This window comes from Nonomuraea composti (assembly GCF_012034275.1).
In the GTDB taxonomy this organism is placed as follows: Bacteria; Actinomycetota; Actinomycetes; order Streptosporangiales; family Streptosporangiaceae; genus Nonomuraea; species Nonomuraea composti.
The window spans coordinates 56,543-113,692 of the sequence record NZ_JAATEP010000023.1; the positions used below are offsets into that span (position 1 = coordinate 56,543).

Consider the following 57,150-nt stretch of genomic DNA (forward strand, 5'->3'; position numbering starts at 1 on the left):
GACGACGCGCGGGGGCATCAAAGCGGCCATGAGCAAGATTTCTCAGCGCAGGGCACTCCTGCTGGCCGCGATCGTGCCCGCCCTCCTGGTCGCGGGCTGCTCCGCGGGGAACAACACCCAGGCGATGAAGGGCGCGGCGAGCCCCGGCACGCCCACCGACATGGACTCCATGTCCCCCGAGGAGAGCGACACCTCCTCCCCCGACGCCACCGACACGGGCGCCTCCCCGACGGACACGGCGGGCGGCGGGCAGGCCCAGACGGCCGTCCAGGGCTTCTTCAGCGCGGTGAAGTCCGGCAACGTCGACCAGGTCGTCAACTCCTTCTCCGACGACGCCGTCGCCGCCGTCAACGGCCAGGCCACGGCGGAGGGCAGCCAGGCGATCCGCACCCTGTTCCAGAAGCAGCTCCAGGGCAACGGCATGAAGCAGGCCACCCACACCATCGACGAGTCCCGCATGGCGGGGGACACCGACGCGATCGTCCGGTCCACCAGCAAGCAGGGCAGCGACGAGATGCGCGAGCTGTTCGTGCTCACCAAGGACGGCGAGGAGTGGAAGATCTCGCAGTTCATGAACAACAAGGCTTCCTGAGCTTGGGGCGGACCTGAGCGGCCCGTTCGAGGGGGTGGCGGCCGGCGGCCGGTCGCATGACGCGATCATCCGCCGGCCACCTGCCCTGGCCTGGCCTCGGCCCTCCGACGAGCACGATCCTCCTACCCGCCACCCCACCTGCCGCCCCCTGCCCACTGTGACCCTGCCCGGCGCCGGTTTGTGGTCGGCCCCGCCACGCGACCCGGCCCAGCCCGCCTCACCGCAGCCCCGCTCGCTGCCGACCCTTGTGGTCGCCCCCCCACGCCACCCCGCCTTCGCCCCGGTAAGGGGCTCCAGTGGGTTGCGCGGCTGGGAGCCTTGGGTGAAACGCTGGCGGAAACCTTGACCGTAACTAGCCGTATATTGCGTGGTTATTGTGTGACATATCCAGGAATGCGCATGAGTACGTGTGATATGGGCTAATTCTGGGTGGTGTCGCCGGGAATGCGGGGCTGGATGCGGCGCTGATCCACCAGAGCGAGGTAGACCGCGAAGGCGCCGCGTGCCCACATCTCCGCCTGTTGCGCGGTCAGCCTGATCTCCTCGCCCTCGTGCGAGACGATCATGTACCCGCCCGGCGGCACCCTCCGCCACGCGACCAGGACGCTCTCGTAGACGAGCACGTCGAGCATCGCGGTCAGATATTCACGCTCGGCGGCGGACACGGCGTAAGCCTCCTCGCTCCTCGCCGATTTATCGCCCTTGCCCACCATTGTGCGCGCCCTTTCGGGAAATGTCGCAGACCCATGTCGAAAAGCCGCCCCAACCCCGGAGAACCTCCACCCGCCCACCGGTGTATCCACACCGGAGGTGGTCACATGAAGAGACTCCTGACCCTGTTGATCGCGACCCCGGTGCTGCTCCTCGCCCTCGGGGGCGCGCCGGCCGGGGCGTCCGGCGCGTGGGCGGTGACGTACCTGGATCCGGTGCCGCCCCGGTTCGAGAGCGGGACGTCGTACACGCTCGGCTTCTGGGTCCTGCAACACGGCACCCACCCGTTCGAGGGCTCGATGAACCCCGTCGGGCTGCGGCTCACACGCGCCGACGGCAAGACCTTGGAGTTCAAGGGCATAGGGCTGGCCGAGGCGGCGCACTACTCGGCGTCCGTGGTGGTGCCGAAGGGCGTGTGGAGGGTGGAGGGCATCCAGGGGCCGTTCCAGCCGTACGCGGTGGGGACCCTGACCGTGCCCGGCGCCCTGCGGATCAACCCCCTGCCACCCGGCCAGGCGGACATGATCGCGCAGACCGAGCAACGCTACTGGGGTGACGTACGGCCACCCGGCTTCGAGCCCGGCACCACGACCCCTGCCGCCCCGATACCCGCCGCGTCCTCCGCCCCCGTAGTCACGGTCACATCCTCCCCGCCTCCTCCGGCGCCCGCCTCGGACGGCGGCGTCCCCGCGTACACCCTGCTCCTGGCCGCGGCCGGCGGCGCGGTGGCGACATGGGCGGTACTGGGACTCCCGACAGCGCGACGGCGGCGGCCCGCGGAGGACGAACCGGATCGCACCCAGGAGGACACCATCGTGATTTCTGGGTAGTAGCGGGGGCAGACCGCCGGGGTGTGCTCCGACGCCCTCCTTCCCGAGCGGCCCGCGTCGGCGCCCACCCCGGCTCTCCCCTTTTCTCTTGAATCCCAGACAAATCCTTACGTGTGCGGCAGGGTCGGAGGTGTTGCCGATCTTCGTGAGGATCACGCATGGACTGGCCGAACTGCCCCTCCTGCGGCGTCGCCCTGACCGGAACGGTGGATGCCTGTCCCGAGTGCCGGCTGCTTCTTCATGGGCCCGCCGCCAGTGACTACCTGAATGTGGTGGCGGCGCTCGCCGAGCTCGACGGGCGGCGGGCGGAGTTGGTGCGGAGGCGGGAGGAGGCGCTGGCGGGGATGCGGGCGGCCACCGACGCCGCCCGTACCGCGGCGGATGCGGCGGACACGGCGGACGCGGCGGATGCGGCGTCGGTGGTCGCCGGCGTGCCGGTGGCGGGTGAAGGTGTGCCGGTCGCGGTGGTGGGCGGGGAGGGGGAGCGGGGGCCTCGGCGGGATCTGTCGCATCGGGCGGTGCAGAACGTGCTGCTGCTGCTCGGCGGGACGCTGCTGTCCATCGCGGCGGTGGTGTTCACGCTGGTGAGCTGGCAGGTGCCGGCTCTGCGGGCGCTCATCCTGACCGTGTTCACGGTGGCGGTGCTGGCCGCGCCTTGGCTGCTCGTGCGGCGGCGGCTGGTGGCGACGGCCGAGACGGTGGCGCTGCTGGGGCTCGTGCTGATCCCCTTGGACGGGGTTGCCGTCATGCAGGTGTTCGGTGACGGTGGCGGTGGTGCTGCGGGGCCCGAAGTGGATTCGCTGTGGGGGTGGGCGGTTGCGGCTGCGGCGTTGAGCCTGGTCTGGGCCGTGTACGCGTGGTGGGCGCCGCTGCGGTTGCCGACGCCGGTCGCGATCGTTCTGGCTCAGGTTCCGTTGCCGCTGGCGGCGCTGGCCGAGGTGGGGTCCGGGCCGCTCGATGATGTGCCGGGTCTGGCGGGGGCGCTGGTGGTCGATGCCGCGGTCGACCTGGTGTTGTGGGGGGTGGCGGGGGGGGCTGGGGTCGCGGGTGAGTACGTGACGACCGCCGTGGCCGGGGCGGTGGCGTGGGTCGGTGGGGTGGGGGTCGCGGCGTTCGCGACGGTGGTGGTGATGGCCGGTGACGGGTTCGTTCCCCTCACCGATCCTCGGCCCGTTCTGGTGACCGGGCTGTCACCCGGGGTGGGACTCGTGCTGGGTGGGGCGGCGGTGGTGGCCGTTCTGTGGGCGGGCGCTACTCGGGGCAGGGGTGCCCGGTTGGTGATCGGGGCGGGTGGGGCGCTCGCCGGCGTGGGGGCCGGGTGTGCTCTGACCGCCTCCGTCGTGCCTGGCGTGGACGGGGCCGCGGTGGCCGCCTGTGCGGCGGTGGTGGTCCTGGTCGCGGCGCTGTGGCTGCCTGTTCGGCTGCGGGACGGCGTTCGTACGGGTGGCGCGCTCGTGCTCGGCGTGGCCGCGTGCTCGCAGGCGCAGGCCGTGATCGCGGTGGCGCTCGGCCCCCTTGGGTGGCTCACCTCCGCCTGGGGGGAGCGGGCCGGGCGGGCGTCCGAGCTGCTCGGGCCCGATCTTCGCTGGGACGATGCCGGGGCCGCGCCCGTGGTGATGGCGGCCGTGGCGGTGGGGTCGGCGCTCGTGCCGGCCGGGGGTGAGGTGTGGACGCCTGACTTACGCCGGATGTTCTGCCTGGTCAGTGGGTGTCTGGCGGTGGTCATGGCGCCGGTGTCGGTGGGGCTGGGGTACGAGGTGGGGCTCGGGGTGGTCGTGGTGCTCGCCTCTCTGCTGATGTGGCGGGCGGCTGCTCGCAGGCCCGCGTCGGGCGGTGGCGGGGCCGGGTCGAGCGGGCGCGGTGGTGTGGGGGTGTTGTGGGTCGGCGGGTGTCTGGGTGGACTGGCCATGTGCTGGGGGCTGGCCGATCGGACGGCCAGTGTGACGGTGGCCGGCGTGCTGGCGGGGGTGTGGGCCGGGTGTGCCGTGGCCGGCCGGACGAAGGGCGTGCAGGCCGTGGGCGGGGCCGGGGCGACGGTGGCGGCGGGGGTGATGGTCTGGGGGATGTTCGGGAGCGGGATGGCGGCGGCCGTGGCGATGCTGGGCGTGCGGGCCGGCACGCTGGTCGTCACCAGGCCGTCCCGGAAGCTGGCCGCCGCCGTCGTACGGGCCGGGCGGACCGGCACCACCCTCGCGCTCGGCTCCCTCGACCGGCTGACCAGGCTCGTACGGCCGGGCGGCAGGACGGCGGCCGAGGCGGCGGCCATGGTGGTGGCGTTGCTGGCGCTGGCCCAGTACGGGTTCGGGCCGGAGCACGTAACCGCTGGTGAGGGGCTGCCGCTCCTGCCGGGGCGGCTGGGTGATGAGGTGCCGGCGCTGCTGCTGGCGGTCGGCGCGGTGCTGGCGGCGGCCTCCGCGTGGCGCAGGCCCCGGGGATCCTGGCGGACGGTGGCGGCGGTCGAGGCGTGCCTGCTGGCCGTGCTGGCGCCGCTGCCGCTCAGCGGGGCCGTCGTGCCCGCGCTCGTCGGCCCGTACGGCTGGCTGACCCACGCCTGGGCCGGTGCGGCGGAAGGGGCGCGTGCGGCGCTCAGCCCGGCGGGGCCGTGGCAGGCGCAGCCGCTGCTGATGCCCGTGCTGGTGCTGGCCGGGGCGGCCGGCGCGCTGGCCGTGTGGGCGCGCTGGGGCAGGCCGGCCGCCATGGGGGTGGCGGGGATCGCGTTCCCGGTGGCGGCGACGGCGTTGCCGGTGGTGGCCGACCTGCCGTACTGGGCGGCGCTGGCGTTCCTCGTCGCGCTGACGGCCGGGCTGGCGCTCTGGTCGGCGGCGAGCCGGTCGGCGGCCGGCGGGGCGAGCCTGTGGACGGCGACGCTGGCCGTGTCCTGGTCGCTGGCCGACCGGACGGCGACGCTCGCGGTGCTGGCGGCGATCGCGGTGACCGCGCTGCTGTGCGCGGTCCGGGGCAAGGGGTCGCCGGTGACGAGCGTGGCCGCGACGGTCACCGGGCTGGCCGTCGGGGCGGAGAGCGTGGCCGCGGCGCTGGGCGGCGGGCTCGGCCGGTCGGACGCGGCGCTGGTCCTGCTCCTGGTGATCGTGCTGCTGTCGCGGGCCGCCGCGCTGCCCGTCCTGCCCGCGGCCGTGGCGGGGCCGCTCGGCGCGGCGGCGCTGGCCTTGTGGCCGGTGGCGATGCTGCTGGCACGGGACGTGGCCCGGCTGTCCCTGGTGCTGGCCGCCGGCGGGCTGGCGCTGGCCGCGTCGGCGTGGCGGCTGAAAGGCACGGTCAGGCCCGGGGCGTACGCGCTGGCGGGCGCGGCGTCCGCGGTGGCGGTCCTGCCGCACGTGCCGGTGTGGGCGGAGGTGCTGGGGTTCCCGTACCAGGTGGCCGGGCGGCCGTGGCGGGAGCTGCTCGGCGGGTGGGTGCCGCGACCGGAGGTGTGGGACTCGGGGCTGCCGATGGTCGCGGGCTTCGGTTTCGTCCGGGCGGAGGTCGGGACGGCGCTCGGCGCCGGGGTGTTCGCGGTGGCCACAGCCGTGATCGTCGCGCGGCGGCTGCGCGGGGACGCGGCGGCGCGGTCCGTGGCGACCGTGGCCGTGCCGGTGTGCCTGGTGCTGGTGCCGCCCGTGGCGGAGCTGGCGTACCCGTGGGTGTTGATCTTCCATGGGGTGGTGCTGGTGGCGCTGGCCGTGCAGGCGTCCGCCGGAGCGGGGGCGGCCGGGGTGATGGCGTTGCTCGCGGGCGGGCACGTGGTGGCGTGGTCGCTGGACGTGGAGGCGTACACGGTGGTGGTCCTCGCCGGGATCACCCTGCTCGGCGTGGCGGCCTCGGCGGTGGCGCGCGGGGCGGCGGCCCGGACAGGTGCGGCGGCGTCCGCGACCGTCGCGGCGGGCGGGCTGGCGGCGGCCTCGGCGCTGTCGGCGGGGCTGCGGGTGGAGGAGGCGGCGTTCGCGGTGCTGGGCGTCGCGGCGGTGGCCGTCCTCGCGGCGGCCCGGCTCGCGACCCTTCGGAGGGCGGTTCCCGGTGCGGCTCGGACCGGGGCACTCGGGCAGGCCTGCGGGGTTGCGGAAGGGGCCGAGGTGGCGGGGTGGGGGGTGGCCGTTGCCGGGGTGGTGATGACAGGGGGCGATCGCGGGCTGCTCAGCCTGGCGCTCGCCTGTGCCGGTGTGCTCGCGCTCGTCGTCGCCCTGCGTCCCGACCGGCGGGCCGCCGTCTGGGCCGGGCTGGGGCTGCTGCAGGTGGCGCTCTGGCTGCGGCTCGCGCTGTCCGGTGTCGTCGCGCCCGAGGCGTACACCGTGCCCCTGTCGGTGGCCGGGCTGGTCGGGGCGTGGCTGGCCAGGCGGCGCGATCCCGGGATCTCCTCCTGGAGCGGGTACGGCCTGGCGCTGGCGCTGACGTTCCTGCCCAGCGCGTACGCCGCCTGGCACGACCCCGGCCTGGCCCGGCCGTTGCTGCTGGGCGTGGCCGCGTTCGCCGCGACGCTGGCCGGGGCGCGGGCGCGGTTGCAGGCGCCGCTCATCCTCGGCGGGGCGGTGCTGGTGGTGACGGCGGCGCACGAGTTCGCGCCCGCGCTGGCCGAGCTGGTGGGTCAGGGGCCGCGCTGGGTGCCGATCGCGGTGGCGGGGGCGTTCCTGCTGTTCACCGGCGCCACGTACGAGCACAGGCTGCGCGACCTGCGCAAGATCCGCCGGCTGATCGTCAGGATGCGCTGAACCACGGCGGGGCGCAGGCCACGCCACCGCCGGCCGCGGTGGTCAGGGTTCTGCGGGCGCGGAGGGGCGCCGCGGTGGGTCAGAGGTGGCGTTCCTGCTGGTCGAGGATGGCGACCGAGACGGCGACCGCCTTGGCCGCGTCCCGCTCCTCGATCGCGCGCAGCAGCTCCTCGTGCGAGCTGTCCGGGACCAGCGCCGCCTCCTCCTGGTCCCTGACGCTGTCGCGCAGCGCGTCGCTCATGCTGCGGTAGAGGTCGCCCAGCAGGGCGTTGTGGGCGGCGTCCGCGACCAGGAGGTGGAAGTCGACGTCGGCGTCGGCGAAGCCGTCGAGGTCGCCGGCCCGGCCGGCCGCGTTCCTGCGGGCCAGGGTGTCGCGCAGGGCGGTCAGGTCGTCGTCGGTGCGGCGGCCGGCGGCGAGCCGGGCGGCGACGAGGTCGAGGCCGCGGCGGACGTCGATGATGTCCATGGCGGCGGCCGTGTCGAGCCGGCGCCGCAGCGCGACCTGGGACTCGTCGGTCGCGGTCACGTAGGTGCCGTCGCCCTGCCGCGTGTGCAGCAGCCCCGCGTGCGCCAGCACCCGCACCGCCTCACGTACCGACAGCCGGCTCATGCCGAGGCTCTCCGCCAGCCGGCTCTCGGACGGGATCTTGGTGCCGACCGGCCACACCCCCGCGGCGATCTCCCGGCGGAGCTCGGCGATGGCGGCGTCGACGAGCGAGGTCCTGGCGACGTTACGCATGCACCTACTCCTGTTCGGCTGAAGAACCTCCACCCTAGATATTGCCGTACGGACGTGGCGGGTCAGACGAGCGCGGCGGCGAGGCGTTCGATCGTGGGCCGGCCCTCCAGCGGGGACAGCCAGGCGGCGGGCAGCGGCGCGGTGCCGTGCAGGGCGCCCAGCAGGTTCCCGCACACGGAGCCGGTCGAGTCGCTGTCGCCCGAGTGGTTGACCGACAGCAGCAGTGCCCGGTCGACGGCGGGCTCGGCCAGGGCGCAGTAGACGCCGATGGCCAGCGCCTCCTCCGCCACCCACGCGCCGCCCAGCGACTCGACGGCCTCCGGCGAGTGCCCGCCGGCGCCCGCCAGGTGCACGGCGGCGCGCAGGGCGGCGGTGGTCTCCTCGTGGCCGGGATACCGGGCCAGCAGCTCCATCGTCTCGTGGACGGCGGGCTCCAGCGCCCGGCCGGCCATGAGGTGCGTGATGATCGCCGCGAACGCGCCCGCCGCGAGGTATCCGGTCGGGTGGCCGTGGGTGATCTGCGCGCAGGCCGCCGCCAGCTCGAACGCCTCCTGCGGCAGGCGGTTGACCAGCCCGAACGGGGCGGAGCGCATCACCGTTCCGCAGCCTTTGGAGTCGGGGTTCACCGGGCCCGGCACGCCCCACGCGGACGGGCCGGGGAACGGGCGGTGCAGGCCCGACAGGCAGGCGTTGCCCGGGGCGCGCCGCGAGTACAGCCAGCCCTCCTCGCGCAGGGTGCCGGTGTGGTGGGGGAGGGTCGCGGGCGGGGGAGCGGGGTGCTGCTGGGTGTCGAGCCAGCGCAGGTACGCCCGCCGCACCGCCTCGACGGCCGCCTCCCGCGTGCCGCCTTCGGCCGGTGATGGCGTACCGCCCTCGGCCGCCTCCCGCGCGTCGCCCCCGTCTTCGCCCTGGGCTTCGGTAGCGTGAGCTGCGGTGGCACGGGCGTCCAGCAGGCCCTCGACCGTGAAGAGGGTCATCTGGGTGTCGTCCGTGATCAGGCCGGTCCTGCCGCGCCAGGTCGCGACATATCCCGTGATGCCATCCGTCCCGTGATGCTTGCGGATGTCCCGCAACGACTGGAACTCGATCGGCGCGCCGAGCGCGTCACCGACCGCGCCGCCCAGAAGGCAGCCCCGTACCCGATCCAACACTTCCATGCCCTGGATATTGCCACCTTCCTGGCTCTTTGAGAGATTGCGCTTGTTTCGGCCAACCGTGTCCCGGAGGTCACGCGTGTCACAATTACGCCCCGCCCTCTTCGCCGTCGCCCTCACCCTCGCGATCGCGACTCCCGCCCAGGCCGCCGCAGCCGCTCCCACGATCACCGTCCGCGACGGCCGCACGCAGCCGGTCTTCTCGTACGCGGACGCGGTTCGCGAGCACGTGTACGTCGAATCGCCCGTGGACAGCGACGCCGACGGCGCGCTCGACCGGGTCAGGGTGGACATCATCCGGCCCAAGGAGTCCGGCCCCGGGCTCAGGGTGCCGGTGATCATCGACGAGAGCCCGTACTACGACAACTCGGGACGCGGCAACGAGTCGGAACGCAAGGTCTACGACGCTGCCGGAAATGTCACGAAATTTCCGCTCTTCTACGACAACTACTTCGTCCCGCGCGGCTACGCCGTCCTGAACGTCGACATGCTCGGCACCACCCGCTCCGACGGCTGCCCCGACGTCGGCGGCAAGGCCGACGTGCTGGGCGGCAAGGCCGTCATCGACTGGCTGAACGGCCGCGCCAAGGCGTTCAGGGCCGACGGCACCCCGGCCGTCGCCGACTGGACGACCGGCAGGTCCGCGATGATCGGCAAGTCGTACGACGGCACGCTCGCCAACGCCGTCGCCGCCACCGGCGTCGAAGGGCTCAAGACCATCGTGCCCATCTCGGCGATCAGCTCCTGGTACAAGTACCAGCGCTCGAACGGCGTCATCTACAACCTCGACTACGCCTCCTTCCTCGCCAACTACGTCGACACCGACCCCGACGCCAAGTGCCAGGCCGTCCGCGACAGGATGGACGCCGAGGACGGCGACGACACCGGGAACTACAACCGGTTCTGGGCCGAGCGCGACTACATCAGCGGCCTGCTCGCCGACGTCTCCAAGGTCAGGGCCAGCGTCTTCGTCGTGCACACCGTCAACGACCTCAACGTCAAACCCGACAACTTCTCCGCCTGGTGGAAGGCCCTGGCCGACCGGAACGTGCCCCGCAAGATCTGGGTCGGACAGACCCAGCACGTGGACCCGTTCGACTTCCAAGGACGCAGGGACCTGTGGGTGGACACCCTGCACCGCTGGTTCGACCACTGGCTGCACGGCGTCCGCAACGGGATCATGAACGAGCCGCGCGCCGACGTCGAGATCGGCCCCGTCCAGTGGATCACCCAGCGCGACTGGCCCGCCCCGTACGCGATCGACGCGTCATTGCGGCCCGCGCCCGACGGCACGCTCGGCCTGCGCCCCGCCGCCAGGAACAGCACCGCGACCTTCACCGACGTCGCCATGAGCGAGAACGACATGGTGGCCGGCATCGGCACCCCGAACCCCGGCCGCGTCGCGTTCACCACCGGCGCGCTCCCGCTCGACCTGCGCCTGTCCGGCACACCCACCGCCGACCTGCGGGTCAAGCTCGACCGGCCCACCGCCAACCTGACCGCCCTCCTCGTCGACCTCGGCGAGGACACCCGCGTGGACTGGCGGCGCGGCCAGGGCATCACCACCCTCACCGAGGAGGACTGCCACGGCGAGAGCACCGCGGCCGACGACGCCTGCTACCGCAAGGTCGTCACCAACTTCGCCACCCGGCCCCTGGAGATCGTCGCGCGGGGCTGGATCGACGTACAGAACCGGCAGTCACTCAGCCGGCCCACGCCCCTGCCGGCCGGCTCCTACGGGACGGTGCGGTGGCTGACGCTGCCGCAGGACTACACGTTCAAGAAGGGCCACCGGATCGCGCTCGTGGTCGCCGGCACCGACACCACGTACACCGACGAGGCCGGCACCGGGGCCGCCGTGACCCTCGACCTCGCCCGCAGCCGCGTGAACGTCCCGCTCGTGCTGGGGACTCCGCTGGCGGACGTGCCTCAGGACACCGCCAGGTTCCGCGGGCCCGCGGAGGTGGAACTGCCCGAGCCTGAGACCGGGTTCCACTTCTTCTGAACCCTCGGCCCCCGCCGCACTCCGGCGGGGGTCGCTTGGTGTTACCGGCGCGAGAGACGGGCGAGCCCAGCGCCCGTCGGGACGGTGGCCAGGGGCGGCGACCCGAGACGGCGGGGCGGTGGGGGCGGCGCCTTCGGCACGGTGGCATGCGCCGGCATGCACGTAGCAGGGGCCGGGCGGCCCATGATGAGTGTCGCGACGTGCGCGATGAGTCCCGCTTGCGGTGCGGCGCGCACGACGGCGCCGCCCGCGCCGCGCAGGGCGCGACGGCTCCGCCTGCCGGAGGGGTCAGTCGCACGGACGGTGGGGGCCGCCGTCGCGGACGCTGAGGGTGGTGCCCGAGTCCGCGGAGCGTGGGGACGTCCAGGAGACGCGTAGCGTCAGGGAGCCGCCGGCCCGGGTGATGCCGCCGGTGGTGCGGCCGTCGCCGGTCGTGTGGCCGGTCCAGCGGACGGTGATCCGCCCGTGCCGTTCCACCGCTCCCAGCTCGCACGCGTCCCGAGGGGCCTGGACGCGGAAGCGGTGGCCGGAGACGGTGATGCCGGCGGTGGCGGAGGTCGAGGTGATGGCGCAGCGGCCGGTGCACGACAGGGAGAACGTCCCGCTGCGTCCTGAGCCTAGTGACAGTGACGGGGGTGACAGGCGGGCCACGGGAGGGGCGGGGCGGGGGAGAGCGGTCTTCTTGGGGACGGAGCGGAGGCCCGAGCCGGCCAGGGTCTGGGTGGTGACGGAGACGGTGGGTTCGGCGGGGGTGTTCAGGAGCAGGGTGGTCTGGGCGGCGGCCTTGGTGAGCGTGGCCGGCTGGGACTGGGCGTTCAGCACGGCCCAGATGAGGCCGGCCGCGAGCAGGCCGACGCCGAGGATGAGCGCGAGCCGGGCCACGGCCCTGATCGGGGTGCCGGGCTCGGGGTCGTCGTCCTCGTCGGCGGGCAGCCGCCAGTACTCCTGCCACTGCGCCGCGTCCCCGTTCGCCGGTTGTTCGAGGGCGGACAGGGTGAGGCCGCCGTAGCGGACGATGGCGCCGCTCTGGTGGGTGCCGTTGCTCTCGCCCTTGATGGCGGTGGTGTAGACGAGCTTGTCGCCGTACGCGCCGCCGCGGAAGGGCCGGGTGCGGCTGGGCGGGGTGAACGGGTGCCGGCCCCGTACGGCGGGCGCGCCGGGAGGCCCCAGGCCCGCGCCCGCCTGCTCAGGATCAGGATCAGGGTCAGGGTCAGGATCGGGGACGGGGGCGGAGAGGGGAACGGGACGCCCGGGGGGCTCCTGGTCGGCGGCGGCCGCGCCCGCCGCCGACCAGGGCTTTCCCGAGGTCGCCGTCGTGGGGCCGGCGACCTGGGCGGGCGGCGTGGTGTCGGCGACCGGAGGAGCCGGCGACGAGGGGCCGGTCTCCACCAGTGTGCGGGCCTGCACTGGAAAGCCGTCGGCCCGCCAGAGTGGCCCCTCGCCGGGCAACGGCTGCGCCGACGCCAGCCGGTTGGGAAGCGTGCCGGGCAGAGTCGCGATCGGCAGGCGGCGCAGCAGCGCCCCGGCCGTCATGGTCCTGGGCGCGGCCCGGCAGGTCGCGCAGGACTGGATGTGCCGGCCGATCCTGGCCCTGGCCCGCCGTCCCGGCGCGGCGACCCATTCGGCCATGCGCGAGGTCAGGACGGGGCAGCCGGTGCGGGAGCGGGCGGCGATGATCGCGGCGAACCATTCCTCCAGCCCGGCCGCGGCCCGCGCGACGATGGCGTGGACCTCGGGCTCGGGCAGCTCGAAGATGGCGGCGAGCTCGGCGTCGGCCAGGCCGTGCCGTACGGACAGGTCGAGGAGCTCGCGCTGGGGGCGTTCGAGGGAGAGCAGCGCTTCGGGCAGCAGCTCGGACATGCGGCCGGGCCGCGACCAGGAGCCGATGCTCGCTGGCTTGGCGACGACCGCCCGGTGGGCTCGGGCGACGGCGTACAGCCAGGGCCGTCTCAGGGCCGGATCGACCACGCGATCCGCGTACAGGTGCACGGTCATCGCGGCGCCGGCGACGGCCTGCTCGGCGTCGCCCGCGGCGAGCTCGGTGCGGCAGTAGTCGTAGAGGCGGGCTCCGTGCTTGTCGCACAGGTCACGAATGGCCTGGCGCGCGTCGTCCGACAGGGTTCGCCACATCCGGTGTCACCTCCTCCGTTCGGTACGCGGACGCTGGTTCGTGGTTCAGGTCCCCCCGGGGGTGTCGAGCAGCGACGCCTGCGCCAGGTAGGCGCGGGTGGCGTCGGGGTCGCCGGCGATGGCCCGCAGCCCGGCCATGGCGGCGGCGAGCCGGGCGCTGTCGCGTTCGCGCACTCCCGCCGGGCGGGTCTCGCTCCGGGGGATCACGCGGTGCAGCAGCACGGAGCGGCGCCGCCAGGCCCACGCCTCCAGCGCGGCGGGCCGGGCGGAGCCGTGGAGCACGGCCGCGAGGACCTGGCCGGCCTCGGCGGCGTCGTGGATGCCGGCGTTCATGTTGAGCCCGCCGACGGTGGAGGTCAGGTGCGCGGCGTCGCCGACGAACAGCACCCGCCCGCACCGGTACGACGTCAGCACGCCCCTGGACAGCCCGAACCGGTCGGCTCCGGTGATCCGGATCGGCTCGCCCGCGCCCGGCAGCGCCCTGCGGACCAGCAGCGACAGGTTGGGCGCGGACAGCGGCTCGTGCGTGTCGCAGGGGATCTTGAAGATGATCCGCCAGTGGTCGGGCAGGCCGAGCAGGGTGCACGACTGCTGCACGTCCCGCACGTACGTCAGCGGCGCCAGGCTGGGCAGCAGCCGGTCGAGCGGCGCGTCGGTGAAGACCCGCAGCGCCTGCGCCGGGCAGGCGGAGCGGGGGAAGGGCAGGCCGAGCGAGCCGCGCACGGTGCTGTGCGCGCCGTCGGCGGCGATGAGGTACCGGGCCCGCGTCCAGGTGTGGCCGACGCGGACCCGGATGCCGGTGCCGCCCTCCGCCACGCCGTCCACGTGGGTGCCGAACCGCACGTCCACGTCCGGGTAGACGCTCAGGGCGGACAGCAGCAGCGGGGTCAGGCGGGCCTGGTCGGCGTGGATCCTGAACGGGTGCTTGGTCAGGCCGTCGAGCCGGTTCATGCCCATCTCGGCCAGCACGATCCCCGACCGGTCGCGCCACTGCACCCGCTCCACGACCCGGCCCGCGGCGACCAGCCTGGAGGCCACGCCGAGGTCGTCGAGCAGGTCGAGGGTGGCGGGGTGGAAGGTGCAGGCGCGCGCCTGCCGGGGCAGCTCGCTCTCGCGCTCCAGGACGGTGACCGGGATCCCGGCCCTGGCCAGGCAGAGCGCGGCGGTCAGCCCGGCGGGGCCGGCTCCTGCGACGATGACGCCGTTCATGGCCGGCCTCCGACGCGGGCCGCGGCGGCCATGTGGCGGCGGTACGGCACGCGGCTGAGCGTCACGTGCCGGCCGACGGCCTTGGACAGGGCCCACCAGGCCACGCAGAGGTTCGAGGTGAGCAGGGTGCGGTCGTTGCCGCTGGTCAGCGGCCTGAGCACGGGCAGCGTGGGCAGCCCGGTGCCGGTGAACAGCAGCACGGCGTCGCCCGGCACCTCGGCCAGCTCGACCTGGCTGACCAGGGAGGCGGGCGTGTGCCCGTAGGGGGAGTAGCCGTCGGGGGCGCGTACCTGGACGACCTGGGTGACGTTCAGCCCGGCCGTCTTCCAGAAGCGCTCGGCCAGGTCGGTCACCCACGGCTGGTACGGCGAGACCAGCACGATGTCGGTCACCATCACGTGCTCCAGCGCCTCGCGCGTGGCCTGCGTGGCGGAGGCGAACGGCACCCCGGTCGCGGCGGTCAGCTCGGCGCACTGCTCGCGGTCCTCGTCGGGGCCGAGCAGGTAGCGGGGCTCGCTGCAGGCCATGACCAGCGCGTCGAGCCGCAGCCCGTCGAACGCGCCGAGCATGGCGGGCACGGCGGTGTTGTAGCTCTCCAGCCGGTCGATCAGGGACCGCCCCGGCCGGGCGGGGAGGCGGGCGACGTGCATGTCGGCCCGCGAGCCGAGCAGCCGGGTCAGCTCGGGCTCGGCCGACGGGTTCGCGGGCGCCACGAGCACGCCGATCCTGCGGCGGCTCATGGTGTGCCCCGGACGGTGCGCATGGTCTTCTCCTCCTGTGCGGGAAGGTCTTCCGGTGCCGGAAGGCGAAGAGGGTTCAGGGGGTGCGGTGGGGGGTCAGGGCGTGGTCGATCTCGGTGATCGCCGCGACGGACACCTGCCGGATGCGGCGCAGCCGGTGCACGGTGCGCGCCGCTCCCTGGTCCTCTTCACGGGGTTTCCCGCCGGACGGTGGTGGGGGCGCGCCGGGTCGTACGCCCCGGGGGTGCACTTCGTGCGGTTGTGACCTGCGCAGCTCCTCGGTGAGCATGATCACTCCTATGTGGAGGCGGGTGGTGAGGGGTGCGGCGCGGAGAGGAGCCGGCGCGGTGTCGCCACCGGCTCCTCTCCGGCCGCGCGTCGGGGTGGAGGTCCGGTCTCACGTTCCGACGCCACGGCGACCCGCACCAGCGCCGTGGCGGCGAGCAGAACGGTGGCCGGCGGAACGGCCATGAGCACGCGGGCGTGCCCGGGCGACGGCCCCCTTGGGGGCGGCCGGTCGATCGGCATCGTGGCGCCCGTCACGGCGATCGTCCCGCCCGGCATCGCTGCCGTGCCGATGGTGCCGTCCAGGCCGGGAACACCGCCGTAGACGACCCTGCCGAGCCCGACGCGGCGGACGACCGGCATGGCCGGAGGCGCCGCCGCCATCGTGGCGGCCCTTGTGGAGCCGCCGTCCCGCCGCGGGTCGCGGGCACGCCGCCGCCGCGAGTTCAGCGGCAGGGCGGCGGGCGTGCGCGGGCGACCTCGCGGGCGGGAAGAAAGCCAGCCCCAGGCGCCACCCCTCGAGACGGCCAGCACGCCAGCCGCTACCGCGCTGGCCGTCAGCACCGCGCCGACTAGGTCGGGCACGTGCCGCACGGTGCCGGGGGGGTGGGGAAGCGCCGGGGCCAGCGCTTTGTGCGCCGCCACACGGGGTGGCAGCGGTTGCCGGGACGCGGGCGGGATGGCCGCCGTCGCGCCCGGGCGGTGGGGGTCCGGAGGCGACGCCGGCGGGATGGCCGCCGTCGCGCCCGGGCAGTGGGGGGCCGGGGGTCTCATCGAGCCGTCACCGCGCTCTCGGCCACGTTCGGCACGCTGACGCAGACCATGCGCTCCGTCAGCCCGGCCCTGGGTCCGGCCGCGCGGGCGCGGGCCGGTGGTCCGGCTTCGCCGGCCGCGTGCGTACGGGCCGGCCCCGCACCGCCGGCCACCATGCGCGCGACCTTGGAGGCGAGCGCGAGATGCTCGGCGCAGCGCCGGCCCACCTTGGCCTCCAGGCCGGCCACCTGGGCCAGCCGCAGCCGCATGGGCTCCAGCGACGAGCGCCGTTCGAGGCCGTCGAGGTCGGCCAGCCGGGCGGGCCAGCGCAGGTCCTCGGCGCAGTGGGCCTCGACCTCGCCGGGCAGGTCCGCGGCGGGGAACCCCTCGTGACGCAGCCGGGTGGCGACCATGACGGACGTGAACGCCGTCCGGTCGAAGTCGGCCAGCCGTCCGGTGAGGGCCGCGCCGAGCATCCTGACGCGGTGGCTCAGGCAGACCGCACTCCACCCGAGCAACAGCAGCCGGTCGGGGCCCGTCTCGGTGTGCCAGCCCGCCAGCCGCAGCTCGCGGGCCATCCGGTGGTAGTGGCGCCAGCGGTGGCCGGGGTCGTCGAGCCAGACCTGGACCCCGCCGAGCGGCAGGCTCGCGACGTGGACGCCGGGCCCGGCGACGCGGGCGCAGATGCGCTGGACCGCCGGCTCCTGGCCTGGGACGGCCGGGCCGTCCAGGAAGGTCGAATCCATGGTCACGTCCGGCCACCTCCTCGCAGGGGGATCTCTCCAGAACCGCTGAGGCTGTTAAGCCCCAGTTACCACGTGCTCCGATAGTCCGCTTATGCAGGGGGCTATGTCAACTGACAGTTTGCGCATAAGTTGATACCTGCCTGCGTGGCAGAGCTTGCCCGCATGGCAGGGGACAGTGGGGCGAGCGTCCCTTACGCTGGACCATGTTCACGGGCGGCTAGGAGGTGTGCCGTGGCGAACTTCGCCGAGCGGCTCGATCTCGCGCTGACCAAGCGCGGCTTCACCGGCGCGCAGGTCGCCTCCGCCCTGACGGAGGCCGGCATCCCCATCACCCGCGCCTACGTGAGCCAGCTGCGCACCGGCAAGCAGACCAACCCGACGCTGCAGGTGCTCAGGGCGCTGGCGTCCTGCCTCCAGGTGAGCGTGGGCTGGCTGGTCGGCGACGACTTCCTCGAATCGGGCTCCGTGGAGGACCTCCAACTGCGCGCGGCCACCATCGGCCTGTCCGCCTCCGGCCTGTCCGAGAGCTCCCTGGCCGTGCTGCGCGGCGTGGTCGAGCTGGCCCGCAAGGCCGAGGGCCTGCCCGAGGAGCCCGAGCCGACCTCCGACATCCCCGAGGCGGTCGCGCCGCTGAGCGGCCCGCAGCGCCGGGCGCTCGGCAAGCGGTTGCACGGCCTGCGCCTGTCGGCCCAGCTCTCGGTCGAGCAGGTCGAGACCGCGATCGGCAGGGGCGCGGCGGCGATCCCCGCCATCGAGGAGGGGCGCATCGCCCCGCCGCCCATCACCGTCGAGCGCCTGCTCACCGTCTACGGCGTCTCCGTGCCCCCCATCCGCGAGTACGTCCTCTCGCTGGCCAGGGGCGAGCGAGAGGCCGCCTGGTACGACGCGCAGTCCGTGCCCGTCTGGCTGGCCACCGGCTACGCGCTGGAGGGCCGGGCCACGGTGATCCGCACGTACCACAACCAGTTCGTCCCGCCGCTGCTGCAGACCGAGGAGTACGCCAGGGCCGCCATCACCGTGGCCGGGCCCGCGACGCTCGGGCAGCAGACGGTCGAGGAGGCGCTGGCGCTGGTGCTGGCCCGCCAGGAGGCGGTGCCGCGCGACAACGGCGTGGTGCTGTGGGCGGTGATCGACGAGAGCGTGCTGATCCGCTCGATCGTCGGGCAGCACGTCCAGCTCCGGCAGCTCGAGGTGCTGATCGAGCACGCCAAGCGGCCCAACGTCTCGCTGCACGTGGTGCCGATGGAGGATCCCGCGTACGTGCCGCGCACGGGCCCGTTCACGATCTGGCGCTTCGCGGAGGCGTTCGAGCCCGACATCGCCTGCGCCCACGGCATCGACTCCGACGCGCTGATCACCGGCGCGGCCGAGGTGGAGGCGTTCCACCAGGCGTTCACGAAGCTGTCGGTGACGACGACCACGCGCGACGAGACCTTCGAGATGCTGAATTTCCATCGCGAAAGACTTTCGCGTTCGTTGGGGATCTGATCGTTCCGCTTTCGCCTTCCCCGGGGATCTGATCGTTTCGTGGTTTGTACCAACGAATGGTTACGTAGGTATATCCACAATCAATGGCTTTTGCGGTTGTCTTTCCCCCCGGGGCGAGGATCATATGGTCTGGGTCATCGAGTGGGGTCCGAAAGGATCAGCTTTTCCCGCGATAGTGGGCGAGGGGAAAGGGGCAACACTCAAATGCGTCAGCGTGCCATCCGAAACCTGGCGAAGCTGGAGATGACCCAAGCGCGCGTCACGCGGATTCTCGACGCCGCCGCGGGTGGGAAGAACAACTTCGTGGCGGACCGGGATGTCATCAGCCGCTATGACCAGGCCGCCCCGATCACGACGACGGCCGCCAGAGCGGTGCTCCAATATTTACGCCGGGTGGTCCGCCATCTGGCGAGCGAAGGTGTGGACCAGTTCGTGATCGTCGGGAGTGGCGTCCCGAGCGGTCTGCCACCGGGCAGGCAGTTGCACGACGTGGCCAGGAACGCGCTGAACGGCTCCGTGCCACGCGTGGTCTACGTGGAGAACGACCCTATGGTGCTGGCCGGAGCGCGGGCGACCATCGAGCCGATCACCGATCTCGTCCGCGTCGTAGAGGGCGACGTGCGCGAGATCGACGAGATCCTCGACGACCGGGTGCTGCAGACGTTCCTCGACTGGGACCGGCCCATGGCCGTGCTGCTGCTGTCCACCCACAGCCTGAACGACGACGAGTACTTCCATTACGTGATCAAACGCATTCGCCAGGTGGTTCCCGAACGGAGTTACCTGTCGATGATGCAGACCACGTTCGACGCCATTCCGGCGGAGTTGTTGCCGGCCATTCACGACCTGCTGGCGATGACGCTGCCGGGCCACGCGATTCGCACCCGGGAGGAGGTCGAGGCGTTGCTCGACGGCCTGGTGCTGGTCGATCCGGGGCTGGTGTGGGTTCCGGAATGGCGGCCCGACGGCCACGACGACGCTTGTGCCGAACAGCCCAGCGCGTCCGGCAACTACGGTGCCGTGGCCCGCGTTCCCTGACGCGCCCTACACCTTCGCGGGTTCGGCCGGCGCTCCAGCCGGGCCCTTGACGGGCTCGACGCCGAAGACGAGCACCGCCACCACGGCCAGCAGCAGGGGCACCGCCCCCAGCAGCGCCGTCATCCCGATGGACGGGGCCGCCGCGCCCGCGACGAGCACGCCGGTCACGGCCACGCCGCCGAACTTGCCGACGCCCGCCGACAGCCCGGAGCCGCGCGAGCGCACCCGGGTCGGGTAGATCTCGGAGCTGTACGCGGCCAGCACCGCGGCGATCGCCGCCGTCCCCACGATCGGCCCGGCCAGCAGCACGTACAGCCAGGTGCGGTCGTGAGCCAGCGTCTCGCCGGAGAACGACAGCACCACCAGCGCCGCCCCGACCAGCGCCGAGAGCACCACGATCGTCTTCTTGGCGCTCCACAGGCCGTACATCGCGGCCGAGATGAAGATCAGCGGCAGCCCCAGCAGCGTGGAGTCCGCGAGGGCCCGGTCAGCGGCCGACTGGTCGAGGCCGAGACTGCGCAGGTTGGACGGGATCCACAGCTGGAAGCCGTAGGTGACCAGGCCGATGCTCAGCCCCAGGACCACCACGGCCGCCGTCAGCCCCGTGAACGGGGCGCGGAACAGCCGGGAGTAGCCGCCCTCGTGCTCGTCCTGGACCCGCTCCACGTCGGACTCCGAGGTGAGCGCCGCGCCGTAGCGGGCCATGATCGCGTGCGCCTCGTCGTCGCGGCCGTGCGCGAGCAGGAACCGCGGCGACTCGGGGATGAACCGGTTGAGCAGGATCAGGAAGACCCCCGTCGGCAGGCCGACCAGCCACAGCACCCGCCAGGAGTACTCCGGCGCCAGCGTCGCCGACAGGAAGCTCGCCAGCAGGTAGGCCACGGCCAGGTTGCCGCCGATGAGCACCATCACCCAGCCCTTGTGCCGCGGCGGGATCGTCTCAGCGAGCAGCGAGAACGCGATCGGCAGCATGCCGCCCGCGCCCAGGCCCATCGCCAGGCACATCGCCAGGTTGCCCTCGAAGCTCGGCATCACGCCGCAGATGGCCGTGCCGATGAACAGCACGCCCGCGTACAGGATGGAGGGCTTGCGGCCGATCTTGTCGCCCAGCCAGCCCCACAGCAGCGAGCCCAGCACCGTGCCGGTCAGGCCGGACAGCGGCAGCAGCGCCACCGGCAGGTCGCCGCCCGGGTTGAGCGGGGACCTCAGGCCGTACTCCTCGACCATGCCGGGGGAGACGAACCCGAGCGTGATCGGCTTCATCGCGTCGATCACCACCGCGACCGACATGACCACGATCAGCCCGATGTGCGCCGGGCGCATCCGCTGGTCGTCCAGCGCCCGCACCCGCACCTCGGCCGCCGGCCTCGCCGCGAACGCGCCCGGCGGCACCAGCCCCCACGCCGTCACCACCAGCCCCGCGACGATCAGCACCATGCCGATCGTCATCGGCAGGTCCATCGGCATCCCGGCCAGCCGGTAGTGCATGTCCGCGCCGTGCAGGTACATCGGCAGATGCAGCAGCACCCCCGCCACCGTGGCCAGCGTGCCCAGCCAGAAGTACAGCGGACGAGCCAGCTCGACCCCGCCCATGAGCTTCCCCCTCACAACAGGCGGCCACCCCGCAGCCGCCATTGGACGAACAGCACCCGCATGGGCCCGTTCACGAACAGCCACTGGCCGACCCACACGACGCCGAACATCACGGCGAACGCCCAGAACGGCACCGGCCCCCCGACCCCCGGCACCAGACCGGCATCGAGCAGCACCCACATGAGCAGCCCCTCGGGCACGGCCGTGACCAGCCCGAACAGCGTCGGCCAGTCCTTGTCCCAGCGGAACTGCATCAGCAGGTGGTACAGCAGCTCCCAGCCGACGCCGACCACGGCGACCGCCAGCAGCATCACGAACGCGTCGCGCAGCGACATGGGCAGCACGAGCGCGAGCAGCGCCGTCAGCACCGCCCCCACCGTGGCCAGCACGAACAGCCGGGTCTGCACCCGCCCGGCGAGCGTCGGGATCAAGCCGGTCTCCTGTTCGCCGCCCACTTCAGCCACTGCGACACCGACCTGACCGGCCCCAGCCCCTTGCAGAAGCCGCGCCTGGCCAGGTCGTCGGCGATGTCGAGGGCCGCCGTCTGCATGCCGAGGAAGCTGTCGACGGCCAGGAAGTGGTTGCCCGCCGTGGCCGCGCCCGAGGCGTACAGCCGGCCGTCGCCGCTCTCCGTGCCCAGCACCTCGAAGCTCCGGCCCACCTGCAGCCGGCCCGCCTTGTTGGGGCGGGCGCCGCCGTGCTGCAGCAGGTCGGCCAGCACCCGGTGCTCCGGCATGTCGGCCTCCAGCCCGGTGCAGTCGATGATGAAGTCGGAGACGTACTGCATGGGCGCCGAGCTCGCGCTGCGCGTGTGGGTGACCAGCCGGCCGTCGGGCGTCTGGTCGATGCGCTCCACCTCGGCCTGCACCGCGTGGTACCAGCTGCCCTGCCTGGCCCGGCGCAGCTGCTCCTGCCAGCGGGCCAGCTTCGGCGTGGTGGTGCCCGCCACCAGCGCGGCCAGCCGCGCCCGCCGCTCCGGCGTCGCCTTGCGGAACTGCGCCTTGAGCTGCCCGCCGAACGCCGACTTCGGCATCGTGAACGCCTGGTAGGCCCACCCGTCGCCGCCCTTGCGCCGCATGAACGGGTGCGGCCCGTGCGAGCCCGTCACGTACGTGCGGAACAGGTGCACGATCGTCGTCTGCAGGCCGTAGCGCTCCCTGTCGTCCATGAGGCGCTGCAGCACGCGCGAGGCCACGATGCCCGCGCCGCGCACCACCACCACGCCGGGCCGCTTGCTGAGCTGGTCGTAGACGTGCTCGTGCGGCTCGTACGCGTTCACCACCCGATACCGCTCGCCCCGCCGCTGGCGGAACTCCTGGAGGTCGTCGAGGAACTTCAGCCCCGGATACCCCACGGCCAGGTGCACGTAGCGGGAGCGCAGCGCCACCCGCTTGGTCGGCCCGCTGCCCGCCGGCGGCGTCAGCACCGTGAAGTAGCCGCCGCCCAGCCGCTTCCTGACCATGCGGACCTGCCCCTTGGCCAGCATCTCCCAGTAGCCGATGCGGTCGGCCTCGCGCTGCACGCTCCGCATGACCAGCGCCGCCCGGGGGCTGTAGAAGTCGGTGCCGATCGGCTCGGTCAGCACCTGGAGCAGCGGCTTGACGGAGCGTTCCTGCCAGGCCTCCTGCACCGCGTACGAGGGGAAGCCCCAGATGTTGTCGGGCCGCGCGCCCGAGTCGGAGCGGATGCGCTCGTGAGCGGGCAGCTGCGAGACCCGCGTCAGGTACTCCCACGTCTGCCAGGGGGAGTCGCTGGTCGAGAGCACCCGCACGGCGGAGGTGGGCACGCCGCGGATGCGCAGCACGTCGAGCAGCGTGAACGAGCCGATGCCGCCGCCCACCGACACCAGCGGCATGTCATAGACGGGGATGCCCGCCGACTCCACCAGCCCGTCGGCCCAGACGGAGGAGTGGAGCAGCTCCGGCGTCAGATCTCCCCATGGCACGGAAGTTAAAGGTAGCGTAAAAGCGGGCTTTCAATCCCACCAGAATGACCAGGCGTGCCGGCCCATGATCTGGGCGGCGTATCCCTGGAGATCGCCGGGCCCCTGCACCACGTTGTCCGGGCAGAACGTCCAGTGCTCGGCCGCCACGTGCAGCGCGTGCTCGTGATCCACCGGCGGCGCCGCCACGCTCAGCTCCAGCGTGTTGAAGCCGACGCCCACCACCCGCGCCCCGAACCGGTCCTCCCAGCTGCGCACCACCGCCGCCATCGGCACCATCCATTCGTTGTGGTGCAGCGCCCCCTGCCAGCCCATCACGGCCAGCGCGTCGGCGCCCCGGCCCGCGGCGACCAGGCCCACCGGCATGCCCCTGGCGGCCAGCTCGCCCGCCAGCCAGTCGGCGACCGCCTCAGGCTCGGCCTTCAGCACGCCGGGCGCCGCCGGGCCCGGGCAGATCGCGCCGTACGGATCGAGCTCCTCCAGCGCGTCCGGCGGCATCTGCGCCACCCACTCCTGCCACACCTCCGCCATGAACCCCTCGGCGGTGAAATGGTCGATCTGACGGGGATCGTCCGGCACGACCTGCCCCACGCTCCACGGCTGCGCCGACTCGTCCAGCAGCAGCGGCCACAGGCCGCTGTGCGGATGCCACTCCCGCAGCAGCGCCCAGTCGGCGCCCGTGACCGGCTCGTCGCTCATCCAGAACGCCGGCCGCGCCGGCACCCCCTGCCCCGTGTAGCCGGGATCCGGCCAGACCACGTCACCGGGAGGCAGCGCCACGCCCAGCCTGCGCCCCCTGCCGCCGTCGGCGAACAGGGGGCCCAGCTCGCGTGGCAGCCGATGATCGCTCATGCCCTACCGTTCCGATACCGAATCCTGTCTCGGAGATGGTAGTGCCGCGCGTGGTCCTGGGCCCTGTGGCGGGCACCCCTGAGATGCCGGTGTGCGGCAGAATGCTGTTCCGTGTTCCCCTTCGACGCGGTTCTCACCGACTTCGACGGCGTGCTGCGCCACTTCGACCACGCCGCCCAGGCCGACATCGAGGCCCGTTACGGCCTGCCGCTGCGCAAGACCGCCTTCGACCCCGAGATGATCCTGCCCCCGACGCTCGGCCACGTCACCGAGGCGCAGTGGGTGGAGGCCACCGTGGCCGCGCTCGGCGGCGGCGAGCGGGCGCGGCAGGCCATGGCCGAGTTCGTCGAGATCGCCTTCTGGGTGGACGAGGAGGTCAGGGCGCTGCTGGCCAGGGCGCAGGAGCACGTGCCAGTGATCATCGTGACCAACGCCATGGACACGCTGGAGGAGCACATCGACCGGCTGGGACTGACGTACTTCGCCGACGACGTGGTGAGCAGCGCCCGGGTCGGGGTGGCCAAGCCCGACCCGCGCATCTACGAGATCGCGGCCGAACGGGCCGGCGCCGCGCCCGCCCGCTGCCTGTTCGTGGACGACCGGCTGCCGAACGTGGAGGCCGCCAGGGCCCTGGGCATGACCGGCATCCACTACCGGTCCCTCCAGGACCTCGCCGAAATCCTGGGCTGACCGGCGGCCCTGCCTCCCGAAGCTCAGCCGGCGGCCATGTCGAAGAAGGCCCGTTCCAGCTCCACCGCCCGGCGGAACACCCCCAGCACCTCCCGGCGCCGCTCCGCGCCCAGACCGGCGCCCAGCCGGTCCAGCTCGCCCCGCAGGAACGCCACCCAGGCGCGGAACTCCGCGCCCTCGTGCAGCTCGATCCACTCCCGGTGCACGAAACTCTCCGGCAGCGGCTCGGCGGCCCGCGAGGCCCAGCCGAGGTAACACCACTCGGCCACGCACAGCACGGCCGCGATCAGCAGGTAGTCCTGCGAGCGCCGCACCTCGTCCATGAGCTCCCTGAACGCCGCCGTCACCGGCTCCAGCGGCACCTCGGTCCGCCCGCCCAGCTCGGCCAGCGCCCGATGGAAGTACGTCTTCTCCTCGGTGGTCGCCACCTGACCGAGGAACGTGCCGTACGGCACCCGGGCCTCGAACGTGTCGGCGGCGGCCACCGCCGCGCCGAGCAGTGCCGTGAAGGAGTCCACGAACTGGAAGTCCTGCTCCAGGTAGCGCCGCATCGCATCGCCGGCCGCCGTTCCCTCGATGATCGCCGTCGCGAACGGGTGGGTCACCACCGCCGTCCACTCCGGCTCGCACTGCTGCCTCAGCCACTCGCTGAACGTCTGCTCACTCATGACCCGGACTGTAGACGCCGCCGCGAGGGACGAACCGCCGCCCCCTCGCCGTACCGGGCGAGCTGCGCTTCTCGCCAGGCCAGGGGGCGGCGGCGACCGAACGCCTGCCGTCAGTACCCGCCGTAGGGATTCTGGGAGGGCGACTGGTTCTGCGGGGCGCTCGACTTGTGGCCCGCCGGGTGCGTCGGGCTGCTCGACGGGCCGCTCGACGGCGCGGCCGCCGCCCCGTTGGAGCTCACCTTCGTGCCCTGCGGGGCGATGACCCCGATCAGGCCGTGCTTGGTGGCGTCGATGCCGGCCGAGAACCACAGCGAGCTCTCGCCGCCCGTGGCGGCCGTGCCCGGCTCCAGGTCCCACAGGCCCGGCAGCACGATCGGCTTGCCGTCGGACGTCCGCAGCGCGCCCAGGTGCCTGCCGCTGCGGTACGCCTGCACGGTGCCGTCACCGAAGTTGCCGACCAGCAGCGCGTTGCGGTACTGGCTCCAGCCCTTGGGCGCGGCCGTGATGCCCCACGGGGCGTTCAGCCCGACGCGGGAGATGCGCCCCGTCAGGCGCCCACTGGCGTTGAAGCGGCTGACGAAGCCCTTGCCGTTGCCGAAGACCGGCTTGCCGGTGCTCGGGTCGCGCAGGGCGTAGGCGACCCAGATGCTGCCGTTGGCGACCGCCACGTTGTAGGCGTTGTAACCCCTCGGCAGCGCCCGGTCCCTGAACTGCCACTTCGCCAGGTGGATGCGCTGGAAGTCCTCGTCGAAGGCGTGGATGCGCCCGCTCGCGAAGTCCGCGGCGAGCAGGAAGGCCTCGTCCTCGGTCTGGACGAGCTCCAGCCCCTTGTAGTCGGCGCCGCGGGTGAACGCCGCGATGATCGCGTTGGCGGGGTCCACCTCCGCGTTCCATCCGCTGATGGCGCCGCTCGGGCTGGAGAAGATGAACGAGGCGGGCTTGCCCTTGACCGTGAACCCGTCACCGGGGTTGAACACCTGGCCCGTCGGGGCTCCGCCCGGGATGGCCACCTCCGTCTTCTCCTTCTTGCCCGTGCCGGAGTAGACGGTGGCGCTACCGGTGCCGGTGTTCGAGACCCACAGAGTCTTGCCCATGGCCAGGCCCCACGGGTTGACGACCTTGGGGTCGGTGACCGGGGCTTTGCCCTGAACGTCCGACACAAGGTTGATGACGTCGAATCGCGTCCTGGTGGTGGCGTGTGCGGGAGAGGTGAGAGTCGCTCCCAGAACGACCGCAACAGCGCAGAGTGTGATGATGCGTGGCCGCATCCGTTGCCTCCTAGTTAGCGCTTGTGACGCGAGATACGCGGACGGGGGAGGCGGGGTTCAGCCGGGCCAGAAATAGAGTTATTCGCGTCTGTGGGGAAGATAGACAGTCATGAACGTGCTGGGCATCGACATCGGCGGCTCCGGGATCAAGGGCGCGCCCGTCGACACAGAGGCCGGTGAGCTGCTGGAAGAGCGGCTCCGCATCCCCACTCCCGAGCCGTCGTCCCCCGAGAAGGTGGCCGCGGTGATCGACACGATCTCCCGCCATTTCGGATGGACCGGCCCGGTCGGGGTGACCTTCCCCGGGGTCGTGGTGAACGGGGTGATCAAGACGGCCGCCAACGTGGACCGCTCCTGGATCGGGGTCGACGCGGCGCAGCTGTTCGGCGGGGCCACCGTGCTCAACGACGCCGACGCGGCCGGGCTGGCCGAGGTCCGCTTCGGCGAGGGACGGGACCGGCCGGGCACGATCCTGGTGCTGACGTTCGGGACGGGCATCGGCAGCGCCCTGTTCGTGGACGGGGAGCTGGTCCCCAACACCGAGCTGGGGCACCTGGAGCTCAACGGCAAGGAGGCCGAGCACCACGCCTCCGACCGGGCCCGCGAGAAGCACGACCTGAGCTGGGAGAAGTGGGCGGAGCGGGTGGAGGAGTACCTGCGTCACGTCGAGATGTTGTTCTCCCCGTCGCTGATCGTGATCGGCGGGGGTGTCAGCAAGAAGGCGCAGAAGTTCCTGCCGTACGTCCGGCTGGAGACGCCCGTGGTGCCGGCCGCGCTGCAGAACCAGGCGGGCATCATCGGCGCCGCCCACGCGGCCGCGAGCCGCATGCAGCGCGTCCACTGACGCCTGCCGCTGGATCGCCCGGGGCGCGTGTCGTGCGCCCGGGCGGTCAGCCGTCCGAGCCGGCCAGGGCCTCGGCCATGGCGTCGAGCTGCCGCAGCAGCACCTCCGCCTGCGCCCGGTCCAGGCCGGCCGTCATCCGCCGCTCGACGGCCAGCACGTCGGCCCTGGCCGCCTCCAGCACCCTTTCCCCGGCCTCCGTGAGCCGCGTCGGCAGCGCGCGCCCCGACGGAGCGGTCGCGGGGCGCGACACCAGGCCCGCCTCCTCCAGGTTGCGCAGCACCACGTTCATCGACTGCCGCGTCACGAACGCGCCGCGCGCCAGCTCCGCGTTCGACAGCTCGGGCCGGTGCCCGAGCATCTCCAGGCACGCGTACTGCGGCGTGGTGAGCCCGTGGGCGCGCAGCGCGGCGTCCATGGCGGCCCTGAGGGCGGCCTGCACCCGCTTGAGCTGGTAGCCGACGGTCCGGTACACATCGTCTTGCGTCATGTCAGAATTCTGACATATGCTCTCCTATGTCAAAACCCTGACATTGAAACGAGGGCACCATGACCGTCACCGGAATCGACTTCGTCGCGCTGCAGGTCCGCGACGTCGAGCAGGCCGCCGCGTTCTACGAGACGCGCTTGGGCCTCAAGCGCGCCCCGGCCAGCCCGCCGGGCGCGGTCGTGTTCGCCACCGAGCCCATCCCCTTCGCCGTCCGCGAGCCGCTGCCGGGCGTGGACCTGCCCGAGCGGCCCGGCACCGGCGTGGCGCTCTGGCTCAAGGCCGGCGACGCCCAGCAGCTGCACGACGAGCTCCAGGCGGCGGGCGTGCCGATCGTCGGCCCGCCGGTGGACGGCCCCTTCGGCCGCACGTTCAGCTTCGCCGGCCCCGAGGGCTACGTGATCACGATTCACGATCGCTGAGACACGACCGATATTGGGATGCGCGCGGCGGGCGCGTCAGGCACCATGGGCGGTTGGCTCCGGCGATGCGGGGCTCAAATATCCTGAAAGCAGTATGGGAACGCCTTCGTTGTCCTCTCCACTCGCCGACCTCCAGTCTCGCCTGCCCGAGCTCATGCCTCGCGACCAGCGGCGGCTGCGGCGCCGGCTCGACGGCATGCGCCGCGTGCGCTCCCGTGACGCCCGCGACAAGATCGTCGCGGAGATCCTGGCCGACGTGGAGCGGGCCGAGCAACGACTGGTACGGCGCCGCGAGGCCGTACCAGTAGTGAGATATCCAGAAAACCTGCCGGTCTCGCAGCGTAAAGACGACATCCTGGAGGCCATCCGCGACCACCAGGTCGTGATCATCGCCGGCGAGACGGGCTCCGGCAAGACCACGCAGATCCCCAAGATCTGCCTGGAGCTGGGCCGGGGCGTGCGCGGCCTGATCGGCCACACCCAGCCCCGCCGCATCGCCGCCCGCACCGTCGCCGAGCGCATCGCCGAGGAGCTCGGCACCGGCCTCGGCGAGGTGGTCGGCTACAAGGTCCGCTTCACCGACCAGGCCAGCGACCGCACCCTGGTCAAGCTCATGACCGACGGCATCCTGCTGGCCGAGCTGCAGAACGACCGCATGCTCGACCAGTACGACACGCTGATCATCGACGAGGCCCACGAGCGCAGCCTCAACATCGACTTCATCCTCGGCTACCTCAAGCAGCTCCTCCCCAAGCGCCCCGACCTCAAGGTCGTCATCACCAGCGCCACCATCGACCCCGAGCGGTTCTCCCGCCACTTCGACGACGCGCCGATCATCGAGGTCTCCGGCCGCACCTACCCGGTGGAGGTGCGCTACCGCCCGCTGGAGGAGGACGACGACCAGACGCAGGGCATCGTCGACGCCTGCCGCGAGCTGATCGGCGAGGGGCCCGGCGACATCCTGGTGTTCCTGTCGGGCGAGCGGGAGATCCGCGACGCCGCCGACGCGCTGGCCAAGGCCGAGTTCCGCAACACCGAGGTGCTGCCGCTCTACGCCCGCCTCAGCGCCGCCGAGCAGCACCGCGTCTTCCAGCGCCACACCGGCCGCCGCATCGTGCTGGCCACCAACGTCGCCGAGACCTCGCTCACCGTCCCCGGCATCAAATACGTCGTCGACCCCGGCTACGCCCGCATCTCCCGCTACAGCCACCGCACCAAGGTGCAGCGCCTGCCGATCGAGCCCATCTCGCAGGCCAGCGCCAACCAGCGCAAGGGCCGCTCCGGGCGCACGTCCGACGGCATCTGCATCCGCCTGTACGAGGAGGAGGACTTCCTCGGCCGGCCGGAGTTCACCGACCCCGAGATCCTGCGCACCAACCTGGCCTCCGTCATCCTCCAGATGACCTCGATCGGGCTCGGCGACATCGAGGCGTTCCCGTTCGTCGAGCCGCCCGACCGCCGCCAGGTCAAGGACGGCGTCAACCTGCTGCACGAGCTCGGCGCGTTCGACGCCCAGAACAAGCTCACCCCCATCGGGCGCAAGCTCGCCCAGCTCCCCGTCGACCCGCGCCTGGGCCGCATGGTGCTGGAGGCCGAGAAGAACGGCTGCCTGCGCGAGGTCATGGTGATCGCCGCCGCGCTGTCCATCCAGGACCCGCGCGAGCGCCCCGCCGACAAGCAGCAGCAGGCCGACGAGAAGCACCGGCGCTTCGCCGACCCCGAGTCCGACTTCATGGCCTACGTCAACCTGTGGAACTACCTGCGCGACAAGCAGAAGGAGCTGTCGTCCAGCGCGTTCCGCCGATTGTGCAAGGCGGAGTTCCTCAACTACCTGCGCGTGCGCGAGTGGCAGGACATCTACAGCCAGCTGCGCCAGTCGCTCGGCGTCCAGCCCGGCAGCGGCCCGGCCGACCCCTACCACGTGCACGTGTCGCTGCTCGTCGGGCTGCTGTCGCACGTCGGTGTCAAGGACGTCATGGAGAAGCGCGGCGCCGACGGCCGCCGCCCCATCCAGGAGTATCTCGGCGCGCGCAACGCCCGCTTCGCCATCTTCCCCGGCTCCGCGCTGGCCAAGAAGCAGCCGCAGTGGATCATGTCGGCCGAGCTCGTCGAGACCTCCCGCCTCTGGGCCAGGGTCAACGCCAAGATCGAGCCCGACTGGGTCGAGCCGCTCGCCCAGCACCTCGTCAAACGCACCTACTCCGAGCCGCACTGGGAGAAGAACCAGGGCGCCGTGATCGCCCTGGAGAAGGTCACCCTCTACGGCGTGCCGATCGTGACCGGCCGCAAGGTCAACTACGGCCGCATCGACCCCGACCTGTCGCGCGAGCTGTTCATCCGGCACGCGCTGGTCGAGGGCGACTGGGACACCCACCACAAGTTCCTCAAGGACAACCGCCGCCTGCTCGGCGAGGTCGAGGAGCTGGAGAACCGCGCCCGCCGCCGCGACATCCTGGTCGACGACGAAGCCCTGTTCGACTTCTACGACCAGCGCGTGCCGGCCGACGTCGTCTCCGCCCGCCACTTCGACTCCTGGTGGAAGAAGACCCGGCAGGAGCAGCCCGACCTGCTCACGTTCTCCCCGGAGATGCTGGTCAACGAGGGCGCCGACGTCAGCACCCGCGACTACCCCGACACCTGGAAACAGCTCGGCCAGCGGATGAAGCTGACCTACCAGTTCGAGCCGGGCGCCGACGCCGACGGCGTCACCGTGCACGTGCCCCTCCAGGTGCTCAACCAGGTCACCTCCGACGGCTTCGACTGGCAGATCCCCGGCCTGCGCGAAGAGCTGATCACCGCCCTGATCCGCTCCCTCCCCAAGCACCTGCGCCGCAACTTCGTGCCCGCCCCCAACTACGCCAAGCAGGTGCTCGCCGGCGTCAAGCAGGGAGCCGAGCCGCTGCTGGAAGCCGTCGAACGCGAGCTGCTGCGCCTGACCGGCGTCCGCGTGCCCCGCGACGCCTGGCAGCTCGACCAGGTGCCCGACCACCTGCGCATCACCTACCGGGTGATCGACGAGCGCAAGCGCACCGTCGCCGAGGACAAAGACCTCGACGCGCTCAAACGCCGCCTCGCGCCCCGCCTGCGCCAGACGCTCTCCCAGGCGGGCGACGACCTGGAGCAGACCGGCCTGCACACCTGGAGCTTCGGCACCCTGCCCAAGGTCTTCGAGCAGGGCCGCATGAAGGGCTACCCGGCCCTCGTCGACGCGGGCGACTCGGTCTCCATCAAGATCTTCGAAACGCAGGCCGAGCAGCGCCGCTCCCACTGGCCCGGCGTGCGCCGCCTGCTCCTGCTCAACGTCACCAACCCCGCCAAGTCACTGCTCGGCGGCCTGTCCAACCAGGCCAAGCTGGCCCTGTCACGCAGCCCCCACGGCGGGGCGGTGGCCTTGTTCGACGACGTGGTCAACGCCGCCGTCGACAAGCTCATGCGCGACGCCGGTGGCCCCGCCTGGGACCCGGTCGGCTTCGACCGCCTCTACCAGCACGTGCGCGCCCACCTGTACGAAACGGCGGCCGACGTGCTGGCCAAGGTGGAGCAGATCCTCAGCGTCTGGCACGAGTCGAACGTCCGCCTCGACGCCCTGCGGCCGAGCGCGGCGACGGACGACGTCCGCGACCAGCTCGGCAAGCTCGTCTACGCCGGCTTCGTCACGGCCACCGGCTACCAGCGCCTCTCCGACATCCTCCGCTACCTCCGCGCCATCGACCGCCGCCTCACCAAGCTCCCCGAGGAGCCGTGGCGCGACCAGGAGTGGATGGACCGGGTGCACAAGGTCGAGGACGACTATCAGGACGTGCTGGAGCGGCTGCATCCGGCCCGGCGCGGGGACCCGGACGTGGTGGAGATCCGGTGGATGATCGAGGAGCTGCGGGTGAGCTTCTTCGCCCAGACGCTCGGCACTCCCACCCCTGTGTCGGAGAAGCGCATCGCGAAGACGCTGGAGAAGCTCACACCATGAAGATCGAGGTGTCGAGCTCGAAATCGATGGGAGTGGGCAGGTGGAGCGGCTTGCCCAGGGACGTCGTGCTGATCGAGGTGTACCGGCCGCCTTCCAGATCGCTGTGAACAGTGACGCTCGGGGATTGGGTGATCGGGTCGACCAGCAGGTAGACCGCGACCCTGCCCAGGGCGTAGAGGCGCAGTTTGTCCACGCGGTCGATGTGCAGGCTGTTGGGTGAGATCACCTCGACGGCCATGAGCACTCCAGGCGACAGCAGCTCGTCGCCCCAGCGTTTGCAGCCGGCCTCCCACACCACGTAGTCGGGCTGAACGGCGTCGCGTGGGCCGTCGATGCAGACGTGCGGGCCGTAGGCGCCGCGCCAGCCGCGCTCCTTGCACAGCGGATTCAGGGTGATGTGCAGCTCGCCGCCCATCAGGAAATGCTCTGGACTGCCGGAGGGGCTCACGATCAGGGTCCCTTCGATGACTTCCGTACGGAAGCCGGGTAGGGGGGATAGGGCTTCGAACAGGTCTCTTGCGGTTCGAGGCGTGGGCTTGTAGGTCGGCTCCGGCTGGGTCGCCGGAGGTTCGATCGCCATGGCTACCATCGAATCTGTCCCTTCGTGTTCGAACGGGTACGCTAAGTATGTCACCGGATCATCACCCATAGCGACCGAAGCGGCCGCCTCCGCTCACAGCGGAAGCGGCCGGCGAAGGGCTCAGGCGGGCACGCCGGAAACGTCCCGGTCGTAGAAGCGGTGCCCGGCCACGGCCTCGGCGAAGGCGGCGGCGATGTCGTCCCCGACGATCACCCCCACGTCGTTGGGCAGCCGTGCCGCCTCCACGAGCTGCCGGCCCGACCCCACGGCCCCCACCGCCTTGCCGTGGCGGAAGGCCTCCAGGACGAAGAACACGGCCCGGGCCGAGGCGGACAGGAGGGCGCCGTCGGCGGCCACCACCGCGTCGTAGAGCACGGAGCTGGCGGCGCTGAGCTGCCGGTCCACCGGGAGGCCGCCGAGCGTGCCCTCGCGGGGTGCGACGATCTCGCAGATGGCCCCCTGGCCTTCCAGGGCCTGGCGCAGGGTGGTGACGGCGGCGGCGTCCGTGCCGTCGGCCATCAGGATGGCGATCTTGCGGGTGGCGACGCTTCGGGGCTGGCCGGTCATGCTCAGGGCGGGGGAGGTGCGGGAGTGCACCTGGCCGCCGCCGGGCGCGGGCAGGCCGAGACCCTGCGCGACGGCCGCCCCGAGGTCGGGGTGGATCCTGCCGAGGTGGGCGACCATGGCCTGCTTGATGGGGGGCCGCTCGACGTGCCCCAGCTCGAACAGGAACGCGGCCACGATGTGCCGCTTCTCCCAGTCGGCCATGCTGTTCCAGAACAGGGTGGCCTGGCTGTAGTGGTTCTCGAAGCTGGGGCTGCGCCGGCGGATCTTGGTGCCTTCCACCTTCTCCTGGTAGTGCCGGTAGCCGTCCCGGGCGGCGGGGCAGCCGCCGCTGATGGAGTTGGGGGCGTAGCTGGTGCGCGACTCGTGGATCAGGTGCTGGTGGAAGCCGTCGCGCTGGTCGTTGCGGACGGGGGCGATCGGCCGGTTGATGGGGATCTGCGTGAAGTTGGGCCCGCCGAGGCGCAGGAGCTGGGTGTCGAGGTAGGAGAAGTTCCTGGCCTGGAGCAGCGGGTCGTTGGTGAAGTCGATGCCGGGCACGACGTTGGCCGTGTGGAAGGCGACCTGCTCGGTCTCGGCGTGGAAGTTCTGCGGGTTGCGGGTGAGCGTCATCTTGCCGATGGGCCGCAGCGGGACCTGCTCCTCGGGGATGATCTTCGTGGGGTCGAGCAGGTCGAAGTCGAAGTCGTGCTCGCGCGACTCGGGCACGAGCTGCACGCACAGCTCGTACTCGGGGTAGGCGCCCCGCTCGATCGCCTCCCAGAGGTCGCGGCGGTTGAAGTCGGGGTCGTTGCCCTGGATGCGCAGCACCTCGTCCCACACCAGCGAGTACGTCCCGAGCTTGGGCCGCCAGTGCCACTTGACGAACGTCCCCTGCCCCTGGGCGTTGACCAGCCGGAACGTGTGCACCCCGAACCCCTGCATCATCCGGTAGCTGCGCGGGATCGCCCGATCGGACATCACCCACATGACCATGTGCAGCGACTCGGGCTGGAGCTGGATGAAGTCCCAGAACGTGTCGTGCGCCGACTGCGCCTGCGGGATCTCCCAGTGCGGCTCGGGTTTGACGGCGTGCACGAAGTCGGGGAACTTGATGCCGTCCTGGATGAAGAAGACCGGGATGTTGTTGCCGACGATGTCGAAGTTGCCCTGGCTGGTGTAGAACTTCGTGGCGAAGCCGCGCACGTCGCGTACGGTGTCGGCGGAGCCGCGGAAGCCGGCGACGGTGGAGAAGCGCACGAAGGTGGGCGTCCGCGCGGAGGTGTCGTTCAGGAACTCGGCGCAGGTGTACTCGCCGAGCGGCTCGTACAGCTCGAAGATCCCGTACGCGCCGGATCCGCGGGCGTGCACCACCCGCTCGGGGATGCGCTCGTGGTCGAAGCGGGTGATCTTCTCGCGGAAGTGGAAGTCCTCCATGAGGGTCGGCCCGCGGGTGCCGGCCTTGAGCGAGTTGTCCGTGTCGTCGACCGGGATGCCCTGGTCGGTGGTCATGGTGTGGTCGTCGAGAGGCACGCGGTGCTCGTCGAGCTGGCGGTCCTTGGCGTCACGCTCAGATTGCATGAAAAGATCCCCCTTGCAGGTGTTTCGTCCGGTGTCGCCTAGTGCCCGGACAGATGAGGTGAAACGTGCGAGCAGGGGGATCGATGATCAAGGCAGTGGTGTTCGACGTCGGCGAGACGCTGATCAGCGAGCAGCGGATCTGGTCGCGCTGGGCCGAGCGCCTGGGCGTCGATCACTTCACGCTGATGGGGGTGCTCGGCGGGATGGCCGCGCTCGACCGCCACCACCGCGAGGCCTTCCGGATCCTGCGGCCGGGCACCGACCTCGACGCCGAGGAGGCGGCCTGGGAGCGGGACGACCCGGGCGGCCTGCGCAACCACTTCGACGCCGACGACCTCTACCCCGACGTGCGCGCGGCCCTGTCGGCCATCAGGGCGGCCGGATACCAGGTGATCATCGCCGGCAACCAGCCGCGCCGCGCGTACGACGCCCTGGTGGCGATGGACCTGCCGGCCGACTCCGTGCACACCTCCGACGGATGGGGCGTCTCCAAGCCGGAGGCGGGCTTCTTCGCCAAGGTGGCGGCGGTCGCCGGCCGCGAGCCGGGCGAGGTCCTCTACGTGGGGGACCGGCTCGACAACGACGTGCTCCCGGCGGCCGCGGCGGGCATGCGCACGGCGCTGCTGCGCCGCGGCCCCTGGGGCTACCTGCACGCCGACCGGCCGGAAGCGCAGGCCGCCGACGTGATCGCCGACGACCTGCATGCGCTTCTGCCCGCTCTGGCGCGGCTCACCTGAGATTCTCGTCGGGGTCGATGCGGACGGCCCGCTCCTCCGCCGACATGTCGTCGTTGTCGTCCAGGTAGTCCGCGCCGATCTCCTCGTCGTCACGGTCGGGCTCCAGCCCCTCGTCCGGCTGCGTCAGCCGGTGTTTGGGACGGGGCTCGTGCAGGCGCTCGGGCGCCTCGCGCCGCAAGCGCTCGTCGAGTGTGTCCCTGCGCTGCGGGTCGTCGTCGACGACCTCATGGTGAAGGCCGAGATCGTCGGTCCACTCGGTGACTTCGATCTCTTGCTCGTCCGCCATGCCGTGCCGGTTCGGAGGTGTTTCGGTCATATGCGCCCCCTACCCATGGAGCGGCCCGGAATCCTAGGACTTGGCCTCCCGTAGGGCCTGGGCCAGCTCTTCTTTGCCCATCTGGGAGCGGCCGGGGATGTCCGCCTGCTGCGCCTGCTCGTACAGCTCGGCCTTTGTGGGCTCGCCCGACCCGCCGGACGGCCCGCCGGACGACGCGCCGAGCGCCTGCAGCTCCTCGGCCCTGCGCTGCTGGAACGCCTTGCCGAGCCGCTCCAGCTCCTTCGCGTCCGAGGCCTTCTTCAGCTCGGGCAGGAGCTTGGTCTCCTCCTCCTCGACGTGGTGGTTGATCGACTCGATGAGGTCGTCGAGCGCCTTGGCGAACTCCGCCGTGCCGGGCTGCGCCCGCACGAGCGAGTCGAGCAGCACCTCCGCCTCCTTGTGCTCCTCGACGCTGTGGTGGGCGTCGATGCCGGGGTAGACGCGGTCCTCCTCGGCGCGCGCGTGCGCGATCAGGAGGGCGTGCAGCTCGGAGACGAGCGCCTTCTGGTCGCCCTGCCCCTTCTTGAGCTTGTCGAAGATGCCTTCCACGACCCTGTGATCCTGCGTGATGAGAGTGATGACGTCCGTAGCCATGGTGTGGCTCGCTACCCGGACGATCAGCGTCCAATCGCGGAGCCGACCAGGGAACGCGGGTCGGCGGCGCCGGCCAGCATGCCGTCGGCGCGCGCCTCGATGAGGTGGGCGTGGCCGAACGAGCTCCCGTACGGCAGCGCCGCGACCCGGTGCCCGGCGGCGGCCAGGCCGTCGGCCCAGGTCGCGCCCTCCTCCAGGTCGAGGACGGCGTCGTCGGGCGCGTCCCAGGTGTCGAATCCGGTGCCGCCGGTGCCCAGCCGCCAGCGCGGCGCGGAGACGGCCTGCCCGGGCTCCTCGCCGTGCAGCAGCAGCCGGGTGATGACCTGCAGCAGGATCTGGGGCTGTGCGTCGCCGCCCATGGTGCCGGTCACCGCTCTGAGCGTGCCGTCGCGGCGGGTGATGAGCGCGGGGGCGAGCGTGTGGGGCGGGCGCCTGCCGGGGCCGTACTCGGCGGGGTGGCCGGGCTCGAGGGAGAAGCCGATGCCGCGGTTGTGCAGGTTGATGCCGGTACGGGGCTCGAACAGCATGCTGCCGAACCCGGCCGCGTTCGACTGGATGAGCGACACGCCCATGCCGTCGGCGTCGACCGCGCACAGGTACGTCGTGTCGCCCGGCTCGGACGGCACCCGCAGCCGCAGCCGCGAGCCGGGGTCGACGAGCGCCCGCCGCCTGGCCGTCTCGGCCGGGTCGAGCAGGTCCTTGGCGGCCTCGTGCAGCACGTCGAGCCGGTCGTGCCCGGCGACCCTGGCGGTCTCGGCCAGCAGGTGGGCCCAGGCGGGATCGCGCGGCGAGGCGGGCAGGTCGAGGCCCTCGGCGATGGCCAGGGAGCGCAGCAGCAGGTAGCCCTGCGAGTTGGGCGGCATGGACCAGACGTCGTGGCCGAACGCGCGCACCTTCAGCGGCTCGACCCAGTCGGCGCCCGGCGCGGCCAGGTCGCCCTCGGTGAACTCGCCGGCGCCCAGCTCGACCAGGCCCTGCCCGAACTCGCCCAGGTAGAAGCCGTCTCTGCCGCGCTCGGCCACCGCCCGCAGCGCGCGGGCCACACCGGGCCTGGTCACGCGGTCGCCGGCGGCGCGTACGGAGGCGAAGTCGGAGCCGCCGGGCCGCCGGGCCGCGTTCACGGCGCCGGCCACCATCAGCGGCGAGGCGGGGAACCCGTGATCGGCCAGCCTGATCGCGGGCGCGAGCAGCTCCGCCAGCGGCAGGCGGCAGTGGCGGGCGTGCAGCGCCGCCCATCCGTCGACGCAGCCGGGCACCGGCACGGACCTGATGTCGTGCAGGTGCGGCATGCGCACGTGGCCCTCGGCGCGCAGCCGGGCGGGATCCGCGCCGGATCCCGCCCGTCCTGAGGCGTTGAGCGCGCTCGCCCCGCCCCCGCGCGCCGGCTCGTGGACCAGGGCGAACAGGTCGCCGCCGAGCCCGCACATGTGCGGCGCGACGACGGCGAGCACGGCGTTGGTGGCGATGGCCGCGTCGGCGGCCGATCCGCCACGCTCCAGCATCGTCAGCCCGGCGGCCGAGGCCAGGTGGTCGACGCTGCACACCATGCCGGAGGGCGCGTATCTGGTGTTGTGCACGTCACGAGGGTACGCGCCCCGCACGCCTCACGCGGGTACGCGCCCCGGTGCACCTGACGCGGGGTGCGCGCCCTCGCTCACTCCCGATCGCGCAGGCGCGCACGGGTCTCCTTGAGCTCCTGGCGGAGCCTGGCCACCTCGCGCTCCAGCTCGAGGATGCGGCGGATGGCGATGAGCGTCATGCCCTCCTCGGCCATGCGGGTCACGTGCTGGACGACGACGATGTCTCGCCGCGAGTAGCGCCGCTGGCCGCCGCTCGAGCGGCTCGGCCTGATGACGTCGTGTTGGTCGAGCCGCCGCAGGAAGGCGTGCTGGACTTGCAGCATCTCCGCCACCTGCCCGAGCGAGTAGAGGGGCGCGTGCTCGTCGTCGAAGGGCAGGTCCGGCATGTCCTCTATTCTCCTCGTGGCTCGGGGGCGGCACCACCGCCCCCGGACCGCGTGTCAGGCCTTGATGGCCTTGGTCTCGCCTCGCTGGATCGCCACCTTACGCGGCTTGGCCCGCTCGAGGACCGGGATGCGGACGGTGAGCACGCCGTTGGCGTACCCCGCGTCGATCTTGTCGCTGTCGAGGTGCTCCGACAGGTAGACCCGCCGGGTGAAGGTGCCCATGGTGCGCTCGCGGACGAACAGCCGCTCGTCCTCCGAGAGCTCTTCCTCGCGGCGGGCGCTGACGCTGAGGACGCCGCGGTCGACCGTCACCTCGATGGAGTCGGGGTCGATGCCGGGCAGGTCGAACCGCAGGAGCACGTCGTCGGAGCGGCGCAGCCCGTCCATCGGCATCATGGCGTTGCCGGTGCTGTCGAAGGTCTGCCGGGCCAGGCGGTTGAACTGCCGCTCGAACTCCTGGAAGAACGGATCGATCGAGGTCAACAACATTTCCATCCTCCTCCGCTGGATGCTCGGTTGCAGCTAACCTCTAACTTCAGTTGTAGGTTACCTGCTCACTGAGATCAAACCAAGAGGGGTAAGGAAGAATTCCCGCCCGAGTCAGGCGTTCTCGAGGCTCGGGCGCCGCACCCTGACGGCCTGCCTGACCGTCCGGCCCGACAGCCTGGCCAGCGCCACGGCCGTGAGCAGGGCCGCCGCCACGCAGGACACGCCGCCGATCTCCAGCGCCACCCGCGGGCCGAGCGTGTCGCTGAGCCAGCCCAGCAGCGGGCCGCCCACCGCGCCCGCGCCCGCGCTGACGATGGACAGGGCCCCGATGACCCGGCCGCGCATCTCGTCGGGGCTGTCGAGCTGCGCCCGCGCGTTGACGGTGGTGTCGAGCGCCACCGCGCCGGCCGCGATCGGCAGCATCATGGCCGCGAACGTCCACAGCGACGGCATCAGCCCGCTCAGCGCCTGAGCCACGCCCGTCACGAACGCCGTGATCAGCAGCAACTTGAGCGTCAGGTGCGGCCGGGTCGCGGCCAGGAAGCCGCCCAGCACGGTGCCGACGGCGAAGACCGTGGACAGCAGGCCGTAGCCGCCGGCGCCCGCGTCCAGGGGGCCGGCGCTCATGGAGGCCATGGTGACCTGGAAGTTGCGGCCGACGCTGCCCGAGACGAACCAGAGCGCGAGGACGGCCAGCAGCCACGGGGTGCGCAGCACGTACCGCAGCCCCTCCAGCACGGCGCCCGGCTGCCGGGTGGCGGCGGCCAGCACGTGGAACTCGGCGCGGCGCATGGCCGCCATGGCCGCGAGCACGAAGAAGAAGCTGACGGCGTTGACGACGAACAGGCCGCCCATGCCGGTGAGCGGCAGCAGCGCGCCCGCCAGGCTCATGCCGAGGATGCGGCCCGCGGAGTTGAGTATCGAGCCGAGCGCCATCGCGTTCGGCAGGTCGGCGGGCGGCACCACCTCGGCGCCGAAGCGGCCGAGCGCCGGCCCGCCGAGCGCGCCGACCACGCCGCCCATCAGGGCGACGGCGTAGATGGGCACCACGGAGCGCACGTCCGAGAACGCGATCACCGCCAGCACCACCGCGAGCCCGGCCTGCGCGAGCTGCGCGGCGGCCACGACGGGCCTGGTGGGCAGCCGGTCGGCCAGGGCGCCGCCCCACATGCCGAGCAGCAGCGTCGGGAGCGCCTGCATGACGAGGCTCAGCCCGACGCTGGTCGCCGAGCCCGTCAGGGTGAGGATGAGCCAGTTGACGCCGAGCACCTGCATCCAGGTGCCGGTGACGGAGACGATGTCAGCTCCCGCCCAGAGCCGGTAATTGTGATGACGCAGGGCTCTGAACGTGGAGGTTGTGGGGAACAAAACGAGTCCTTGCCTTGGAGATGCACCGAGGCAACAAACACGCCGTTCTGGGAGGCGGATTCCGGTCTGGCCGGAATGTGAGGCATCACACGTTTAAAACGCGATTAGACGAGTTCCAGGGGATGATCGCGGCTCACCAGCGCCGCGTAGTGGCCGCCCAGCGCCACCAGCTCGTCATGGGTGCCGCGCTCCACGACCCGCCCCTGGTCGAGCACGATGATCTGGTCCGCGTCGCGGATCGTGGACAGACGGTGCGCGATCGTGATCGTCGTGCGCCCCCGCGCCAGCGCGTCGAGCGCCTGCTGCACGGCCAGCTCCGTCTGCGTGTCCAGCGCGCTCGTGGCCTCGTCGAGCACCAGCACCGGCGGGTCGCGCAGCAGCGTGCGGGCGATGGCCAGGCGCTGCTTCTCCCCGCCCGAGAAGCGGTAGCCGCGCTCGCCCACCATGGTGTCGTAGCCGTCGGGCAGCGCGGCGATGCGGTCGTGGATGCGCGCGGCCCGCGCCGCCGCCTCCAGTTCCTCGTCCGTGGCCGAGGGGCGGGCGAAGCGCAGGTTGTCGGCGATCGAGGCGTGGAACAGGTACGTCTCCTGCGAGACCACCCCGACCGCGTCGCTCAGCGTCTCGAACGTCAGCTCCCGCACGTCCACCCCGTCGATCGTGACCCGGCCGCCGGTGACGTCGTACAGGCGGGGGAGCAGGTAGCTGAGCGTGGTCTTGCCCGAGCCCGTCTCGCCGACGACGGCCAGGCTCGTGCCGGCGGGGACGGTGACGTCCACGCCGGTCAGCGTGGGCGCGTCGCCGTAGGAGAAGTCGACGTTCTCGAAGCGGACCTCCCCGCGCACGCCGTCGAGCCGCTTCGTGCCGGGACGGATGTCCACGGGCAGGTCCAGATACTCGAAGATGCGCCCGAACAGCGCCAGCGAGGTCTGCACCTCGACCCCGAGCCGCAGCAGCGAGACCGCCGGCCTGAACAGGCTCGTCTGCAACGTGGTGAACGCCACCAGCGTGCCCACCGAGATCGCCCCCGTGTGGCCGACGGCCCAGTAGATCGCCGCGGGCATGGCCGCCATCACGATCTGGATGGACGACTGCCGCCACCGCCCGGCCATGCTGGTGCGGACGCCGAGCTCGGCCAGCTCGTGGGAGGCCCGGCCGAAGCGCTCGGTCAGCTCGGCGGAGCGGCCCATCGTGCGGCCCAGCAGAATGCCGCTGATCGACAGTGACTCCTGCACCATCGAGGCGATGGCGGCCAGCTTGCGCTGCCGCTCGGAGGTGATGCGCTTGCGCTCGTCGCCGACCTTGCGGCTGATCCACACGAACACCGGCAGCAGGACGAGCGAGATCAGGGTCAGCCGCCAGTCGAGCGCGAGCATGGCGACGATCGTGGCGGTCACGGTGGTCAGGTTGGAGACGAGGGAGGCGGCGGTGGAGGTGACGACCGCCTGCATGCCACCGATGTCGTTGGCGATGCGCGACTGCACCTCGCCGGTCCTGGTCCTGGTGAAGAAGGCCAGCGACATGCGCTGGAGGTGGCTGTAGACGGCGATGCGCAGGTCGTGCATCACCCGCTGGCCCACGGTGGTGGACACGAGCGTCTGCAACGTGTCGAACACGCTGGTGACGACCGCCACGAGCACCATGCCCAGCGCCAGCAGCGTGAGCAGCGCGGTGTCGCCCTGCGGGATCGCGACGTCCAGCACCTCGCGCAGCAGGAACGGCGAGGCCAGCGAGACGAGGGAGGACAGCAGGATGAGCGAGGCGACCACGCCCAGGCGGCCGCGGTAGGCGCCGAACAGCTTGACGATGCGCTGGAGCGGCGCGCGAGGTTCTTCCGCCAAATGGGGTCTCCTTTCAGATGTCCACTCAAACAGAGGTTAGCTCATATTTGTTCCGTTAAACTGTTTCGTATGGCAGAAAAGGAGCTCGCCGAGCTCTTGTTCCTGGTCGGCAAGCGGTTGCGACACGGCTACCTCCAGCGGCTGGTGCCGCTCGGGCTCACTCCCGGGCAGACACGGGCGTTGCGGGCGCTCGCCGACGCCGGGCGGCCCCTGCGCATGGTCAGGCTCGCCGACGAGCTAAGGATCGTGCCGCGCTCGCTCACGCCCGTCGTGGACGCGCTGGAGGAGGCGGGGCTGGTCCGCAGGGAGGTCGATCCGGCCAACCGGCGCTCCACGCTGCTCGTGATCACCCCCGAGGGGCGCGAGCTGGCGGAGCGGGCCCGCGACGCCCGCCGGCAGGCGGGCGAGGACCTGTTCGCGGTGCTGTCGCAGAAGCAGCGCGAGCAGCTCGGCGAGCTGCTGACGCTGGTGGACGGCCAGTTCAGGTGAGAGCGCGCTCGGCGAGGGCGCCAGGACGGCCGGTTCAGCCGGCGAGGGCGCCGCCGACGACCGTGCCGAGGCACGGCGGCTCGGCCAGCAACGCGGAGTACGGATACCGCCCGCGCGCGTCGTAGACCGCGAAGTCGGCGCGGGAGCCGGGCGCCAGCGATCCGATCCTGCCCTTGCCCCGGTCCATGCCCAGCGCCCTGGCCCCGCCCAGCGTGGCGGCCTCCACCAGCCGCCGGTCCAGACCGCGCGGCCGCAGCCCGAGCCCGTGCACGTGCCGCCGCACGGCCGCCGCGAGCCCGAGCGGCCCGCCGGGCCCCGCGCCGCACAGGGCCACGACGTTGCCCTCCTCCAGCAGCGGCAGCACGTCCTCGGCAGCGGGAGACAGTGCCACGACGGTCCTGCGCAGCCGCAGCAGCTTGCGCTCGCCGGGGTCGAGCGGCCGGGCGCACACCACGTGGCACAGCGGCCCCAGCACCCCGGCCTCGTCCAGCGCCGCGGGGGAGTGCCGGTCGAGATCGACCAGCAGCCGCAGGCCGAACGTCCTGGCCAGCACGGCCACGTCCTCCAGCACGAGGGGGTCGCGGGTGTGCACCGCGAGCCCGACGGCGCAGGGCCGGTCGACCTCGCGGATGGCGGTGATGACGGCGTCGCGCTCGCGCTCCTCCCACTCCTCCTCGCTCTCGCTGGTCACCGCGACGTAGGAGATGCCGGGCAGGCCGCCGGGGTCGGTCAGGTCGGCGACGACCCGGGCGCGGGCGGTCACCCCCGGCATGGCGGACGGCGTGGCGGAGCCGGCGTCCACCAGGCCCGCCACGATCAGGCCGGGCCAGCGGGTCTCCTCGGCGGCCGGATAGGAGGTCAGCAGCTCGGCCCGCGGGCCCACGGCGAGCACCCGCTCGCCGCGCGCCGCGACCGCGCCGGCACGTACGGGGTCGGCGCTCATGGGCAGGACGAGCGGCGCGGAGTGGATCACGACCGGCGCGGGCGCGCGCCGGCCCATCATCGGCCTGGCACGCTTGGCGGACGGCATTCCTACTCCCCGTCAGAATTAGCCCTCAGGGCATTAAACGTGAATGCGTGACATCACCGCAATCAAGGTGAACCATGTGAATCCCTAGGTAGGTAGCGCCCCGACAGCCGCGCCAGCTTGAGGCTGAGATGCAGCGCCAGCCGCTCCCCGCCGTCCTTCAAATCCGTGCGCGCCAGCTCCTCCACCCGCTGCAGCCGGTAGTACAGCGACGTGCGGTGCAGCCGCAGCGCCCGCGAGGTCGCCACCGCGCTGCCCGCCAGATCCAGGTACGTCTCCAGGGTCTCCAGCAGCGGCAGGTACTGCGCGTCGCCGAGCAGCCCTTCCAGCCCCGGATGCAGCTCCTGGTCGGGCCGCGCGCTGAGCATCCGGTACACGCCCAGCCGGGCCCACTCGGCGCTGCGCCCCAGCCCCGGCACCCGCGCGGCCACCTCGGCCGCGTGCCTGGCCTCCCGGTACGACCCCGCCGCCTGCGCCAGCCCCGGCCGGGCCCGCCCGACCCCCACCACCACCGGCACCGGCATGGCCGCGTGCAGGTCGTCGGCGGCGACCGGCGGCCCGGCCGTGAGCAGCACGGCGTGGTCGTAGCGCACCAGGTGCAGCGGATGGTGCCCGCTCAGCCGCCGCCGCAGCGCCAGGAGCCCCTGCTCCAGCGCCAGCCTGAGCGCGTCGTCCGGCTCGGGCGCGCGCGGCCTGGCGACCAGCACGCCCACCGGCTGGGCCTGCGGGAACGCGCCGGCCTCGATGAGCTGCTCGGCGGCCTCCCTGGCGGCCTCGCGGTCGCCGACCAGCAGCCCGGTCACCGCCTCCAGCTCCCGGTGCGAGGCGAGCCCGCTGGCCAGGCTCTCGTGGAACAGCGCCAGGGCCAGCCCGGGCGCGGCGGCGGCCGCCTCGGCGACCCCGGCGTCCGTCATGGGCGGCTGCGCGTCGATGAGCCACAGGAACCCGAGCAGCCCGTCCGCGTGCCTGATCGGCACGCAGACGCGCGGCAGCAGCCCCAGGTGCGGGGCGCCGGGCGTGCGCAGGGGCGCGGCGGCCTCGTGGATGCCCGCCGCCCGCAGCCACTGCCGCACCTCGGGCGCGGTGTGCCGGCGCAGGATGGAGTCGCGGCGCACGTCGTCCATGGCGCCGCTCTGCTCGCTGTACGCCACGACGCGCTGGACGCGGTCCTCCAGCAGGAGCGGGCGGTCGAGCCGGGCGGCGAGCTCGTCGACGGCTCGCTGGAGATCCGCCACAACCCCACCTTCACGTGGAAATTTCGTCAATTGACGGAAAGGCAACTACGTGTCTTCCCTACAACTGCTCGGTGATCTCCGTCAATAACGTCTATACCGTCGATCCGTGAACGCCCCGAAGAAGCTGCTGAAGGGTTTGCTGGCGGCCATCGTGCTGATCCCGGTGAGCCTGATGGCGACCCCCGCTTCCGCAGCACCCCCCGAGGACCCCGAGCAACCGTGGCGGCTGAACCACTGGCCCCAGACGCAGCCCTGGCAGTCGGACACCCCCCTCGACGACGCCCAGGCCCTGCGCACACGCCCCTTACCGGGCGGCATCAAGCCCATCGACCCGCAGAACTGGGAGAACCCCGACAACATGACGTGGGCGGACTACAAGAGGCCGCCCGGCACCAAGTGGAACGACCCCTCGGTCAAGGGCTCGCAGCGCACGTTCAAGGGCGCGCTGGTCCTGCTCGACTACCCCAACCAGCCGTTCGTGGTGACCCAGCCCAAGGGCTCCACCGTGTACGGCAACCCGAGCGCCGAGGCCCACGACGTCCCACGCGAGCAGGTCGCGACGTTCTACCAGAACTTCCTCAACACCCCGAACGACCTCAACAAGGGGCACACCATCCACGAGTACTGGATGGAGGACTCCGGCGGGCGCATCGGCGTGGACCTGACCGGGTTCGGGCCGTACACGATGCCCGGCAAGGACCACGAGTACGCCATGGAGTACCAGCGCGGCTCCTGCCCCGCCGGTGACACCTGCACCAGGAACCTGCGTACCGACGGGAACGCCGCCTGGCTCGCCGCCGTCGGCCCGGACGTGGCCGCGCAGTTCGACTTCGTCTTCTACCTGAGCGCCGGCCAGGACGAGTCGTCCACCTGGCAGGAGTTCGGCATGATGAAGTTCCCCACGAAGGAGGACGTGACCGACGAGTGGGGGCCGCCCGACCCCGCGCTGCCCAACTGGTCGCCCACCCGCTACGTCGAGTGGACCTCCTGGCAGGCCGGCTCCAACTTCTGGCCCAACGCCCGCTTCGGCATCGACTCGGTGCAGGCCGAGAGCTCCGGCATGGCGGTCTACGCCCACGAGCTGAGCCACATCATGGGCATCGCCGACAACTACAACAACCCGTACGCGACACCGGTGAACAGGGCGTACACCGGCATCTGGGAGATGCTCAGCCGCGGCAGCTTCAACGGCCCCGGCGGCCCGCACTCCCGCTGGCTCATCCCGCCCACCGCGGGCGCGTCCATGGGCGCCCACCACATGCTGCGCAACAAGATCAAGCTCGGCATGGTGGACGAGCGGAACGTGCTGCGACTCTCCCGTGAGGCCCTGGACGAGTCGGGGCTGGTCACGGCCCGCGTCACGGCCCGCTCGGTGCAGCCGGGCGAGAACGGGCTGTCCGGCGTCAACATCTCCTTCGACACCGGAGACAAGAGCCCCGCCTGTGACGTCAAGACCGACCCGCTCTGCGACGGCGGCGGCTGGGAGAACTACACGGTCGAGGTCGTGGACCGCATGGGCAGCGACTCCTTCACCCCGGACGCGGGCGTCCTGCTGGCCAAGACCAAGAACGAGGACCGCGGGACCGGCTGGCAGCTCCCGGCATTCGAGTGGGTGATCGACGCCAACCCGCAGGACATCGGCATGACCGACTACGTGCTGCCCGACGGCACGAAGGTGCCCATCACGATCGGCGACTACCGGCAGCTGTCCGACGCCCTCTTCCACGCCGGCACCGACTCCGGCAGCGAGTACGAGTACGTCGACGAGGCCAACCGCCTGCACTTCTACGTCACGGACGTGCACCGCAACCGCGCGGGCGAGCTCTCCTACACCGTCGCGATCCGCTCCCTCGACGGCGCGGGCCCGCAGCGGCGCGGCGTCAAGCTGCTGCCCGCCGCCGGCGTCCCCGCCGCGAAGAACGTCTCCACCTGCACGTTCCCGCTGTTCAACACCGGCAGGGCGGCCCCGGCGCAGGGGCAGCACCCGGAGGACGTCAGCGCGTACCTGAAGTCCGACCTCTACCGGCTCAAGGCCGAGGTGCAGGGCAAGGGCTGGACCGCCCAGCTCCCCAACGCCCTGGCCTCTGTCGCGTTCGGCAAGCAGGCGCTCGTGACCGTCAACGCCGTGCGCGGGGCGGGCGGCGACCGGCTCGCCAAGGTCAAGCTCACCGCCACGTCGGAGAGCGACCCGACCAAGACGACGACGGCCACCTGTCACGTGATCGGAATCTGAGTGAACGATGGGGTACGGCTGGCGCGAGCCGTACCCCATCGGCTTGAATCACCCCCGAAGGGGGTGTTCGTTGGCAGGGGACAACCTTCCGGACAAGCCGGGCCGTAGAAAGGTGCCCTGGGCGGCACCCGTCTCCGCCGGACTGGCCGCCGCGGCCGCCAGCGTGCTGACGGCCTCCATGGAGTGGGAGATCCCGCCCGCCGCCAAGGTGGGCGTCACCGTGGCCGCCGCCGTGCTCGTCGGCCTGACCACCTGGGCCACCACCGAGTCGCGCGGCCCCGCCCACGAGCGGCCCCGCCCTGAGCCGGGCACGATGCCGCCCGACCAGTGGCCGCCCGTGCCCGAGCACTTCACCGGCCGCGCCGAGGCGCTGGCGGAGCTGCGCGAGGTGTTCGCCGCCCGGCGCGGGTCCACCGACCTCTCACCGCCCCTCGTCGTCTCCGTGTACGGCCGCGGCGGCGTCGGCAAGTCGGCGCTCATGACCAGGTTCGGGCAGGAGGTGGCCGGCTGGTTCCCCGACGGCCGGCTCTACGCCGACCTGCGCGGCGGCGTGGACGCCCCCGTACGGCCCGAGGAGGTGCTGATCGGCTTCCTGCGAGCCCTGGACGTGCGCCTGACCACCGACCCCGGCGGGCTGGAGGAGCTGCGCAAACTCTGGCTGACCTGGACCAAGGGCCGCAGGATCCTCATCGGCCTGGACAACGCGCACGACGCCGAGCAGGTCAAGCCGCTGATCCCGGCCGAGCCCGGCTGCGCGGTGCTGGTCACCTCGCGCTCCCCGCTGTTCCTGAACGGCACGCACGACACCCGGCTCGGCGAGTTCAGCGAGGCGCACGGGGTGGAGCTGCTGGCCAGGCTGGCCGGCGGGGCCAGGATCGTGGAGGACCTGGAGGCAGCCAAGGAGGTCGTGCGGCTGTGCGACTACCTGCCGCTGGCGATCAACATCTGCGGCGGCCGGCTGGCCACCCGCGAGCAGTGGACGATGCGCGAGATGGCGAGCCGGCTGGCCGACAAGCGGCGCATCCTCGACATGCTCCAAGTGGCGCCCACGGTGGACAAGAGCGTGCGCGCCTCCGTCCAGCTCAGCTACGACGACTGCACCGGCGTGCAGCGCCGCCTGTTACGCCTGCTCAGCGCGCTGACCGCGCCCGACGTGCCCGGCTGGGTGGCCGGCGAGCTGCTCGACGTCTCGGGCCTCGACGGCGCCGACCAGCTCGAAGCCCTCATGGACGCCCAGCTCGCCGAGTGCTCGGGCACCGACCAGACCGGCACGATGCGCTACCGCCTGCACGACCTGGTCCGGGTCTTCGCCGCCGAGCTGGCCGAGCAGGACGAGCCGGACCGGCGCAGGGCCGCCATCGAGCGGGTGCTGCACGGCTACCGCCGCCGCGCCGAGGAGGCCGCCCAGAACCGCTGGCCGCAGGACTGGAGCAGGGGCGGCCGGCGCTCCGGCGCCGACGGGCAGCTGCGGGCGGGCGACTGGCTCAACGCCGAGCGGCTCTCGCTCATCGCCATGATCCACCTGGCCCACCAGCTCCGGCTCTGGGAGCTGACGTGGGGGCTGGCCCGGGCGTTCTGCTCGCTGTGCCACTCGCTGCGCGCGTACTGGGCCGACTGGGCGGCCGTCGCGGAGCTCGGCCGCGAGGCGGCCGAGAAGACCGGCGACCGCCGCTCACTGGCCATCGCGCTGCTCGACGCCGCGGCCGTGCACGGCGGGCTGGGCCTGCGCCGGCAGGCGCTGGAGGAGTCCGAGCGGGCCCTGGCGATCTTCGGCGAGCTGGGGGAGACCTGGTGGGCGGCCAGGGCCATGCGCACGATCGGCATGACCCTGTTCAGCGACGGCCACCTCGACCGCGCCCAGGACTTCCTGACCGGCGCCATCACCGCGTTCAAGGGCGAGGACGACCTGTGGTGGATGGCCCGCACCCAGCGCAACCTGGCCGAGATGCGGATGGCCGAGCGCCGCACCGAGGAGGCCAGGGAGCTGCTGGAGGACGCCCTGGAGGTCTTCAAGCGGGAGGGCAACCGCTACTCCGAGGCCCAGACCCTGCGCGTGTACGGCGAGGTGCTGGCCGCCCAGGCGCGCGGCGAGTACCGCCACGGCGACCACCGGGCGGCCGCCAACCTGTTCACCCGGGCCGGCTTCAGCCTCGACCGGGCCGGCGAGATGTTCAAGCAGCGCGGCGAGCTGTGGGAGGAGGCCCGCTGCCTGCGCGCCGCCGGCGAGGTCGGCGACCCCGACAACGGGCTGCGCGAGCTGGAGTACATCCGGCGCGCCGAGGAGATCCTGGCCGCGCTGGCCGACTCGTGGGGGGTGGCCAGGACGGCGGTGTCGGCCGGGCGGGCGCTGGCCAGGCTCGGGCGGATCGAGGAGGCCGAGCGGGAGCTGCGGCGGGCGGTGCGCGGGTTCGAGGAGCTGGAGGACCGCTGGTGGATGGCCAGGAGCCTGCGCTACCTCGGCGAGGCACACCTGGACGCGGGCGGGCACGGGGCCGCGGTGGAGCCGCTGGAGCAGGCCAGGGAGATCTACCGCAGCCTCGGGAACGAGGCCGGCATGCGCAGGACGCTGGAGCTCCTGCGGCGCGCGGCCCCCTCTACGTGAGCGGTGGGTTTTCAGGTGAGCGGCGAACGCAGTAGCTCCCCCGCCGCCTGCCTGGCCTGGAGGATGCTCTCCTCGAACAGCTTGCGCACGTGCGCCGCCTGGTCCGACAGCTCCCTGATGCGCTCGTGGGCCAGCTCGTCCCGCACGGTCTCGGCGAGGAGCTGCTGGTACTCCGGCGTCTTGGCCGCCAGCTTCTCCAGCCGGGTGTGGGCGTGGTAGACCTTGTCCGCCTTGAGCACCTGCTTGGCGTACTTCTCCAGGTGCCGCACGCGCTGCGACAGCGACGTCCAGGCGGCGTCGAGCGCGGTGGTGTACGGCTTGAACGCGTCCTCCATGCCCGCCGGCAGCTCACGGGGGATGAGCTTGCCGTGCTCGGCGTGCATCTTCGACAGCTTCCGCAGCCGCGTGGCGATCTGCCAGACCTCCTCCGGCAGCGACACCTGGTTCTCGATGCTGTCGATCAGGCCCGCCTTGTGCACCGCCGAGCTCATGATCGCCTCGACGGCGTTCTGCGCCCGGCGCAGGAGCTGCTGGCAGGGATAGTCGAGATCCTCGGGCAGGATGTACTGGTTCGCGTGCTCGCGCGCCAGCCGGAGTCTTCGCTTGGTGGATCGGTATGTGCTGTCCATCGCCATCCACCGGATCAGGACGATCAGGCCGACTCCCATGCTCGCGATGAAGAACGCTTGCGGACCCGCCACCATCATGAGGAACATCAGGAAGGCGGGCAGGACGAAGAGCAGGGCGGGATTGCGTGTGGTGTCCATTCGCGCGCCCGACCGAGCCATGCGGAGTATGTGCGGACTCGACCGCAGCTCGACCGAGATCTCCGGGTGCAGCGATGGATCGATCACCAGCCGTGGAGGCAGAGCTCGTGGATCCATACGTTCATGCTGCGTTATGAACCTCGAATCCGCTGCATGTTGGCGGACATATAGGGTCGTAATAATGAGCGAGATGACGAGGTGGATCGATCTGGAAGGCGCGGTCAACGCGCGTGACCTGGGCGGACTGCCGACTCGCGACGGTGGCCGCACCCGTCGCGGGCAGATCTTCCGCGCCGACAACCTGCAAGGCCTCACGCCCGCCGACGTGGAGCTGCTGGTGGGCGAGCTGAGACTGCGGCACGTGGTGGACCTGCGCTCCAACGCCGAGGTGGCGCTGGAGGGGCCCGGCCCGCTGACCCGGGTGCCGGAGGTGCGCCACCACCACCTGACGCTGTTCGCCGAGGGCGGCCGGCACACCGACGTCGAGGCCGACACCATCGACGGCGACCGGGTGCTGCCGTGGGCGGAGCGGGTGATCGACGAGGAGCTGCGGGTGACCGGCTTCTACTTCGGCTACCTGCGCGACCGCCCCGACTCGGTGGTGGCGGCGCTGCGCGCGATGGCGCTGGCCGACGGGGCCTCGCTGGTGCACTGCGCGGCGGGCAAGGACCGTACCGGGGTGCTGTGCGCGCTGGCGCTGGAGATCGCCGGCGCGACGCGGGAGGCGATCGTCGAGGACTACGTGGCCACGGGCGAGCGGCTGGAGCTGATACTCAAGCGGCTGCGCGGCAGCGCCACCTACCGCGACGACCTCGACTCGCGGCCCGCCGACGACCACATGCCGCGGGCCCGCTACATCGAGCAGTTCCTCGGCGTCCTCGACGACCGCTTCGGCGGGCCGCTGGGCTGGCTGGCCGAGAACGGCTGGACGGACGCGGACACCGAGGCCATGCGCGCCCGCCTGCGTGACTGATCGCCCCGGACGGACACCTCGCGGACGCCTCTCGCCAAAAGGGGCACCTCGCGTTGGGAGGGGCATCTCGCGTCAGAAGGGCATCTCGCGTGGGAAGGCGCCTCAGTCGAGGCGGACCACGATCCGCTGGGTCGCCGACAGGCGGGCCGCCTCGATGATCGCCAGCACGTCCACCGCGCTGCCGGGGTCGACCGGCGGCGCCGCGCCCTCGCGCAGCGCCGCCGCCACGCCCCGGTAGAAGTCGAGGTACGCCCCCGGCTCCGTGCGGACGATCTGCCGCTCGTTCTCCGTGCCCAGCACGCCCCAGCGGTCTTCCTCGTCGTCGCCGAACCCCGGCGAGTCGGGCGTCATCCCGGCCCGCAGCCGCTCCTCCTGCACGTCCATCCCGTACTTCACGAAGCCCGCCGAGGAACCCAGCACCCGGAAGCGGGGCCCGAGGCGCGCGGCCATCGAGCTGGCCCACAGGTGCGAGCGGGCGCCGGAGGCGTGGGTGAGGGCGACGAACGTGTCGTCGTCGGCGGAGACCCCTTCGCGCCGGACGTCGCTCTCGCAGTAGACCTCGCGCACCGGGCCGAGCAGTTGCACGGCCTGGTCGACGAGGTGGCTGCCCAGGTCGTAGAGCAGGCCGCCGACCTCCTCAGGGCCGCCGGACTCGCGCCAGCCGCCCTTCGGCACCGGCCGCCAGCGCTCGAAGCGCGACTCGAACCGCAGCACCTCGCCCAGCCGCCCCTCGCCGGCCAGCCGCCGCACGGTGCGGAAGTCGCCGTCCCAGCGCCGGTTGTGGAACACGGTGAGCAGGAGCCCGCGCTCCTTGGCCAGCCGCACCAGCTCGCGGCCCTCCTCGGCGGTGCGGGCCAGGGGTTTGTCCACGACGACGGGCAGGCCCTGCGTGAGCGCGGCGGTCGCGGTGGCCACGTGCGTCCTGTTGGGCGAGGCGACCACGACGAGGTCGCACCGCTCCCACAGGTCCGCCACCTCGGCCACCCCCGCCGCGCCGTACCTGCCGGCGACCTCGGCCTGGCGATCCGGGTTGCGCGTGACGACGGCCGTCAGGGTCAGGCCGGGGGTGGCGTGGATCAGTGGGGCATGGAAGTACTGCCCCGCGGTGCCGTAACCGACGAGGCCGACCCGGATCTCACTCATCGGGCCAGCGTAGCGGGGGTGCGGGCCTATTCGTCGTCACGCTCGGCGAGGAAGCGCTCGAACTGGGCGGCGAGCTCGTCGCCGGTGGGCATGGGCGTGGTCTCGGCCATCAGGTTCTCGCGTTCCGCGCCCGCGGCGAACGCGTCGTACTGCTGCTCCAGGCCGCTGATCGCGGTGGACAGCTCGCTGGAGGCGCGGATCTGCTCCTCGATCTCCGTCGTCGTACGGCGGGCGGCCTCGCGCAGCGCGTCCATCGGGAACACCAGCCCCGTGCCCCGCGTCACGGCCTCCAGCCCGGTCACGGCGGCGGTCGGGTATTCGGCCTGCGACAGGTAGTGCGGCACGTGCACCGCGTACCCCAGCGCGTCGTGGCCCTGCGCGCCGAGCCGCAGCTCCAGCAGCGCCGCGACGCTGCCGGGCACCTGGACCCGCCCGAACACGCTGCTTTGCGCATTGTTGATCAGCTCCGGCCTGCTGGCGTGCATGGTGATGCCGAGCGGGCGGGTGTGCGGCACCGCCATGGGGATGCCGTGCAACGTCACCAGCTTGCTCACCTTCAGCCGCTCCACCAAGGCCGCCACCGCCTTGGCGAACAGCTCCCACTCCCGGTCGGGCTCGGGGCCGCTCATCAACAGGAACGGTGTGCCGGTCGCGTCCTTCGCGACGTGCACGGCCAGCTCGGGGCTCTCGCACTCCACCCACCGGTCGGTGTCGAACGTCATGATGGGCCGCCGCGACCGGTAGTCGAGCAGCCGGTCGACGTCGAATGTCGCCACGACCCGGTGCTCCAGCTCGGCCAGCAGGTGGCCCAGCGCGAGCCGTCCGGCCGAGCCCGCGTCGACGAAGCCGTCGAAGTGGTACAGCAACACCGGATCGGTAAGCTCGGGCGCGTCGTCTGCGAGCTCGTAGAGATCCTTCGGGTCGAACACGGTTGAACAGCCTTTCCCTAGGTACTCTTCACCAGAACCTACGGCGCGTCGTATCGATTCCGTGCACGGCACCCTATCGAGGCACAATGGGCATCATGGACGGGGATCCGGAGCTGGAAGAGTTCGCGACCAAGCTGTTCGGCCTGGCCAGGGCGGGTGACACCGAGGCGCTGCGGGCGTATGTGGAGGCCGGGGTGCCGGTCGACCTGACCAACGGCAAAGGTGACACTTTGCTGATGCTGGCGGCTTATTACGGTCACGCCGAGACTGTTCGGATGCTTGTCACAAGCGGCGCCGATCCGAATCGTGCCAACGACCGTGGGCAGACGCCGCTCGCCGGCGCGGTCTTCAAGAAGGAGTCTGCCGTGGTCAGGGCGCTTCTGGACGCCGGGGCCGACCCGTATGCCGGTCAGCCGTCCGCGCTTGAGACCGCGCGAATGTTCGCGAATGACCAGTTTATCCAGTGGTTCACGCAAAGTGATTCATAGTATGAAATAAGCATTATAGGGCTCGAAGTTGCCGAGTGTGGCCTTTCGGTCACTCCATCGTCATGCTGGGGGACGTGGCTACTTCTGCGCACTCCTTCAGCAGGCGACCGCTCCACATCCCTCCGTTGCCATGCCCGTTCCCCAACGAGATCAACGTGCATGCCTCAGAGGTCGATGCGGAGAGCCACACCTGGCTGGCCGCCTCAAAGATGCTCAACGGCGCCGACACCATCGAGCACTTCCGGCGCTCGAAGATCGGCCTGCTCGCGGCACGGACCAACCCCACCGTGCCGCGCGACAGTCTCCGGCTGATCAACGACTGGTACAACTGGCTCTTCGCCTTCGACGACGCGTTCTGCGAAGGCGAGCTGATGGGGCACCGGGCCTCGGCCCTGGCCCGTGCCCTCCCCCCGCTCCTGGAGATCCTCGACGGGCGCAGGGAGCCCGACGCCGGCGACCCGTTCGGCCTCGCGCTCCACGAGCTGCTGCACCGCATCTCGCAGTACGCCACCCCCGCACAGGTGGACCGGTGGCGCATCACGGTGAAGGAATACCTGTTCGCCCAGATCTGGGAGGCCGCCAACCGCGAGGCCGACCTCATCCCCACGCCCGACGACTACGTCCTGATGCGCCGCATCACCGGTGCCACCTACACCTGCTTCGCCCTCATCGACGCGGGCGGCGGCTACCGCCTCGAAGCCGAGGAGTGGCACCACCCCGACGTCCGCACGCTCTCCGACCTGGCGTGCGACCTCATCGGCTGGGACAACGACCTGCTGTCGTACGCCAAGGAACGCGGCAACGACAAGGCGCGGCACAACCTCGTCACGGTGCTGGCCACGCACAAGGCCCTGTCCCTGCAGGACGCGCTGCGCGAGGTCGCGCAGATGCACAACGACGCCATCGCCGCGTTCCTCGACCGGCGCGCGGCACTGGAGCAGTGGGCTCCGCTCCCGGTCCGCAAGTACGTACGTGGCCTCGAGCACTGGGTGCGCGGCCACATAGAGTTCTCCCTCGGCAGTGCGCGTTACGTGCACGCCTGGCCTGACGGCACCCAGTGGCCGCAGGCCGTCTGACGGTCCCGCTTCCCTTAGCTCTCGTCGAGGGCGTCCGGGTCGTCCAGCGCGAGCGCGGACGCCTCGTCGAGATCGAGCCGGGCGCCCTCTTCGAAGGCGTCCTTGTAGGCCAGCTCGCCCAGCCGCTGCCGGCAGTCACGCACGCACATGTTGTGCTCGTCGGTCATCCAGGGCGCGCCGAGCTGTGGCAGCCCCGCCGTCTTCCAGTTCTGCTGCAGCGCCCCGAGGAGCTGGGCGGCCAGCGTCAGCCTGCCGGACAGGACGAAGATGCGCGCCGCCGTCTCCAGCGCCAGCAGCGTGCCCAGCGTGTCGTGGAAGTGCCGCTTGATGCGCAGCGCCTCCCTGGCGTTCTGCAGCGCGTCCATGGTGCGGCCGCCCGCCAGGCGCGTGCCCGCCAGCGCCCACTGCGCGTGGGAGCTGACCCACAGCTCGCCGCGCTCCTTGCACACCTGGAGGCAGTCGAGCAGCAGCGACTCGGCTTCGTACAGCTCGCCCTGCGTGGTCAGCACGATCGACAGCTCGACGATCGCGGGCAGCAGGCCCGGGTTGAGCTCCCTGTTCTCGGTGTTGAACTCGATCGCCACGCCGAGCAGCGCGCTGGCCTTCTGCAGGTCGCCCTGCAGCAGCGCGGCCGTGCCCTGCATCTTCGAGGCCAGGATGACCGCCCGCGAGTCGCCCACCCGGACCGCCTCGGTGCTGCACGTCTCGGCCGCCGCCAGCGCTCCGCCGCTGTCGCCCTGGGCGCTCTTGACGTACGACAGCACCCACAGCGCCTTGCAGCGCTCCTTGCTCACCGCCGGGTTGGCCTCCAGCGCCCGCTCCAGGTACAGGCGGCCCTCGCGGGCGAACCCGCAGCACACCCACATGAACCACAGCGACGACAGCAGCGTCAGCGCCAGCGCCGACTTGCCCGGCGACTTCAGCGCGTGCTCCAGCGCCACCCGCACGTTGTCGTGCTCCTGCCGCATGCGGACGAACCAGTAGATCTGCCGCGGCCCCGACCAGGCCTCCTCGCTGCGCTGGGCCAGGCTCAGGTAGTACTCCAGGTGCCGCTGCGACATCTGCTCCTTCTGGCCGAGCTTGTCGAGCCATTCCTCGCCGTACTCGGCCAGGGTGTCGATCAGCTTGTACCGCACGCCCGCGTGGTTGCTCCTGATCAGCAGGATCGACTTCTCCACCAGCCCCGTGACCAGGTCGGTGATGTCTTCGGAGGGCAGCCGTCCGTCGGAGCAGACGAACCGGGCCGCGTCGAGCTCGAAGTCGCCCGCGAACACCGACAGCCGCGCCCACAGCAGCCGCTCGGCCGGCTCGCACAGCTCGTGACTCCAGCCGATCGCCGCCCGCAACGTCTGGTGGCGCGGCAGCGCCGTGCGGCTCGCGCCCGCCAGCAGGCTGAACCGGTCGGCCAGCAGCCCGAGGATCTGCTCCACCGACAGCGCCCGCAGCCGCACCGCGGCCAGCTCGATCGCGAGGGGGATGCCGTCGAGCCTGCGGCACAGCTCCGCCACCGGCCCGATGTTGTCCTCGTCCAGCACGAAGTCGGGCACGCTCGCCCCGGCCCTGGCCGCGAACAGCTGCACCGACTCGTTCGTGAACAGGCTCTCCGCCGGGTCGTCGCCCGGCACCTGCAGCGGCGGCACCGGCACCACGTGCTCGTACGGCAGGTGCAGCGACTGGCGGCTGGTCGCCAGCACCTTCAGGTTGGGTGCCGCCTCCAGCAGCTCGTGCACCAGCTCGGCGCAGCCCTGCACCAGGTGCTCGCAGGTGTCGATGATGAGCAGCATGTCGCGCTCGCCCACCCACTCCGACAGCGACTCCGACTCCGCCCGCGACGACTGGTCGGCGATGCCGAGCGCCGAGGCGATCGTGTGCTTGACCATGCCGGCGTCCTGCAGCCGGGCCAGGTCGGCGAACCAGACGCCGTCGGGATAATGGGAGCGCACCTGGTGCGCCAGCCGCAGCACGGTGCGCGACTTGCCCACACCGCCGATGCCGGTCACCGTCACCAGCCGCGACTCGCTGAGGTGTCGTTTGAGGTTGGCGAGGAGGCGCGTACGGCCGACGAAGCTGGTCAGCTCCGCCGGCAGATTGCCTTCACGCCGCCAGCCTGTCGGGGTGGCCATGAGCAGCCTCACGGGGGGTAGGCGACACCTGCCTTCGCATCGTACCGCCGTGCTCGCCGCCTGTCCCTGGACCACGGGACACGCTCGGTGCCGGTTTGTACGCCTGAGTAGCATGGATGTCGTGGAGGATTTTCTACCTGAGCAGACCGCCGACGACACCGACCTCGGCTGGGGCGACTGGCGCGAGGCCGACTCCGACGCCT

At 72.0% G+C, this 57,150-nt stretch carries 48 protein-coding genes; 17 read left to right on the forward strand and 31 right to left on the reverse strand.

The annotated features are described in order from the left end of the window. Positions 1-28: 28 nt before the first annotated feature. On the forward strand, positions 29-592 hold the full coding sequence (locus tag HCN51_RS29535) for a YybH family protein (protein ID WP_080046371.1): 564 nt from the start codon (positions 29-31) through the stop codon (positions 590-592). A gap of 419 nt (positions 593-1,011) precedes the next feature. Here HCN51_RS29535 and HCN51_RS29540 read toward each other — a convergent pair whose 3' ends face one another. Beyond that, positions 1,012-1,257 (reverse strand): hypothetical protein, encoded by a 246-nt coding sequence (locus HCN51_RS29540; protein ID WP_168013685.1) that lies wholly within the window; start codon positions 1,255-1,257, stop codon positions 1,012-1,014. A 153-nt stretch (positions 1,258-1,410) separates the two neighbouring features. Between HCN51_RS29540 and HCN51_RS29545 the strand changes: the two genes are divergently transcribed. Together HCN51_RS29545 and HCN51_RS29550 are read left to right on the forward strand one after the other, a co-directional pair. Further along, positions 1,411-2,133, forward strand: coding sequence for a hypothetical protein (locus HCN51_RS29545; RefSeq protein WP_168013687.1), 723 nt, complete (start codon positions 1,411-1,413; stop codon positions 2,131-2,133). A gap of 158 nt (positions 2,134-2,291) precedes the next feature. After that, entirely contained in the window at positions 2,292-6,836 is a 4,545-nt protein-coding gene (locus HCN51_RS29550; RefSeq protein ID WP_168013689.1) for an SCO7613 C-terminal domain-containing membrane protein, read from the forward strand. A gap of 79 nt (positions 6,837-6,915) precedes the next feature. Here HCN51_RS29550 and HCN51_RS29555 read toward each other — a convergent pair whose 3' ends face one another. Then, a complete protein-coding gene (locus HCN51_RS29555; protein WP_168013691.1) occupies positions 6,916-7,575 on the reverse strand; it encodes a FadR/GntR family transcriptional regulator in 660 nt (219 codons plus the stop codon). Between the two features lie 62 nt (positions 7,576-7,637). Further along, positions 7,638-8,732 carry an ADP-ribosylglycohydrolase family protein gene (locus HCN51_RS29560; protein WP_168013693.1) on the reverse strand — a complete coding sequence of 365 codons (1,095 nt, stop codon included), beginning with the start codon at positions 8,730-8,732 and terminating at the stop codon, positions 7,638-7,640. A gap of 76 nt (positions 8,733-8,808) precedes the next feature. Between HCN51_RS29560 and HCN51_RS29565 the strand changes: the two genes are divergently transcribed. Then, on the forward strand, positions 8,809-10,734 hold the full coding sequence (locus HCN51_RS29565; protein WP_346433844.1) for a Xaa-Pro dipeptidyl-peptidase: 1,926 nt from the start codon (positions 8,809-8,811) through the stop codon (positions 10,732-10,734). Between the two features lie 288 nt (positions 10,735-11,022). Here the strand turns inward: HCN51_RS29565 and HCN51_RS29570 are convergent, their stop codons facing one another. The 6 genes from HCN51_RS29570 to HCN51_RS29595 all read right to left on the reverse strand — a co-directional run bounded on the left by HCN51_RS29570 (position 11,023) and on the right by HCN51_RS29595 (position 16,603). Continuing rightward, positions 11,023-12,864 (reverse strand): RNA polymerase sigma factor, encoded by a 1,842-nt coding sequence (locus tag HCN51_RS29570; protein WP_168013697.1) that lies wholly within the window; start codon positions 12,862-12,864, stop codon positions 11,023-11,025. A gap of 45 nt (positions 12,865-12,909) precedes the next feature. Then, complete coding sequence (locus HCN51_RS29575; RefSeq protein ID WP_168013699.1) at positions 12,910-14,073, reverse strand: FAD-dependent oxidoreductase; 1,164 nt, start codon at positions 14,071-14,073, stop codon at positions 12,910-12,912. Continuing rightward, complete coding sequence (locus tag HCN51_RS29580; RefSeq protein ID WP_168013701.1) at positions 14,070-14,813, reverse strand: maleate cis-trans isomerase family protein; 744 nt, start codon at positions 14,811-14,813, stop codon at positions 14,070-14,072. The genes HCN51_RS29575 and HCN51_RS29580 overlap by 4 nt, the downstream gene beginning before the upstream one ends. Positions 14,814-14,889: 76 nt before the next feature. Continuing rightward, positions 14,890-15,102 (reverse strand): hypothetical protein, encoded by a 213-nt coding sequence (locus HCN51_RS29585; RefSeq protein ID WP_168013703.1) that lies wholly within the window; start codon positions 15,100-15,102, stop codon positions 14,890-14,892. Between the two features lie 8 nt (positions 15,103-15,110). Next, positions 15,111-15,683, reverse strand: coding sequence for a hypothetical protein (locus HCN51_RS29590; RefSeq protein WP_168013705.1), 573 nt, complete (start codon positions 15,681-15,683; stop codon positions 15,111-15,113). Positions 15,684-15,868: 185 nt separating this feature from the next. Further along, a complete protein-coding gene (locus tag HCN51_RS29595; RefSeq protein WP_168013707.1) occupies positions 15,869-16,603 on the reverse strand; it encodes a hypothetical protein in 735 nt (244 codons plus the stop codon). A gap of 225 nt (positions 16,604-16,828) precedes the next feature. Between HCN51_RS29595 and HCN51_RS29600 the strand changes: the two genes are divergently transcribed. Together HCN51_RS29600 and HCN51_RS29605 are read left to right on the forward strand one after the other, a co-directional pair. Continuing rightward, entirely contained in the window at positions 16,829-18,085 is a 1,257-nt protein-coding gene (locus HCN51_RS29600; protein WP_168013709.1) for a Scr1 family TA system antitoxin-like transcriptional regulator, read from the forward strand. Positions 18,086-18,289: 204 nt separating this feature from the next. Then, complete coding sequence (locus HCN51_RS29605; RefSeq protein ID WP_230465908.1) at positions 18,290-19,123, forward strand: SAM-dependent methyltransferase; 834 nt, start codon at positions 18,290-18,292, stop codon at positions 19,121-19,123. A 6-nt stretch (positions 19,124-19,129) separates the two neighbouring features. Here the strand turns inward: HCN51_RS29605 and HCN51_RS29610 are convergent, their stop codons facing one another. Genes HCN51_RS29610 through HCN51_RS29625 form a run of 4 tightly spaced genes read right to left on the reverse strand, consistent with a single transcriptional unit; the run spans position 19,130 to position 23,510 of the window. Beyond that, positions 19,130-20,716, reverse strand: coding sequence for an MFS transporter (locus HCN51_RS29610; protein WP_168013711.1), 1,587 nt, complete (start codon positions 20,714-20,716; stop codon positions 19,130-19,132). 11 nt (positions 20,717-20,727) lie between these two features. Then, a complete protein-coding gene (locus HCN51_RS29615; protein ID WP_168013713.1) occupies positions 20,728-21,147 on the reverse strand; it encodes a hypothetical protein in 420 nt (139 codons plus the stop codon). After that, entirely contained in the window at positions 21,144-22,661 is a 1,518-nt protein-coding gene (locus tag HCN51_RS29620) for a hypothetical protein (protein ID WP_168013715.1), read from the reverse strand. The genes HCN51_RS29615 and HCN51_RS29620 overlap by 4 nt, the downstream gene beginning before the upstream one ends. A 30-nt stretch (positions 22,662-22,691) precedes the next feature. After that, entirely contained in the window at positions 22,692-23,510 is an 819-nt protein-coding gene (locus HCN51_RS29625; RefSeq protein WP_168013717.1) for a DUF4253 domain-containing protein, read from the reverse strand. A gap of 111 nt (positions 23,511-23,621) precedes the next feature. Between HCN51_RS29625 and HCN51_RS62415 the strand changes: the two genes are divergently transcribed. Further along, a complete protein-coding gene (locus HCN51_RS62415) occupies positions 23,622-24,200 on the forward strand; it encodes an HAD-IA family hydrolase (protein ID WP_168013719.1) in 579 nt (192 codons plus the stop codon). 23 nt (positions 24,201-24,223) lie between these two features. On the opposite strand, the gene HCN51_RS29635 is transcribed toward HCN51_RS62415, so the two are convergent. Both HCN51_RS29635 and HCN51_RS29640 read right to left on the reverse strand, forming a co-directional pair. Beyond that, entirely contained in the window at positions 24,224-24,868 is a 645-nt protein-coding gene (locus HCN51_RS29635; RefSeq protein ID WP_168013721.1) for a TenA family protein, read from the reverse strand. Positions 24,869-24,978: 110 nt separating this feature from the next. Next, a complete protein-coding gene (locus tag HCN51_RS29640) occupies positions 24,979-26,028 on the reverse strand; it encodes a TIGR03118 family protein (RefSeq protein ID WP_168013723.1) in 1,050 nt (349 codons plus the stop codon). Between the two features lie 217 nt (positions 26,029-26,245). Here HCN51_RS29640 and ppgK point away from each other — a divergent pair, with 217 nt between their 5' ends. Beyond that, positions 26,246-26,980 carry a polyphosphate--glucose phosphotransferase gene (gene ppgK, locus HCN51_RS29645; RefSeq protein ID WP_168013725.1) on the forward strand — a complete coding sequence of 245 codons (735 nt, stop codon included), beginning with the start codon at positions 26,246-26,248 and terminating at the stop codon, positions 26,978-26,980. Between the two features lie 46 nt (positions 26,981-27,026). On the opposite strand, the gene HCN51_RS29650 is transcribed toward ppgK, so the two are convergent. Next, on the reverse strand, positions 27,027-27,467 hold the full coding sequence (locus HCN51_RS29650) for a MarR family winged helix-turn-helix transcriptional regulator (protein WP_168013727.1): 441 nt from the start codon (positions 27,465-27,467) through the stop codon (positions 27,027-27,029). Between the two features lie 59 nt (positions 27,468-27,526). Between HCN51_RS29650 and HCN51_RS29655 the strand changes: the two genes are divergently transcribed. Both HCN51_RS29655 and hrpA read left to right on the forward strand, forming a co-directional pair. Then, positions 27,527-27,886: a VOC family protein gene (locus HCN51_RS29655; protein WP_168013729.1), complete on the forward strand. Its 360-nt coding sequence runs from the start codon at positions 27,527-27,529 to the stop codon at positions 27,884-27,886. Positions 27,887-27,980: 94 nt separating this feature from the next. Further along, positions 27,981-31,850 carry an ATP-dependent RNA helicase HrpA gene (gene hrpA, locus HCN51_RS29660; protein ID WP_168013731.1) on the forward strand — a complete coding sequence of 1,290 codons (3,870 nt, stop codon included), beginning with the start codon at positions 27,981-27,983 and terminating at the stop codon, positions 31,848-31,850. Here hrpA and HCN51_RS29665 read toward each other — a convergent pair. Together HCN51_RS29665 and HCN51_RS29670 are read right to left on the reverse strand one after the other, a co-directional pair. After that, positions 31,840-32,439, reverse strand: coding sequence for a Uma2 family endonuclease (locus HCN51_RS29665; protein ID WP_168013733.1), 600 nt, complete (start codon positions 32,437-32,439; stop codon positions 31,840-31,842). The two genes, hrpA and HCN51_RS29665, sit on opposite strands and share 11 nt — an antisense overlap. Positions 32,440-32,550: 111 nt before the next feature. Then, on the reverse strand, positions 32,551-34,554 hold the full coding sequence (locus HCN51_RS29670; RefSeq protein WP_168013735.1) for a catalase: 2,004 nt from the start codon (positions 34,552-34,554) through the stop codon (positions 32,551-32,553). Positions 34,555-34,637: 83 nt separating this feature from the next. Between HCN51_RS29670 and HCN51_RS29675 the strand changes: the two genes are divergently transcribed. Further along, complete coding sequence (locus HCN51_RS29675; RefSeq protein WP_168013737.1) at positions 34,638-35,291, forward strand: HAD family hydrolase; 654 nt, start codon at positions 34,638-34,640, stop codon at positions 35,289-35,291. Here the strand turns inward: HCN51_RS29675 and HCN51_RS29680 are convergent. From HCN51_RS29680 to HCN51_RS29710, 7 genes are all read right to left on the reverse strand, one after another. After that, positions 35,284-35,607 (reverse strand): DUF5709 domain-containing protein, encoded by a 324-nt coding sequence (locus HCN51_RS29680; protein ID WP_240973370.1) that lies wholly within the window; start codon positions 35,605-35,607, stop codon positions 35,284-35,286. The two genes, HCN51_RS29675 and HCN51_RS29680, sit on opposite strands and share 8 nt — an antisense overlap. A gap of 33 nt (positions 35,608-35,640) precedes the next feature. Continuing rightward, a complete protein-coding gene (locus HCN51_RS29685) occupies positions 35,641-36,201 on the reverse strand; it encodes a hemerythrin domain-containing protein (RefSeq protein ID WP_168013739.1) in 561 nt (186 codons plus the stop codon). Between the two features lie 23 nt (positions 36,202-36,224). Then, positions 36,225-37,778: a gamma-glutamyltransferase gene (locus HCN51_RS29690; RefSeq protein WP_168013741.1), complete on the reverse strand. Its 1,554-nt coding sequence runs from the start codon at positions 37,776-37,778 to the stop codon at positions 36,225-36,227. A 77-nt stretch (positions 37,779-37,855) separates the two neighbouring features. After that, positions 37,856-38,167: a MerR family transcriptional regulator gene (locus HCN51_RS29695; protein WP_080036189.1), complete on the reverse strand. Its 312-nt coding sequence runs from the start codon at positions 38,165-38,167 to the stop codon at positions 37,856-37,858. Positions 38,168-38,221: 54 nt separating this feature from the next. Beyond that, on the reverse strand, positions 38,222-38,656 hold the full coding sequence (locus tag HCN51_RS29700; RefSeq protein ID WP_168013743.1) for an Hsp20/alpha crystallin family protein: 435 nt from the start codon (positions 38,654-38,656) through the stop codon (positions 38,222-38,224). A 111-nt stretch (positions 38,657-38,767) separates the two neighbouring features. After that, entirely contained in the window at positions 38,768-40,024 is a 1,257-nt protein-coding gene (locus HCN51_RS29705) for an MFS transporter (protein ID WP_168013745.1), read from the reverse strand. A gap of 104 nt (positions 40,025-40,128) precedes the next feature. Then, positions 40,129-41,862 carry an ABC transporter ATP-binding protein gene (locus HCN51_RS29710; protein ID WP_277350119.1) on the reverse strand — a complete coding sequence of 578 codons (1,734 nt, stop codon included), beginning with the start codon at positions 41,860-41,862 and terminating at the stop codon, positions 40,129-40,131. Positions 41,863-41,931: 69 nt separating this feature from the next. Between HCN51_RS29710 and HCN51_RS29715 the strand changes: the two genes are divergently transcribed. After that, positions 41,932-42,351 (forward strand): MarR family winged helix-turn-helix transcriptional regulator, encoded by a 420-nt coding sequence (locus HCN51_RS29715; protein WP_168013747.1) that lies wholly within the window; start codon positions 41,932-41,934, stop codon positions 42,349-42,351. 34 nt (positions 42,352-42,385) lie between these two features. Here HCN51_RS29715 and HCN51_RS29720 read toward each other — a convergent pair whose 3' ends face one another. Continuing rightward, on the reverse strand, positions 42,386-43,381 hold the full coding sequence (locus HCN51_RS29720; RefSeq protein WP_168013749.1) for an amidohydrolase family protein: 996 nt from the start codon (positions 43,379-43,381) through the stop codon (positions 42,386-42,388). Between the two features lie 62 nt (positions 43,382-43,443). Continuing rightward, positions 43,444-44,613 carry a helix-turn-helix domain-containing protein gene (locus tag HCN51_RS61540; RefSeq protein ID WP_168013751.1) on the reverse strand — a complete coding sequence of 390 codons (1,170 nt, stop codon included), beginning with the start codon at positions 44,611-44,613 and terminating at the stop codon, positions 43,444-43,446. A gap of 106 nt (positions 44,614-44,719) precedes the next feature. Between HCN51_RS61540 and HCN51_RS29730 the strand changes: the two genes are divergently transcribed. Together HCN51_RS29730 and HCN51_RS29735 are read left to right on the forward strand one after the other, a co-directional pair. Beyond that, on the forward strand, positions 44,720-46,846 hold the full coding sequence (locus HCN51_RS29730; RefSeq protein ID WP_346433845.1) for a M6 family metalloprotease domain-containing protein: 2,127 nt from the start codon (positions 44,720-44,722) through the stop codon (positions 46,844-46,846). 112 nt (positions 46,847-46,958) lie between these two features. Beyond that, positions 46,959-49,448 (forward strand): tetratricopeptide repeat protein, encoded by a 2,490-nt coding sequence (locus tag HCN51_RS29735; RefSeq protein ID WP_168013753.1) that lies wholly within the window; start codon positions 46,959-46,961, stop codon positions 49,446-49,448. 11 nt (positions 49,449-49,459) lie between these two features. On the opposite strand, the gene HCN51_RS29740 is transcribed toward HCN51_RS29735, so the two are convergent. Further along, positions 49,460-50,215, reverse strand: coding sequence for a hypothetical protein (locus HCN51_RS29740; RefSeq protein ID WP_168013755.1), 756 nt, complete (start codon positions 50,213-50,215; stop codon positions 49,460-49,462). Between the two features lie 190 nt (positions 50,216-50,405). Here HCN51_RS29740 and HCN51_RS29745 point away from each other — a divergent pair, with 190 nt between their 5' ends. Next, positions 50,406-51,188, forward strand: coding sequence for a tyrosine-protein phosphatase (locus HCN51_RS29745; RefSeq protein WP_346433846.1), 783 nt, complete (start codon positions 50,406-50,408; stop codon positions 51,186-51,188). Positions 51,189-51,290: 102 nt separating this feature from the next. Here the strand turns inward: HCN51_RS29745 and HCN51_RS29750 are convergent, their stop codons facing one another. Together HCN51_RS29750 and HCN51_RS29755 are read right to left on the reverse strand one after the other, a co-directional pair. Next, the gene (locus tag HCN51_RS29750) at positions 51,291-52,331 is read right to left on the reverse strand and encodes a Gfo/Idh/MocA family oxidoreductase (RefSeq protein ID WP_168013758.1); all 1,041 of its coding nucleotides are present in this window, start codon (positions 52,329-52,331) and stop codon (positions 51,291-51,293) included. A gap of 26 nt (positions 52,332-52,357) precedes the next feature. Next, the gene (locus HCN51_RS29755) at positions 52,358-53,260 is read right to left on the reverse strand and encodes a proteasome assembly chaperone family protein (protein WP_080036200.1); all 903 of its coding nucleotides are present in this window, start codon (positions 53,258-53,260) and stop codon (positions 52,358-52,360) included. Positions 53,261-53,346: 86 nt separating this feature from the next. Between HCN51_RS29755 and HCN51_RS29760 the strand changes: the two genes are divergently transcribed. Both HCN51_RS29760 and HCN51_RS29765 read left to right on the forward strand, forming a co-directional pair. Then, on the forward strand, positions 53,347-53,748 hold the full coding sequence (locus HCN51_RS29760; RefSeq protein WP_428981555.1) for an ankyrin repeat domain-containing protein: 402 nt from the start codon (positions 53,347-53,349) through the stop codon (positions 53,746-53,748). A gap of 155 nt (positions 53,749-53,903) precedes the next feature. Continuing rightward, on the forward strand, positions 53,904-54,824 hold the full coding sequence (locus HCN51_RS29765) for a terpene synthase family protein (RefSeq protein ID WP_168013760.1): 921 nt from the start codon (positions 53,904-53,906) through the stop codon (positions 54,822-54,824). Between the two features lie 14 nt (positions 54,825-54,838). On the opposite strand, the gene HCN51_RS29770 is transcribed toward HCN51_RS29765, so the two are convergent. After that, entirely contained in the window at positions 54,839-56,959 is a 2,121-nt protein-coding gene (locus tag HCN51_RS29770) for an ATP-binding protein (protein WP_346433847.1), read from the reverse strand. Positions 56,960-57,150: the final 191 nt, after the last annotated feature.

What these genes read in the sequence shown, in the direction of transcription:
- HCN51_RS29700 (WP_168013743.1), bottom strand. Translation starts at nt 38,656, where the DNA reads ATGTTGTTGACCTCGATCGATCCGTTCTTCCAGGAGTTCGAGCGGCAG.
- HCN51_RS29560 (WP_168013693.1), bottom strand. Translation starts at nt 8,732, where the DNA reads ATGGAAGTGTTGGATCGGGTACGGGGCTGCCTTCTGGGCGGCGCGGTC.
- HCN51_RS29610 (WP_168013711.1), bottom strand. Translation starts at nt 20,716, where the DNA reads ATGGGCGGGGTCGAGCTGGCTCGTCCGCTGTACTTCTGGCTGGGCACG.
- HCN51_RS29650 (WP_168013727.1), bottom strand. Translation starts at nt 27,467, where the DNA reads ATGACGCAAGACGATGTGTACCGGACCGTCGGCTACCAGCTCAAGCGG.
- ppgK (WP_168013725.1), top strand. Translation starts at nt 26,246, where the DNA reads ATGAACGTGCTGGGCATCGACATCGGCGGCTCCGGGATCAAGGGCGCG.
- HCN51_RS29635 (WP_168013721.1), bottom strand. Translation starts at nt 24,868, where the DNA reads ATGAGTGAGCAGACGTTCAGCGAGTGGCTGAGGCAGCAGTGCGAGCCG.
- HCN51_RS29550 (WP_168013689.1), top strand. Translation starts at nt 2,292, where the DNA reads ATGGACTGGCCGAACTGCCCCTCCTGCGGCGTCGCCCTGACCGGAACG.
- HCN51_RS29675 (WP_168013737.1), top strand. Translation starts at nt 34,638, where the DNA reads ATGATCAAGGCAGTGGTGTTCGACGTCGGCGAGACGCTGATCAGCGAG.
- HCN51_RS29750 (WP_168013758.1), bottom strand. Translation starts at nt 52,331, where the DNA reads ATGAGTGAGATCCGGGTCGGCCTCGTCGGTTACGGCACCGCGGGGCAG.
- HCN51_RS29720 (WP_168013749.1), bottom strand. Translation starts at nt 43,381, where the DNA reads ATGCCGTCCGCCAAGCGTGCCAGGCCGATGATGGGCCGGCGCGCGCCC.
- HCN51_RS29760 (WP_428981555.1), top strand. Translation starts at nt 53,347, where the DNA reads ATGGGCATCATGGACGGGGATCCGGAGCTGGAAGAGTTCGCGACCAAG.
- HCN51_RS29575 (WP_168013699.1), bottom strand. Translation starts at nt 14,073, where the DNA reads ATGAACGGCGTCATCGTCGCAGGAGCCGGCCCCGCCGGGCTGACCGCC.
- HCN51_RS29745 (WP_346433846.1), top strand. Translation starts at nt 50,406, where the DNA reads ATGACGAGGTGGATCGATCTGGAAGGCGCGGTCAACGCGCGTGACCTG.
- HCN51_RS29695 (WP_080036189.1), bottom strand. Translation starts at nt 38,167, where the DNA reads ATGCCGGACCTGCCCTTCGACGACGAGCACGCGCCCCTCTACTCGCTC.
- HCN51_RS29545 (WP_168013687.1), top strand. Translation starts at nt 1,411, where the DNA reads ATGAAGAGACTCCTGACCCTGTTGATCGCGACCCCGGTGCTGCTCCTC.
- HCN51_RS29555 (WP_168013691.1), bottom strand. Translation starts at nt 7,575, where the DNA reads ATGCGTAACGTCGCCAGGACCTCGCTCGTCGACGCCGCCATCGCCGAG.
- HCN51_RS29570 (WP_168013697.1), bottom strand. Translation starts at nt 12,864, where the DNA reads ATGTGGCGAACCCTGTCGGACGACGCGCGCCAGGCCATTCGTGACCTG.
- HCN51_RS29680 (WP_240973370.1), bottom strand. Translation starts at nt 35,607, where the DNA reads ATGACCGAAACACCTCCGAACCGGCACGGCATGGCGGACGAGCAAGAG.
- HCN51_RS29715 (WP_168013747.1), top strand. Translation starts at nt 41,932, where the DNA reads ATGGCAGAAAAGGAGCTCGCCGAGCTCTTGTTCCTGGTCGGCAAGCGG.
- HCN51_RS29535 (WP_080046371.1), top strand. Translation starts at nt 29, where the DNA reads ATGAGCAAGATTTCTCAGCGCAGGGCACTCCTGCTGGCCGCGATCGTG.
- HCN51_RS29605 (WP_230465908.1), top strand. Translation starts at nt 18,290, where the DNA reads ATGCGTCAGCGTGCCATCCGAAACCTGGCGAAGCTGGAGATGACCCAA.
- HCN51_RS29580 (WP_168013701.1), bottom strand. Translation starts at nt 14,813, where the DNA reads ATGAGCCGCCGCAGGATCGGCGTGCTCGTGGCGCCCGCGAACCCGTCG.
- hrpA (WP_168013731.1), top strand. Translation starts at nt 27,981, where the DNA reads ATGGGAACGCCTTCGTTGTCCTCTCCACTCGCCGACCTCCAGTCTCGC.
- HCN51_RS29655 (WP_168013729.1), top strand. Translation starts at nt 27,527, where the DNA reads ATGACCGTCACCGGAATCGACTTCGTCGCGCTGCAGGTCCGCGACGTC.
- HCN51_RS29685 (WP_168013739.1), bottom strand. Translation starts at nt 36,201, where the DNA reads ATGGCTACGGACGTCATCACTCTCATCACGCAGGATCACAGGGTCGTG.
- HCN51_RS29740 (WP_168013755.1), bottom strand. Translation starts at nt 50,215, where the DNA reads ATGGACACCACACGCAATCCCGCCCTGCTCTTCGTCCTGCCCGCCTTC.
- HCN51_RS29670 (WP_168013735.1), bottom strand. Translation starts at nt 34,554, where the DNA reads ATGCAATCTGAGCGTGACGCCAAGGACCGCCAGCTCGACGAGCACCGC.
- HCN51_RS29665 (WP_168013733.1), bottom strand. Translation starts at nt 32,439, where the DNA reads ATGGTAGCCATGGCGATCGAACCTCCGGCGACCCAGCCGGAGCCGACC.
- HCN51_RS29625 (WP_168013717.1), bottom strand. Translation starts at nt 23,510, where the DNA reads ATGAGCGATCATCGGCTGCCACGCGAGCTGGGCCCCCTGTTCGCCGAC.
- HCN51_RS29585 (WP_168013703.1), bottom strand. Translation starts at nt 15,102, where the DNA reads ATGCTCACCGAGGAGCTGCGCAGGTCACAACCGCACGAAGTGCACCCC.